This is a genomic window from Streptomyces sp. DSM 110735, assembly GCF_016482685.1.
In the GTDB taxonomy this organism is placed as follows: domain Bacteria; phylum Actinomycetota; class Actinomycetes; order Streptomycetales; family Streptomycetaceae; genus Streptomyces.
The window spans coordinates 1-57,671 of record NZ_JACYHF010000018.1 but is presented as its reverse complement, the minus strand read 5'-3'; the positions used below and the strand labels follow the sequence as shown (position 1 = coordinate 57,671).

Sequence of the window (57,671 nt, the reverse complement as noted above, 5' to 3'; positions counted from 1 at the left end):
CGTGAAGCCGCCGTCCTCACGCGGACCGCGCGAGGAGAACGGCATCAGGGCGTACGGGGTCGTCACCGCCGAGCCGTAGTTCGCCGCCCAGGTCTCCTTGGAGATGGCCGCGCCGACCGAGATCACCTTGTCCGCGAGACCGGGGTCGCCGATGGTGTTGGCGCCGGGACCCGAGTTGCCCGCCGAGATGACCAACTGGACGCCGTAGTCGTCGATGAGCCGGGTGTAGAGCGCGGCGCGCGCGTTGGCGCCGTCGTTCAGCGCGGGCAGACCGCCGATGGACATGTTGACGATGTCCACGCCCCGCTTGGTCACCAGGTCGATCATGCCCTCGGTGAGCGCGATGTTGGTGCAGCCGCCGGACCAGGTGCAGGCGCGCGAGGAGACGATCTTCGCGCCGGGGGCGGCGCCGTTCATCTTCCCGCCGAACAGCCCGTTGGCGGCGGTGATGCCCGCGACATGGGTGCCGTGCTCGGACTGGATCACGCCGATGTTGACGTAATCGGCAGTCGCGCCCGAGGAGTTGTAGACCACGTCCTTGCGGATCTCGACCACGAACGGGATGCGCTCGACGACATCCGTTGTCGGGTCGTCGGTGCCGAAGTACCCGATCTGGTAGCCGTCCTTGTACGGCTTCATCGGCGGGTTGTCGCTGAAGTCCTGGTCGTCGTCGGTGTCGACGCGGACGGTGCCGGTGGCCGGGTCGTAGAGCACGCCCCAGGCGTCGGTGGTGTCGCCGTCGCGGTTGAGGTCGCCCTGCATGTCGCCGCCGGTGGTGGCGGACTCGTACAGGTAGTTGAACTTGTAGGAGCCCTCGGGCGCCTTGAAGGTCTCGGCGCTGCCGCCGGAGGGGGTGACCGAGAAGGAGGGTCCCGAGACGGACGCGGTCATCCGCCGCCAGGTGCCGTCGCCGTCGCTCACCGGGTCGGTCGCGGTGACCCAGTCGACGATCTTGCGCTCGCCGGTGGTGGTCTTCTGCAGCGCCGGGTGGCCGAGGTCCACGCCGGAGTCGAGGATGCCGATGGTGACACCCCGGCCGTCCGCCTTGGGGTGCTCCTTGACGAAGTCGACGGCGCCGGTCTCGAAGGACGGGTTGTACGGGTTCTTCGCCGGTGTCTTGCCGTTCGGCGCCGGGTAAGTGGTGGCCGTACGACCGGACTTGGCGCCCTTGGCGGTGTCCGCGCCCGGCGCCGGGTCGTCCAGCGGGATCTCCCGGCGCAGGTCGATCGCCTGCACCGAGGAGAGCTTGGCGGCGGCGGCGATGGCCGAGGTCGCCCTGGCGGTGGGGACGGTGGCGCGGACGTAGCCGACCTTGTCGTAGGTGCGGCCCACCGTGCCGCCGCTGACCGCGTCCAGCTCGTCCGCGACCCGCTCGGTCTGCCCCGGCGCGGTCGCGATCATCATCGTGACGTTCTTGACGCCCTCGGCACGGGCGTCGGCGAGCAGTGCCGCGTCGTCCGAACCGAGCTTGTCGTGCGCGGACTTGGGCTCGTTCGCGGTGGCCGGGGCGGACGGCGCGTCGGCGGCGAGGGCGAGCGGCAGGGGCCCGGCGGCGCAGAGCGCGGCGACCACGCCCACGGTGAAGGCCGTACGGGCCAGCCGTCTCGGACCGGGTATCGGATCGCGCTCGGGGGTGTGGGTCATCGGCATCCCTTGTGAGTGAGGAGTCCTGTGCCGGACGAGCGCACAGCCTTTCCCAAGGGACCGGATTTTGGGGTTCGTTGACCGAATCGATATCGATGTATGGGGAAAACCCGCGATGGAACGGAGCGATTAGGGTCGCGTCACCCACGGAATGCGACCGACTCCCTTTCCGGCGGCTCCCCTTCCGCCGACTCCCTTTCCGGGGTGCTCAGTTCTCCTTGGTGCGGGCGTAATGCCGGTGCGCCTTCGCGCGGTTGCCGCACACCGCCATGGAGCACCAGCGCCGGGTGCCGTTGCGGGAGGTGTCGAAGAAGCGCAGCACGCAGCTCTCGTGCGCGCAGACCCGGATGCGGTCGGGGGCGCGGGCGATCAGGTGCAGATAGTTCCGGGCTGCCAGCCAGGCAGGTCCCCAGGACGGGTCCGTGAACTCCGCCTCCTCGCCCGGTCCTTCGGCGGTCAGCCGGACGCGGACGCGCCCGTGCGCGAGCAGCGCGTCCACGAGCGGCGCGCCCTGCTCCGGCGGACCGTCCACCGCGACCGCCAGCGCCTCGCGCGCCTCGCGCAGATGCCGCAGCGTGCGCTCGTTGGCCGGGTACGCCCGCGCGAGCCCGTTGGACGCGAGCCACACCGCGAGCCCGTCCGTGCCGTCGAGCAGGTCCCGGGGGGCGCCGTCGTTGTTCCACCGGCTGTTGAGCAGGTCGAGCGCGAGCGGCTCACCGGTGAGCGGGCGGGGGTCGGGCGTCGCGGGCATGGGGACTCCTCTTCTCACTAACCACTCAAGCGTAGGTGACCGGTTGACGCGGGCGAATCTAACCTTCTAACGTGGGTGAAGAAGGTTAGACATGAAAGGGACAGTCATGACTCTGCGCACCGGTCACACCGGGCTGAACGTCACCGACCTCGACCGCTCGCTCGCCTTCTACCGGGACACGCTCGGTCTCGTACCGCTCGCCGAGAGCGAGCGCGACGGACGGCGGTACGCGTTCCTCGGCTCCGGCGGGGGAGGCGAGGGAGAGGCTCCCGTCCTCACCCTCTGGCAGCAGGCGGACGGACCGTACGACAGCGGGCGCGCCGGGCTGCACCACCTCGCCTTCGCGGCGGAGTCGATGGACCGGGTCCGGGAGTACGAGTCGGCGCTCAGGGCGGCGGGAGCCGAGTTCGCCCAGGCGTCGGTGACCGCCCACCGGGAGGGCGCCGCCTCGGGCGGGATCTTCTTCCACGACCCCGACGGCACCCGCCTGGAGATCTACGCCGAGAAGGGCGCCGAGGACGCCCCCGCACCGGACGACTCCGCTCCGGCCTGCGGTTTCTTCTAGCCATGGGCGCCCACAGCGTGTACCACGCGGGCTCGCGCGCCGTGCAGGACCGGGCGGGCGAACGCGAGCGCGCCGACCACGTCGGCCGCTCCCTCGGTCAGGACATCAAGCCCGTCGCCGCCGCCTTTCTCGGTCTCCAGCCCCTGCTGATCGTGGGCGCCGCCGACCCCGGCACGGGACGGGTGTGGACCTCCGCGCTCTCCGGCGAGCCCGGCTTCGTCCGCGCCACCGGTCCCCGCCAGATGTCCGTCGCCCCGGGTCTGCCCCCGGGCGACCCGCTCGCGGAGGCTCTCGCCACCCCCGGCACCGCCGTCGGCACCGTCGCCCTCGACCCGCGCACCCGCCGCCGGATGCGCCTGAACGGCCGACTCCGGCCCACGGCACGGGGGTTCGCGGTGACGGCGGACCAGGTGTTCTCCAACTGCCCCAAGTACATCCAGCGCAGGGAGACGTACGAGCGGGTCGAGCGGCGCGCACACGAGGTCTCCGTACGACGTGGTCAACTCGACCCGGAAGCGGTCGAGTTCGTGACCGCCGCCGACACCTTCTTCCTCGCCACCGTCCACCCCGGCGGCGCCGACGCCAGCCACCGGGGCGGCAACCCGGGCTTCGTACGGGTGGATTCGCCGAGCGAGCTGAGCTGGCGGGACTACCCGGGCAACGCCATGTTCCTCACCCTCGGCAACCTCCGCGCCGACCCGCGCGCCGGGCTGCTCTTCCTGGACTGGGCGACCGGCGCCACGCTCCAGCTCACCGGCGAGGCGCGCACCGAGTTCGGCACGGACGGCGAGCGCACCGTCCGCTTCACCGTCACCGAGGCGCTCACCACCCCGGCAGCCGTGCCGCTGCGCTGGAGCGCGCCCGGGTATTCCCCGGCCAACCCGGAGCCGCCGCGCTAACGTCCCTTCATGCGACGGAAGTTGAGGGTGGCGGCCTACGCCGTGTGCGTCCGGGACGGACAGCTCCTGCTCGCCCGCTCACCCGCCCCGGACGGTACCCCCGAGTGGGTGCTGCCCGGCGGCGGCATGGAGTTCGGCGAGGACCCGTACGACACCGTGCGCCGCGAGGTCACCGAGGAGACCGGCTACCGCATCGAGGTGACCGCCTTCCTCGGCACGGACTCCCTCCGGCTGACCCTGCCCGGCCGCCGTCTCCTCGGCCGCGCCACCGACCACCACGCGCTGCGGCTCGTCTACGCCGGGCGCGTCACCGGCGGCGAACTCCGCAACGAGGTGAACGGCTCCACCGACCTCGCCGCCTGGCACGACCTCACCGCCGTCCCCGCCCTGACCCGGGTCCCCCTCATCGACGCGGCGCTGCGACTGTGGCGCGAGCGACCCCCTGCGGGGCATCTGGCGACGGGGTCGGGCAGCCGGGAAACGGAGGCGGTCGAGTAGCTCCGGCCGGGTGCTCGATCCCGCCGCCGAGCCCCGGCAGGGCGGCGCCTTCCCCTCGCGGTGAACACCGGGTGACTCGCCCCCGGCGCCCCGCCGAAAGCCGCGTGACCAGCGCCGACACGGTGACACCCGGCGTAGGGCGATCGGCGGCCGGTGTTGCCACGGCGTTCACCCCCGTTTCACCCCCGATGCCAAGCATCCGGAACGAGCGCACCGTTCGCCCCGGCGGCGGTCCGCGACGACCGCCGACGCATTCGGGGAGACCGCGCATGTCGCGCACACGCTCTGCCGCCCGCCCCGCACAGGGCCTCCACCGCCGTTCCCTCCTCGCCGCCGCCGGAGCCGTCACGCTCTCCGCCGGCCTCGGCTACGCCCTGCGCCCCACCGAGAGCGAAGCCGCCACCGCCCTCCCCGCCCCCACGTCCACCCCCACCGCGACGACGACGCCCACGCCCTCGCCCACGCCCGTCGCCCCGTACACCCAGGGCACCACCCTCGACTCCGTCGCCACCCCGCGAGGCAGCGGCAGCGGCTCCGGCTACCGCCGTCTCGGCGACGGACCCGGCTGGTCCCGGGTGGTGCGCACCGAGCTGGCCGCCGCCACGTCCGGGCGCGCGGACCGCCGTACGGCACTCGCCGCGTTCGTGCAGTTCACCGATCTGCACCTGACCGACGTGCAGCACCCGCTGCGCCTGGAGTTCCTGCGCGCGTCCGACCCGCACGCCTGGCGCCCGCAGGAGGCGCTGACCGTGCCCGGTGCCGTCTCCCTGGTCGAGCGGGTCAACGCGCTGCGCGCGGGTCCCGTCACCGGCACTCCGTTCGGCTTCGTCATGACCACCGGCGACAACACCGACAACAACTCGCACACCGAACTCGACTGGTTCATGAAGGTGATGAGCGGCGGTCGCATCACCCCGAACTCCGGCGACCCCCGGCACTACGAGGGCGTGCAGAACTCCGGGATCGGGCTCTACTGGCAGCCCGGCTCCACCGTCCGCGACGGCGACAAGGCGCTCGGCTTCCCGCACCTGCCCGGCTTCCTGGCCGCCGCGATTCGCGAGGTCCGCAGCCCCGGACTCGCGATGCCCTGGTACTCCACCGTCGGCAACCACGACTTCCTGCCCACCGGCTGCTACGGCTCCCACGCCGACTCCTACCTGGTGGACGCGGCCGTCGGCGGGCGCAAGCTGATGATCGCCACCCGCGCCGAGGCAAAGAAGTTCCAGTCCGCCTTCAAGGGCGCCCAGGACCCCAAGGGCACCGGCTACCGCGACTTCCTCAAGGCACACACCCACGCCATGCGCACGGTCACCCCCGACGAGCGGCGCGCCCCCTACACCCCGGCCGAGTACGTCACAGCCCACCTCGACCCCGCCCACCAGGGCCACGGTCCGGCGGGACACGGCTACACCGCCGCCAACCTCGACGCGGGCACCCAGTACTACGCGTTCCGCATCGCCGAGGGCGTGCTCGGCATCAGCCTCGACACCACCGACCCCGGCGGCTTCTACGAGGGCTCCATCGGCACCGCCCAGCTCACCTGGCTCAAGCGCACGCTCACCGAGCACACGGACGACCACGTGATCGTCTTCAGCCACCACACCAGCACCAGCATGACCAACACCCGCCCCGACCCCGCCCACCCCGGCGAACGCCGCCACGACGGCGCCGAACTGGTCTCGGTGCTCGGCGCCCACCCCCACGTCCTCGCCTGGGTCAACGGGCACGTCCACAAGAACGTCGTCACCCCGCACCCTGCCCCGCACGGCGGCTCCTTCTGGGAGATCTCCACCGCCTCCCACATCGACCACCCCCACCTCGCCCGGATCATCGAGCTGACGGACAACGGCGACGGCACGCTCTCGCTGTTCACCACCCTCGTGGAAGCAGCGGCGCCGCACCGCACCGACTTCGCCGACCTCTCCCGGACCGGACTCGCCGCCCTCTACCGCGAGCTGTCCTTCAACGCCCCCGGCGCCCACACGACCCTCGCCGGGAAGAGCACCGACCGCAACACCGAACTGCTGCTGAAGAAGCCCTGACCGGGTACGGGGAGGGTCCGCCGGACCCCCGGCGAACCCTCCCGCCCGCGGTGCCCCGCCCTGCCCCGCCCGTCACTAGCGGGGGAGCACCACGACGTACGCGGCCGGATCGCGGTCGCCCGCCGCCATCAGGGCGGTACGGACCACCGCCGCCTGCTGCTCCGCCGACTCCCGCAGTCCCCGCGGGGTGAGGTGCACGACCGTGATCCCGAGCCGCTCCAGGTGCTCCCGCTTGCGCGCGTACTCCGCCCACCGCTCGTCCTCGTCCTGGTGCGGCGCCCGGGTGTCCAGCTCCATCGCCACCGCCTGCTCGGGCCAGTACGCGTCCACCCCGCCCAGATGGGGACCGCCGGGCAGCCGCAGATCCACGTTCCACACCGGGTCCGGCAGCCCGTGCTCGCCCACCAGCCGGTACAGCCGGTCCTCCGCCGCCGCCCGCCCCTCCGCCACCAGCGACTCCACCGCGTCCACCACATGCGACCGCGACAGCAGCCGTGCCTGGTTCAACTCCCGCACCAGCGCCGCCGGTTCGCAGTGCCCCTCGCGCACCGCCTCGGTCAGCAGCCGCCGTACCGTGTCCGCGTCCGTCAGCCGGGCCACCGCGTCGGCCAGCGCGCGCCGCACCGGCGCCACCGGCAGCCCGGAGACCGCGTGCGCGGCGGGCAGTTCCGCCGTGCGCCGCACCCGGACGTACCCCGTCGAGCGCAGCCGCCGCAGCCTCGGGACCAGGACGTCCACCCGGTCCAGGGAAGCGAGCGGCGGCGCGGTGGCGAAGCCGTACAGCGCCAGCGCGGCCAGACCCGTGATCATCGCCTCCGCGTAGGGCGAGCGGTGCGGGCCGTCCGCCGTCGGCTGGGCGGGGACGCCCGGGGTCGACTCGCGCGAGGCGTAGAGCAGGGCGCCGTGCAGCCGCTCCTCGCTGGTCGGGTTCCCGGCGTGGAGCAGCACGACGTTCGGCAGCAGCAGCCGCCAGGGTCCCCCGTCCCGGCAGCGGTCGTTCAGCTCCGCTGTCGTCACGCCGTGCGAACGCAGTTGGGCGGCGGAGAGCACACGGCGGTGGACCTCGGAGAGGTGGCGGAGGGGGCGGGGGGAGAGCGGGGTGTTGTGCGTCATGTCCAACGGAATGCCCGACCCCCGTCCCGCCTGTAACCCGTGTTACACGCTCGTCGAGGAATGCGGACAACACGGTACTAAAGGACGGGTGTTCGGATGCCGAGTAGGCAGCGAAAACCCCTGGTCCGTTCGGGGGAGGACCAGGGGTTACGGGTGCGCGTGCCCGGATTCGGTAACGGTCACCGAACGGGCAAGTTCAGGCCAAAGATCAGTGTCCCTCGGCCTTCGCGTCGCACGCCTGGGCACGCAGCGCGCGGGCCAGGTCGTCCCGCGCCTCCAGCACCAGGCGGCGCAGCGCCGGAGCCGCGTCCGCGTGCTCGGCGAGCCACGCGTCCGTCGCGTCCAGCGTCTCCTGACGGTCCTGGTACGCCGGGAAGAGACCGCTCACGATGTCCATGCCGATCTGGATGGACCGCTCCCGCCAGATCCGGTCGATCACCGCGAAGTACTTCTGCGCGTACGGCGCGGTGAGCTGCCGCTGCGAGGGCTGCGAGAAGCCCGCGATCGTCGCCCCGACCAGCGCGTTCGACAGCCGGTCGGACTCCACGACCTGCGCCCACGCCTGCGCCTTGACCGCCGCCGAGGGGCGGGCGGCCAGGCAGCGGACCTGGTGCCGCTTGCCGGAGGCGGTGTCGTCCCGGGACAGCTCGGCGACCAGCAGCTCCTCGTCGGCCACCCCGTGCGCCGCCAGCGGCTCCAGGAACGCCCAGCGCAGCTCCTGGTCCACGTCCAGACCCTCGACGGTCTCGGTGCCGTCGAGCAGCGCCTTCAGCAGCGCCAGATCGGCGGGCGCGGCGGCGACCGAGGCGAAGAACCGGGCCCAGGCGAGCTGGTGTTCACCGCCCGGCTCCGCCGCCCGCAGCTCCTCAAGCGCGCCCCGCGCCAGCAGGTCGGCGCCGGTCTCCCGCCACTCGGGCGCCGCGTACCGCTCCAGGGCGGTGCCCGCCCACGCGTGCAGCATCTGGAGCACGCCGATGTCGGACTCCCGACCCGCGAACCGCAGCACCAGCTCCAGGAAGTCCCGCGCGGGCAGCAGCGCGTCCCGGGTCATGTTCCACAGCGCGGACCAGGCGAGCGCGCGGGCGAGGGGGTCGGACAGGGTGCCCAGGTGCTCGCGCAGGGTGGCGAGGGAGGTCTCGTCGAAGCGGACCTTGCAGTAGGTCAGGTCGTCGTCGTTGACCAGCACCAGCTCCGGAGCCTCGGCGCCCGCCAGTTCGGCGACGACGGTGCGCGGACCCTCGACATCCGTCTCCACGCTCGCGTAACGCTCAAGGGCGCCCTCGGCGTTGCGCCGGTACAGCCCCACCCGCACCCGGTGCGGGCGCAGTTCCGGATGCGACTCCGGCGCCTCCTGCACCACCGCCAGCTCCGCCACCCGCCCCTCGTCATCCAACAGCACCTGCGGGGTCAGGGAGTTGACCCCGGCGGTCTGCAGCCACGACGCCGCCCACGCCGTCATGTCCCGCCCGCTGGTCTCCGCCAGCACCGAAAGCAGGTCGCCCAGGCGGGTGTTGCCGTACGCGTTGCGCTTGAAGTAGCGGCGCGCGCCCTCCAGGAAGGCGTCCTGCCCGACGTACGCCACCAACTGCTTGAGCACCGAGGCGCCCTTGGCGTAGGTGATGCCGTCGAAGTTGAGCTTGGCGTCCTGGAGGTCGCGGATGTCGGCGGTGATGGGGTGCGTGGAGGGGAGCTGGTCCGCGCGGTACGCCCACGCCTTGCGGCGGTTGGCGAAGGTCGTCCAGGCGTCCTTGAACCGGGTCGCGCCCACGTTCGCGAACGTGCCCATGAAGTCCGCGAAGGACTCCTTCAGCCACAGGTCGTCCCACCACACCATGGTGACCAGGTCGCCGAACCACATGTGCGCCATCTCGTGCAGGATGACGTTCGCCCGCGCCTCGTACGACGTCTGCGTCACCTTGCCGCGGAAGATGTACTCCTCGCGGAAGGTCACCAGACCCGGGTTCTCCATCGCCCCGAGGTTGTACTCCGGCACGAACGCCTGGTCGTACTTCCCGAAGGGGTAGGGGTAGTCGAAGTTCTCGTGGAAGAAGTCCAGACCCTGCTTGGTGATGAGGAAGACGTCGTCGGCGTCGAAGTAGGGCGCGAGACCCTTGCGGCACATCGCGCCGAGCGGGATCTCCAGCTTGGTCCCGTCCTCAAGCACGCGCTCGTAGGAGTCGGTCACGTAGTGGTACGGGCCCGCCACCACACAGGTGATGTACGTCGAGATCGGCTTGGTCTCCGCGAACTTCCAGACGCCGTCCACGAGTTCACCGGCGCCGTTGCTCCACACCCGCCAGCCCTCGGGGGCGCGCACCTCGAAGCGGTAGGGCGCCTTCAGGTCTGGCTGCTCGAAGTTCGCGAACACCCGCCGGGCGTCGGCCGGTTCGTACTGCGTGTAGAGGTAGACCTCGCCGTCCTCGGGGTCCACGAAGCGGTGCATGCCCTCGCCGGTGCGGGAGTAGGCGCACTGCGCGTCCACGGTCAGCTCGTTCTCGGCGGCGAGGTCGCTCAGCAGCACCCGGGAGCCGTCGAAGACCTCGGCAGGGTCCAGGTCACGGCCGTTGAGCGTCACGGCGTTCACCGACGGCGCGATCAGGTCCGCGAAGGTCGACGCGCCCGGCTCGGCGCAGTCGAAGCGGATCGTCGTCACCGAGCGGAACGTGCGCGGCCCGCCGGTGTCCTCGGCGCCGCCCACGGCGGAACGCAGGTCGAGCGACACGTCGTACCCGTCGACGGACAGCAGGGCGGCCCGCTCGCGGGCCTCGTCGCGGGACAGATTCTCACCGGGCACGGGCGGCACTCCCTTGTGGTCGCGGAAAAACAGGCACCGAACGGCACGATCCTGCCATGCGCCCCCGAGGCGCGGCATCGGGGAATGGCGCGGGCGGAGGCGATGTTGCCGCCGGTAAAGACCGTTTCGCTAGGAGAGACATGTCCGAGACCGCGACCACGTCGGGCAAGACCCCGGTGGACTTCTGGTTCGACCCGCTGTGCCCCTGGGCCTGGATGACCTCCCGCTGGGTGCTGGAGGTGGAGAAGGTCCGCGACATCGAGGTCCGCTGGCACATCATGAGCCTCGCCGTCCTCAACGAGGACCGCATCGACGAGCTGCCCGAGGAGTACCGGGAGATGCTCGCCACCAAGGCGTGGCAGCCGGTCCGGGTGGTCACCGCCGCCTGGCAGAAGCACGGCGCCGACGTGCTCGGCCCGCTGTACACCGCGCTCGGCACCCGCATCCACAACGAGGGCGAGGGTCCGAGCCGCGAGGCGGTCGTGGCCGCGCTCGACGAGGTCGGGCTGCCCGCCGACCTGATCGACTACTTCGACCAGACCGACTTCGAGTTCGACGCCGAGCTGCGCGCCTCCCACAAGGAGGGCATCGAGAAGGTCGGCCAGGAGGTCGGCACCCCGGTCATCGCGGTCCCCGGTCCCGACGGCGAGCAGATCGCCTTCTTCGGTCCGGTCGTCACCCCCGCCCCCCAGGGCGAGGAGGCGGCGCGCCTGTGGGACGGCACCCTCGCGGTCGCCTCGGTCCCCGGCTTCTACGAGCTGAAGCGCACCCGGACGCAGGGTCCGGACTTCAGCAACCTGTAAGCACGCCTGTAGGTACGGCAGGGCCCCCGCGGGCATGACTTCGCGGGGGCCCTGCCTTTTCTCCGCCCGCCGCCGTGAAGGGTGAGAAGACGATCACGAGGCGGGACGTTCAGCGGACCTCAGGGGTCCTCGCGTCGCTCAGGGAGCCAGCAGCAGCACGTCCGCCCGCTCCTTGGCCGCCGCGTACCGCCGCGCCACGTCCTGCCAGTTCACGACCTGCCACATCGCCTCGATGAAGTCGACCTTCTGGTTCTTGTACTGGAGGTAGAAGGCGTGCTCCCAGGCGTCGAAGACCAGGATCGGGGTCGAGCCCTGGCCGACGTTGCCCTGGTGGTCGTAGACCTGCTCCACGATCAGCCGCCCGCTCAGCGGCTCGTACGCGAGGACGCCCCAGCCGGAGCCCTGGGTGGTGGCCGACGCCTTGGTCAACTGGGTCTTGAAAGCCGCGAAGGAGCCGAACGACTCCGTGATCGCGTCCGCCAGCTCGCCCACGCCGTCCTGGGCCAGCGGCTCGCCGCCGCCCTCCTTCGGACCGGTCATGTTCTGCCAGTAGACGCTGTGCAGGATGTGCCCGGAGAGGTGGAAGGCGAGGTTCTTCTCCAGACCGTTGACCGCGCCCCAGGCGTCCTTGTCCCGCGCCTCGGCGAGCTGCTCCAGGGTGTCGTTGGCGCCCTTCACATACGCCGCGTGGTGCTTGTCGTGGTGCAGCTCGATGATCTCGGGGCTGATCACGGGGGCGAGCGCGGCGTAGTCGTAGGGCAGTTCCGGCAGCGAGTAGACGGGCATGGACAGGTCCCCTCCGAGGCTTATTGCAAAAGGCTTGCAACTACACGCTAGCAACAAGAAGCATCCGGTGGGCAACGCAGGGCACGACAAAGGCCCCCACGTGTCGCGCGTGGGGGCCTTCGTGGAGGGTGGTCAGCGCCTGGCGCGCGCCCGCTGCCAGGCGTAGCCGCCCGCCGCCAGGGCCAGCGTCAGACCGCCCGTGGACCAGAGCTGGGTCCGGGTGTCGGGCTGCCGGGCCATCAGCACCAGGATCACGACCATGCCGAGCAGTGCGACCCAGGTCAGCCACGGGAACGCCCACATCAGCACGGCGGGGCGCTCGGCACCGGCGCGCTCGGCGCGGCGGCGCAGGATCAACTGGGAGACGCCGACGAAGATCCAGACGACCAGGATCACCGCGCCGATCATGTTCAGCAGCCACATGAACACGTCGTCCGGGCGCCAGTAGCTGAGCAGCACGCACGCGAAGCCGAACACCGAGGAGACCAGGACCGCGATCCGGGGCACCCCGCCGGTCACCTTCGCCAGCGCCTTCGGTCCGAGACCCCGGCCGACCAGCGAGTGCAGCATGCGCGAGGAGCCGTAGATGTTGGCGTTCATCGCGGAGAGCAGCGCGGCGAGGACCACCACGTCCATGACGCGGCCCGCGCCGGGGATGCCGAGGCTGTCGAGCGCGGCGACGTACGGTCCGCGCGCCACGACCTCCGGGGAGTTCCAGGGCACGAGGGTGACGACGACGGCCATCGAGCCGATGTAGAACAGCGCGATCCGCCACATCGTCGTACGCACGGCGCTGGCCACGCCCCGCACCGGGTCCTCCGACTCGGCGGCGGCGATGGTCACCGTCTCCAGACCGCCGTACGCGAACACCGACGCGAGCAGACCGAGGACCAGACCGTGGGCGCCGTTGGGCAGGAAGTGGGAGAGGTGGGAGGTGCCGGGGGAGTGGGTGCCGGGCAGGACGCCCGCGATGGCGAGGACGCCGAGCACCAGGAACAGCACGATCGCGCCGACCTTCAGCGCGGCGAACCAGAACTCGAACTCGCCGAAGTTCTTCACCGCCGCCAGGTTCGCGCCGCAGAACACCACCATGAACAGCGCGACCCACGCCCACTGCGGGGTGCCGGGCAGCCAGCCGCTGACGATCCTCCCGGCGCCGATGCCCTCCAGACCGACGACCGTGCACTGCATGATCCAGAACGACCAGCCGACCGTGAACCCCGCCCACGGTCCGATCGCCCGCTCGGCGTGCGCGGAGAAGGAGCCCGAGGACGGGTACGCCGCCGACAGCTCGCCCAGCATCCGCATCACCAGCAGCACGAGGAGACCGGAGAGGGTGTACGCGACGACGATGGAGGGTCCCGCGGCGGCGATCCCCGCGCCGGAACCGACGAAGAGACCCGCGCCGATCACGCCGCCCAGGGCGATCATGGACAGGTGGCGCTGCTTGAGACCGGAGGCGAGGGGGGCGCCCTGTTCCCGCCGCTGCGGCGATTGCTGCGGCGGCTGCCGCGTGGTGGTGCTGGGCATGGGGCGGGGCTCGTCCAGTCCGGTAGTCCGACAAGTGGATAAAAAACTCCACCAGTCTGGGCGGTTTCCGGGCGGGGTCGTGGGAAGTGCCCACGATACGGACAAATCGCTTACGGAATGTGTGCGTCCACTTACCGGGGTGCCCCGGGCCACCCCGCCGGGGTGACGGGCATCACCCCGATCCCGGTGTAACCGGCATCCTTTGTCCGGAGCCCACCAAGCGCCTGTTCACGCCTTTGTCGAGCGCGGACGGTGATCGGGGGTTGGCCACCGGTATAGCGTCGATGAGTTGTCACCTGCCCACACACCCGCGGAGTCCCCATGAGCACCGCCAGCGTCATCGCTCGCCCCGGCGCAGTCCTCGCCGACCTCATCCCAGCGTCCCGCGTGCGCGACGCCGCCCTCGTGCTCGGCGGCGCCGTCCTCACCGGTCTCGCGGCCCAGATCGCCGTCCCGGTGCCGGGCTCCCCGGTCCCGGTGACCGGCCAGACCTTCGCCGCGCTGCTCGTCGGCACCGCGCTCGGCGCCCGCCGCGGCGTCCTCTCCCTCGCGCTGTACGCGGTCGCGGGCGTCGTCGGCGTGCCGTGGTTCGCGGGCGGTGGCTCGGGCGCCGGTGCGGTCTCCTTCGGCTACGTCCTCGGCATGATCCTCGCCTCCGCCGCCGTCGGCGCCCTCGCCCGCCGCGGCGCGGACCGCTCCCCGCTGCGCATGGCGGGCACGATGCTCCTCGGCGAGGCGATCATCTACGCGATCGGCGTCCCGTACCTGGCGCTGGCCGCCCACATGTCCCTGACCCAGGCCATCGCCGCGGGTCTCACCCCCTTCCTGATCGGCGACGCCCTGAAGGCCGCCCTGGCCATGGGTCTCCTGCCGACGGCCTGGAAGCTCACGTCCAAGCGCTGAACCCCCTCGCAAGGGCCCGCCACGTTCCCGGCGGGCCCTTTGCCATGTCCCCCGCTCACCGGGCGGGAGCGCTCCGTGTGACCCCCAGGAACGCGGCCACCGCCCCGGTGAACGCCTTCGGCGCCGCATGATGGACCAGATGTCCGACAGGGATGGTGACCAGCCGCGCGCCGGGAATCAGCCGGGCCAGCTCGGCGACGGCGTCCTGCGGCACATGGCTCTGCGGGCCCCCGGCCACGACCAGGGTCGCGGCGGTGATGCCGCGGGGGGCCGCAGCCCAGCCGGCGGGCGGTGTGTCGATCTGCGCCCGCACGGCCCGCACCATCGCCCAGTCGAAGCGCAGCTCGCCGTCCGGGCGCTCGGGCGTGACGGCGGGCCGGGGGCGCGGTACGCCGATGTCCTCCAGGACCAGCCGGGCCACCCGGCCGGGATGCGCCGCCGCGAAGAGGCAGGCCACCAGGCCGCCGAGCGAGTGCCCGACGAGATCGGCCCGTTCCAGCCCCAGCGCGTCCAGGAAGCCCAGGACGTCGGCCCGCATGAGCTCCACGGAGTACTCACCGGGCCAGTCGCTGTCCCCGTGCCCCCGCAGGTCGAGCGCGTACACCCGCCGCCCGCCCGCCAGCTCCGCCGCCACCGCGTCCCAGTCGTCCGCCACCTCCCCGAGGGCGGGCAGCAGGACCACGGGCGGAGCGTCCGGCGGTCCCGACACCCGGTAGGCGAGCCGGACCGTACCCACGTCGACGAAGCACTGCGACACCATGCGGGGAAGGCTAGGCGGCGCCCGAAGACCCGAAAAGCCCGGCACCACGAGGGAATCCCTCGTGGTGCCGGGCTTTCTCGGACCGGGCCGGAGATCAGGCCGTCGTGACCTTCTCCGCGTCCTCCTGGCCGGAGGCCGCCGTCTCGGCCGCCAGGGCCGGGCGGTCGGCGGTCAGCTTCTGCTTGAGCAGGGCGACGATGATCACGACCGCCGCCACGCCCAGGGACAGCAGAACCGTCACGCGGCCACTGCTCTCGCCCTTCGTGTCGGTGAGCATGTAGCCGAGGACGAAGACGATCAGCGCGGCCGTCGCCCAGGTGAGGTACGGGTACAGCCACATCTTCACGACGAGCTTCTCCGGCGCCTCACGCTGGATGATCTTCCGCATCCGGAGCTGCGAGAAGCAGATCACCAGCCACACGAAGAGCGCGACCGCACCGCTGGAGTTGACCAGGAAGAGGAAGACCGTCTTCGGGTAGGCGTAGTTGAAGAACACCGCGAGGAAGCCGAACGCGACGGACGCGAGGATCGCCGCCATCGGCACACCGCGGGAGTTGGTGCGGGCGAACGCCTTCGGCGCGTCACCACGCTCACCGAGCGAGAACGCCATGCGGGACGCGGTGTACAGACCCGAGTTGAGGCAGGACAGCACCGAGGTCAGCACGATGAACTGCATGATCTGGTCGGCGTGCGGGATGCCCAGCGAGCCGAGCGCGGCGACGTACGAGCCGTCCTTCGCGATCGACGGGTCGTTCCACGGCAGCAGCGAGACCACGACGAGGATCGAGCCCAGGTAGAAGACGCCGATGCGCCAGATGATGCTGTTGGTCGACTTGGTGACCGCACGCTGCGGGTTCTCCGACTCGCCGGCCGCCAGCGTGGCGATCTCGCTGCCCATGAAGGAGAACACGACCAGCAGCACACCGGTGAGGATCGCGCCCGGACCGTGCGGCAGGAAGCCACCGTGCGCGGTCAGGTTCGACAGCCCGGCCTTGTCGCTGTGCACGCCCGGCAGCACGCCGAACACCGCCAGCGCGCCGATCACGATGAACGCGCCGATCGCGACGACCTTGATCCCGGCGAACCAGAACTCGAACTCGCCGTAGGAACCGACGGAGACCAGGTTCGTGGCCGTCAGCACGGCCATCACGATCAGGGCCCAGCCCCATTGCGGCACGGCCGGTATCCACCCGTGCAGGATGCCCGCGCCGGCGGTCGCCTCGACGGCGAGCACGACGACCCAGAAGAACCAGTAGAGCCAGCCGATCGAGAAGCCCGCCCAGCGGCCCAGCGCGCGGTCGGCGTGGGCCGAGAAGGAGCCGGAGGTCGGGTTGGCCGCCGACATCTCGCCCAGCATCCGCATCACGAGGACGACGAGCGTGCCGACGAGGGCGTAGGACAGCAGGATGCCGGGTCCCGCGGTGGCGATACCGGAACTGGAGCCGACGAACAGTCCGGCACCGATCACGCCACCGATCGCGATCATCGACAGATGGCGGTTCTTGAGTCCTGCTTGAAGTCCGGAACCAGGGGTCATGGACGGATTTCCTTTGCGCCTGTGGTGCATTTCCCGTTCGACCCGTGGGGGGTCGTGTGAAACGACGGAGTACGGGGCCTCGCACGAGCGGTGTACGAGGCGGTTCAGTGAATCCGAGGGAAACGAATTCGGGAACCTCTGAATCCGGATTGTTACTTGAGGTTTTCTTGAGCTTCTATGGTGTGGCTCACATATCTCCTGTCGAACCCGGAGCTGCTGCCCGGAATCGGGCGTGTCACACTCGGTACATGCGCGTGTATCTCGGCTCCGACCATGCGGGCTACGAACTCAAGAACCACCTCGTCGACTGGCTGAAGGCGGCGGGGCACGAGCCCGTCGACTGCGGGCCGCACATCTACGACGCCCAGGACGACTACCCGCCCTTCTGCCTCCGGGCCGCGAAGCGCACGGCTGCCGACCCGGGCGCCCTCGGCATCGTGATCGGCGGCTCCGGCAACGGCGAGCAGATCGCCGCCAACAAGGTCAAGGGGGTGCGCGCCGCCCTCGCCTGGAGCGAGGAGACCGCCGCCCTCGGCCGCCAGCACAACAACGCCAACGTCGTCGCGGTGGGCGCGCGGATGCACACCGAGGAGGAGGCGACCAAGTTCGTCGAGGTGTTCCTCAACACCCCCTTCTCCGGTGACGAGCGTCACATGCGCCGCATCGACATGCTGACGAACTACGAGAACACCGGCGAACTGCCGCCCATCCCGGCGCACCACCCCCAGTCGTAAGCACCGGGCCCGTCCCGCCGTACCCACCGCCCGCCGCACCCGTCACCCGGGCGCGGCGGGCGGCCGGGTGACGGGGACCGGGCACCCGGCGGAGCAGCAGCAGGAACACCGGCAGGAAGGACGCCCCGGCCGTGCCAGAAGGGCACACCATCCACCGCCTGGCGCAGGACTGCGCCGAGCGCTTCGAAGGCACCGCCCCCCGGGTCAGCAGCCCCCAGGGCAAGTTCGCCGACGCCGCGGCGCTGCTCGACGGCGCGGAGCTGACCGCCACCGAAGCCCACGGCAAGCACCTCTTCCTCCGCTTCCGCGACACCGACTGGGTCCACATCCACCTCGGACTCTTCGGCAAGGTCACCCTCGGACCCGCCCCCGCGCCCCCGCCCACCGACACCGTCCGGCTGCGCCTGGCGAACGACACCGGGTACCTGGACCTGCGCGGTCCCACCACCTGCGCCCTCATCACCGACGACGAGAAGCGCGCCGTCCACGACCGGCTCGGCCCCGACCCGCTGCGCGCCGACGCCGACCCGGACGCCGCCTGTGCCCGCGTCCGCCGCAGCCGTACGACGATCGCCGCACTCCTCATGGACCAGAAGGTCATCGCGGGCGTCGGGAACGTATACCGAGCCGAGGTCCTCTTCCGGCACGGCATCGACCCCTACCGCGCGGGCAAGGACATCACCCCCGCCGAGTGGGACGCGATCTGGACCGACCTCGTGGACCTCATGCGCGAGGGCGTGCGCGACAACCGCATCGACACCGTGCGCCCCGAACACACCCCCGAGGCCATGAACCGCCCGCCCCGCGTCGACGACCACGGCGGCGAGGTCTACGTCTACCGCCGGGCCACGCTGCCCTGCCACGTCTGCGGCACGGAGATCCGCACCGCCGGGCTCGCCGCCCGCAACCTCTTCTGGTGCCCCACCTGCCAGAAGGGCTGACCAACCCCGGCCCGCGCCGCGCCCGTTGATGACGGAACGGCCAATTTCCGCCGGGTGGCAGCGCGAACGCGCTCCGTACCGTTCACTGTGTAGTTGAAACGCCAATGTGCGGTGGAAACACCAAGTGGAGCCTCGCACGGGGGACAAGTGGGACCTCCCGTGCCAAGCGGCTGGTCCGATGGATAGGGTCGCGAACTGATGGCAGCAGGAGAGCGGCGCGCGAAGGCCGAGACGTTCACGGCCCGGTGCAAGATGCAGTGGCACCGGGTGCGGGTCGCGCTGCGCCGAAGCGCCGTGGACTACTTCCGCGGCGACGGCCCCGACTGGATCGCCCTCGTCGGCCTCCTCGTCACCATTCCCGTCCTCATGGCGATGACACTGGGCAACTCCGTCTGGTGCTCACCCGCCACCCTCGTCCTGCCCATCGTCGCGGGCGGTCTGGTGCTGCGCCCGGCCAGCCTCCTCGGGCTGTACGCGGCCGCCGCCACCGCGCTCATCGTCGAGTCCGTGAGCCTCGGGCCGTACACCGAGGGACCCTCCAGAGTCACCCCCGGCGTCGTCCTCGTCGTCGCCGCGTGCGGCTTCTTCGGGCTGCTCACCGCGCAGTTCCGCAGCCGGGTCGGCGTGCCCTGGCGGCGCGGCGGCACCATGCTCTTCGACCTGCGCGAACGCATCCGCGCCCAGAGCGAGCTGCCCAAACTCCCGCCCGGCTGGCACCAGGAGATGGCCCTGCGCCCGGCAGGCGGCCAGTCCTTCTCCGGCGACTTCGTCGTCGCGGCCCGCACCAACGGCGGCCGCACCCTGGAGGTCGTCCTCACCGACGTCTCCGGCAAGGGCATGGACGCGGGCTCCCGCGCCCTGCTCCTGTCCGGCGCCTTCGGCGGTCTCATCGGCTCCCTGCCCCCGCACGCCTTCCTGACCGCCGCCAACGGCTACCTGCTGCGCCAGGACTGGGACGAGGGCTTCGCCACCTCCATCCACCTCGTCCTCGACCTCGACTCCGGGGACTACGAGCTGTACTCCGCGGGGCATCCGCCGGGTCTCCAGCTCTGCGCGGGCAACGGCCGCTGGGAGGAGAAGGCCGCCGAGGGTCCCCTCCTCGGGGTGTACGACGGCGCCCAGTTCGACTCCGTGAAGGGCTCGCTGCGCCCCGGCGACGTGCTGATGCTCTTCACCGACGGGCTGGTCGAGACCTCCGACCGCGACATCGTCGAGGGCATCGACCGCCTCACCGGAGAGGCCGACCGCTATGTCGCGGGCGGCTTCCACGGTGCCGCCTGGCACCTCATCGAGGCCGTCGCCAAGGACGTCAACGACGACCGCGCCCTGCTGCTCATCTGCCGCGAGGCGTCCGCCACTTCACGCTAGGAGCCGTCCATGGACGACGAACTCCTCACACCCGCCCAGGTCGAGACCCTCGCCCGCGCCGCCCACGCCCGCCAGACGGACAAGGCGGGCCGCCCCTACGCCGAACACCTCGCCGCCGTCGCGGAGGGCGTACGGCAGCGGGGCGGCGACGCCGAACAGCTCGCCGCCGCCTGGCTCCACGACGCCGTCGAGGACGACGCCCTGAGCGAGGAATGGCTGACCGGAGCCGCCCTCACCCCGCGCACGAAGGCGATCGTACGAGCCCTCACCAGACGCCCCGGCGAGCCGCCCGAGGCGTACGCCGGGCGCGTCCTCGCCACCCCGGGCGCCCTGCTGGTCAAACAGGCAGACCTCGCCCACAACGCCGACCCCGCCCGGCTCGCCGTCCTGGACGAGGCGACCCGGAAACGACTGACCGAGAAGTACACGCGGATGCGTGCGCTTCTCGGTCTGGAGCCGGATCCCGGTCCGGGGGAGTGAGCGGAGACAGGTCCTAGGCGTCGGCCGTCTCGCGGGTCTTCTTGGCCGCGGGCTCCGGCACCGCCCGGGCGCGCTCCCGCTCGCTCTTCTGCTGGCGCAGCCGCGCCTGTTCCGCCGGGTCCTGCTTGAACGCCCACTCCATCTTCGGCTCCATCACGCACCGGAACACCCGTTGGACCGGCTTGGTGCACAGCACCGTGATGACGGCCGCCGCGATCACCGTCGCCGCGATCTCCCCGAGCGGACCGTGCAGCCAGCCGTGGTCGTACCAGTCCTGGTAGCGGGCCAGTCGCACCAGGAAGCCGTGCAGCAGATAGCCGTAGAGGGTGCCCGCGCCCAGCGCCGTGAACCACAGCTTGCGGCCCGGCACCCAGGCGAAGAAGCAGGCGGTCAGCACGGTCGAGCAGGCCAGCATCCCCAGCGTCATCAGCGGACCGCACCACCACGGCGCGCCCAGCTCCTGCGCGGAGTCACGGTGGTAGAACCACGCGGCGTTCATCCGCGGCGCCGCCCACCAGGAGACCGCGAGAGCCGCCGCGAACACCGGCAGCGCGGCGATCCGCACCGACCGGCGCCGCACCAGCTTGAAGTGCTCCGGCTTCAGACACAGACCGAGCACAAAGTACGGCAGGAACTGCAGCACGCGCTGGAGGTCGAGGTCGTCGCCTATGGAGGGGCTGACCGCGGCGAGCATCGCGATGCCCGTGGCCACCGGCAGCGGCCAGCGGATCAGCTTCCACAGCGGCGTCGTCAGCCGCCACACGAACAGCGCCGCCAGGAACCACGTCATGTACCAGGGGTCCAGCAGACTGATGTCGCCGCTCTCGCCCGTGAAGTGGTTGCGAAACAGCGAGTACGCCGCCTCGAAGACGACGTACGGCACGACCACGCCGGTGACCAGCCGCTTGAGCCGGTCCGGCCGCATGTCGAAACTCCGGGAGAAATAGCCGGAGATGACGATGAACGCGGGCATGTGGAAGGCGAAGACGAAGCCGTAGAGAGCCTGGACCGTCCGGCTGCCGTCCTGCAGCGGCTCCCACGCGTGGCCCATCGCCACGAGCACGATCGCCAGGTACTTGGCGTTGTCGTAGAAGGAATCGCGTTGTTTGACGGGTCTGTCCGCCTGCGCCTTCCCGAGCTGCTCGCTCATCGGAGTACGGGGACCGGGCACCTTGCCGGCCGGCGGCTGGGCCGGTGGCAGTGGCCTGCGGTTCTGGCCTAGGGACGGGGCGGCGTCAAACATCTCTGGCACCCTAGCGTCGAGTGTGCGAATACGTAAAACCACCGAGGTCATTCCTGGTTATCGCGCTCGGATACCCCGTGAATCGCATAACTTGCCTGCCCGGACGGCGTGATGACAGGCACATTCATGGCGTTCGTTCACCCGTGATGTCCCGATTCATCCGGACTAAAGCGGGCATTCGCCGTCACTGTGACGGCAATTCGAAATACCTGCGCGCCAGATGTGTGGATGCGGAAACGAACCCGGGGAATTAGCCGCGCGCACGCGCGCGGAAGGCGTACGCGGAAGACGTACGGAGAGTGCCGGGGGAGGTACCCGGGGCGCGGCTGAAATCGCGCGTGTCGCGGGCCCGTTGGCGGACGAACTGCCGACGATGTGTCACGAGCCGCATACCGGGGCCCTGTTGGTGGCACGATGGTTCTGGCGGAGGTGCGCACGGCGGTGCCTCCGGTCCCGGAGCGCCGACCGACCGAGGGTGTGATCAGTTGTGGCCATTTCACTGTCTGTGGTGCTGCTGTTGGCGATCATCCTTGTAGTGCTGATCCGGGGAGGGAACATCAAGGCAGGACCGGCCATCGTGGCGATCCTCTTCGGGTTCTTCCTCGCCTCGACCGGCATGGCGCCGTCCATCAGCCGCTTCATGAACTCGATAGCGGAGACGATCAACTCGATCAGCTTCTGACCGCTTCCGAAACGCGTCGGGGCCGGGCGGAGGACGATGCCTCCGACCCGGCCCCGAGCCGTGTGGAGCGGGCGACGGGAATCGAACCCGCGTAGCTAGTTTGGAAGACTAGGGCTCTACCATTGAGCTACGCCCGCGAGAGCGCGCCACCGGTCGGTGACCGGCGCACGGGAGCATCGTAGCGGGTCCCCCGACGCGGAGGCCAACGTGCCGCCCGGCGCGGGTGTCCGCGCGCCCCTCTCTTTACGCGGGCGCCGCAGGTGGCCGGGGCATGTACCCTACGTCTCGCACCAGACGGGGTGTGGCGCAGCTTGGTAGCGCGTCCGCTTTGGGAGCGGAAGGCCGTGGGTTCAAATCCCGCCACCCCGACCACGGCTCACGGCGTTGTGATGATCGCCTTTTGGGGCGCTGACCGGCTGCGGTTACTATGCAAGCTGCGCGCCCGTGTGCCCGGCCTCATGGCTTACGTACTCCTCCGGGCGGCTATCCGCCGGGCCTCGCTGGCTCCGGCAGAACCCAAGAAGTCAGCCACAAGGAGACCGAACCGTGAAGAGCGCCGTGGAGACCCTGAACCCGACCCGGGTTCGGCTCACTGTCGAGGTGCCCTTCGAGGAGCTCAAGGACAGCCTCGACGCGGCGTACAAGAAGATCAACCAGCAGGTCACGGTGAAGGGCTTCCGCAAGGGCAAGATCCCGGCCCGGGTCATCGACCAGCGGTTCGGTCGTGGCGCCGTGCTGGAGGAGGCCGTCAACGACGCGCTCCCGAAGTTCTACACCGAGGCGGTCAACGAGGCCGAGCTGAGCCCGCTGGGCCAGCCCGAGGTCGACATCACCGAGCTGAAGGACGGCGAGACGCTGAACTTCACCGCCGAGGTCGACATCCGCCCCGCCCTCGAGATCCCGGACTACTCCGGCATCGAGGTCGAGGTCGACGCCGTCGAGGTCACCGACGAGGACGTGGAGAAGTCCGTCGAGCAGCTCCGTGAGCGCTTCGCCTCCACCTCCCCGGTCGAGCGCGCCGCCGGGGACGGCGACGTGGTCACCATCGACCTGACCGCCAAGGTCGACGGCGAGGTCCTCGAGGACGGCGTCGCCGAGGGCGTGTCCTACACCATCGGCTCGGGCGAGCTGCTCGACGGCATCGACGAGGCCGTCAAGGGCCTGTCCGCCGGCGAGGAGGCCACCTTCACCTCCGAGCTGAAGGGCGGCTCCGCCGCCGGTCGCGACGCCGAGGTCACCGTCAAGGTCACCCAGGTCGCCGCCCGTGAACTGCCCGAGCTGGACGACGAGTTCGCGCAGCTCGCCTCCGAGTTCGACACCCTGGACGAGCTGAAGGCCGACAGCCGCAAGCGCCTGGCCAACATGAAGCAGTACGACCAGGCCACCCAGGCCCAGGAGCGCGTGCTGGAGAAGCTCCTTGAGCTGGTCGAGGTCCCGGTCCCCGAGAAGCTGCTCGAGGACGAGGTCAACACCCGCAAGCACAACCTGGAGCACCACCAGCTCGGCCAGATGGGTCTGACCCTCGACAAGTACCTGGAGATCCAGGGCAAGACCGCCGAGGAGTTCGACACCGAGACCCGCGAGGCCGCGGTCAAGGGCATCAAGACCCAGTTCGTCCTCGACGAGCTGGTGAAGAAGGAGAACCTGGGCGTCAACCAGGAGGAGCTCACCGAGCACCTCATGCGCCGCGCCGCCTCCTCCGGCATGTCCCCCGACCAGTTCGCCCAGGCCGTCGTCGAGGGCGGCCAGGTTCCGCTGCTCGTCGGCGAGGTCGCCCGCGGCAAGGCCCTGGCCGTCGTGGTCGAGTCCGCCACGGTGAAGGACACCAACGGCGAGGTCGTCGACCTGGACGACGAGGACGAGGAGACCGAGACGGTCACCGAGACCGCCGAGGAGAAGACCGAGGGCTGATCCCCCCCCGGCACCTCAGCCAGACCAGGGCCCCCGCGGAGCGCGTCTCCGGGGGGCCCTGTGGCATACCTGAGAGCAGCGGACCTGTCTTTTCTTTGTCTTTGTCTTTCGGGGGCGCGGGGAACTGCGCGAGAAGCGACCACGCGCCGCACCCGGACACGACCGTCACCACACACCCGGCGGAGCCACAACGCACCGGCACGGGACAACGCACTGCACCCCCCATGGCAATACGCCGGAGGCGAACACCCGCTTCTCCGGGATTCCCCCGGGGGACCAGAGCGTTAGGGTCCATGAATACGGGGCGCGGGGGAGCACCCCCACCAAACCCCGGCAGGACTACGTGAGACGGCCCGGCGCCGTCGTAAGACGAGCAGGTGGATACGTGACGAATCTGATGCCTACCGCCGCCGGCGAGCCCTCCATCGGCGGTGGCCTCGGCGACCAGGTCTACAACCGGCTGCTGGGCGAGCGGATCATCTTCCTCGGCCAGCAGGTCGACGACGACATCGCCAACAAGATCACCGCTCAGTTGCTCCTCCTCGCGGCCGACCCCGAGAAGGACATCTACCTCTACATCAACAGCCCCGGCGGCTCGGTGACGGCCGGCATGGCGATCTACGACACCATGCAGTACATCCCGAACGACGTGGTCACGATCGCGATGGGCATGGCGGCCTCCATGGGCCAGTTCCTGCTCACCGGCGGCGCCGCGGGCAAGCGCTTCGCGCTGCCGCACGCGGACATCATGATGCACCAGGGCTCCGCGGGCCTCGGCGGTACGGTCTCGGACATCAAGATCCAGGCCGAGTACCTGCTGCGCACCAAGAAGCGCATGTCCGAGCTGACCGCCCAGCACTCCGGGCAGACGGTCGAGGCGATCATCCGCGACGGCGACCGCGACCGCTGGTTCACCCCGGAGGAGGCCAAGGAGTACGGTCTCATCGACGAGATCATCACGCACGCCTCGGGTGTTCCGGGTGGCGGCGGCACCGGTGCCTGACCGGCCCGTCCGCGCCACGCACCGCCACCACTGAAAGCCCCCAGAACGCCACCAGGACGGTGAACACCCCATGAGCAACTTCCCCGGCGCCGCCAGCGGTATGTACGAGGGCCCCCGCCCCGACAGCCGTTACATCATTCCCCGTTTCGTCGAGCGCACCTCCCAGGGCGTCCGCGAGTACGACCCGTACGCGAAGCTCTTCGAAGAGCGCGTGATCTTCCTCGGCGTGCAGATCGACGACGCCTCCGCCAACGACGTCATGGCGCAGCTCCTGTGCCTGGAGTCGATGGACCCGGACCGCGACATCTCGATCTACATCAACAGCCCCGGCGGTGACATGACGGCCCTCACGGCCATCTACGACACCATGCAGTTCGTGAAGCCCGACATCCAGACGGTGTGCATGGGCCAGGCGGCCTCCGCCGCGGCGATCCTGCTGGCCGCCGGCACCCCGGGCAAGCGCATGGCGCTGCCGAACTCCCGCGTGCTGATCCACCAGCCGGCCGGTTCCACGGGCCGTGGGCAGCTCTCCGACCTGGAGATCATCGCCAAGGAGTTCACCCGGATGCGTGAGCAGCTCGAGGACATGCTGGCCAAGCACTCCAACCAGCCGCTCGAGAAGATCCGCGAGGACATCGAGCGCGACAAGATCCTCACCGCCGAGGAGGCACTGCAGTACGGCCTCGTCGACCAGATCATCTCCACCCGCAAGATGAACAACGAGGCGGTTCGCTGACCGCGACCGTGCACTTCTGGGCCGCTTTGGCAGGGTCCACGTCAAAGTGAACCCTGCCAAGGGGGCCCCGAACACGGCCCCGGGCAAGGTACCGTCGGACATAAGGCAGCACCAGGAGTCGCGGGGCCGGTAGCGTCCCGGCGTCTCCCAGGCGAAGGGGAAGCACACCGTGGCACGCATCGGTGACGGCGGCGATCTGCTCAAGTGCTCGTTCTGCGGCAAGAGCCAGAAGCAGGTCAAGAAGCTCATCGCAGGGCCCGGTGTGTACATCTGCGACGAGTGCATCGATCTCTGCAACGAGATCATCGAGGAAGAGCTCGCGGAGACCAGCGAGGTGCGCTGGGAGGAGCTGCCCAAGCCCCGCGAGATCTACGAGTTCCTCGAGGGCTACGTGGTCGGCCAGGAGGCCGCCAAGAAGGCGCTCTCGGTCGCGGTGTACAACCACTACAAGCGGGTCCAGGCCGGTGAGAACGGCGGCGCGCAGGGCCGCGAGGACGCCATCGAGCTGGCGAAGTCGAACATCCTGCTGCTCGGCCCCACGGGCTCGGGCAAGACCCTCCTCGCGCAGACCCTGGCGCGCATGCTGAACGTCCCCTTCGCGATCGCGGACGCCACCGCGCTCACCGAGGCGGGCTACGTCGGCGAGGACGTCGAGAACATCCTCCTGAAGCTCATCCAGGCGGCCGACTACGACGTCAAGAAGGCCGAGACCGGGATCATCTACATCGACGAGATCGACAAGGTGGCCCGCAAGAGCGAGAACCCGTCGATCACCCGCGACGTGAGCGGCGAGGGCGTCCAGCAGGCGCTGCTGAAGATCCTGGAGGGCACCACCGCCTCGGTCCCGCCGCAGGGCGGGCGCAAGCACCCGCACCAGGAGTTCATCCAGATCGACACGACGAACGTGCTGTTCATCGTGGGCGGTGCCTTCGCGGGTCTGGAGAAGATCATCGAGGCGCGGGCGGGTGCCAAGGGCATCGGCTTCGGCGCCACGATCCGCTCCAAGCGCGAGCTGGCGGCCAAGGACATCTTCGAGGACATCATGCCCGAGGACCTGGTGAAGTTCGGGATGATCCCCGAGTTCATCGGCCGTCTCCCGGTCATCACCTCGGTGCACAACCTCGACCGCGAGGCGCTGCTCAAGATCCTCGTCGAGCCGCGCAACGCCCTGGTCAAGCAGTACCAGCGGCTGTTCGAACTCGACGGTGTGGAGCTGGACTTCGAGCGCGAGGCGCTGGAGGCCATCGCGGACCAGGCGATCCTCCGCCAGACCGGCGCGCGGGGCTTGCGCGCCATCATGGAGGAGGTGCTGATGTCGGTGATGTACGAGGTGCCGTCCCGCAAGGACGTCGCCCGCGTCGTCATCACGGCCGACGTCGTGCACTCCAACGTCAACCCGACCCTCATCCCCCGGGACTCCCGGGGGCGGGGCACGGGCGAGCAGAAGACCGCCTAGCCCGCGGCACACGACACGCGAAGGGCCCCCGTCCGGCGAGGACGGGGGCCCTTCGCGTGTTTCGCGTGAGCCGTCAGGCCGCGACGCGGATCTCCTTGCGCAGCCGCGCCACCAGGTCGGCGTCCGCGCTCAGGTCGCTGGGGCGCCCCGCCGCGAGCGTGGCGATGTCCATCGGCATCACGAAGCCGATGGTGCTGTGGTCGCCCCACACACAGACCGAGACGGTCATCTGGTCGGGCATCCCCTTCGCGGTGCTGTTCGTGGCCACCTTGGCGTGCTGGCACTTGAGCACGGCGTCCCCGAGCGCGGAGGGCGTGAACGTCTGCGGCTCGCCCTCCAGCTTGTACTTGTTGTCCGGGTCCTTGTTCCCCTGGTCCTTCAGGTAGGCGAACATCGCGTCCACGGTCCTGCCCGGGTCCGCGATCGTGCCGTAGACCCCGCCGAACTCCATGAGCTTCTTGCTCAGCGGGTTCGCCTCGTTCCCCGCCGCGTATTCGGCGGTCACGTCCTTCGGGTCCTGCACGCCCCAGGTCTCGGCGTCCTTGAGGTCGTCCTGGGTCATGGCGCCCGCGTCGCTCTTGCCCTTGCGGTACTCGGTGAGCACCCGCGAGGGCGTCACCAGCTTGTGCGGGCCGTCGTCCGCGACCGAGCCGTTCTTGTCGTCCCCGCCGGAGAACGCGAAGAACGCGCCCACCACCACGGCGACCGCCACCACGGCCGCCCCGACGATCAGCCCCGTCCGCTTCTTGCCGCCTGCGGGCACCGGCGCCTGCGGAGTGCCGTAGGACGGCGGGCCGTAGGGCGGCTGCTGCTGGCCGTACGGGTTCGGGGGCTGCTGCCCGTAGGGGTTCTGCTGCGGGGGCACGCCACCAGGCTGCGGGTAGGCGTAACCGGGCTGCGGAGTCCCGGGCGGGGGCGGCGGGGGCGGTACCGGAGCCCCGCCCTGCGGGGGATAGCCGTAGCCGGGCCGGGGCGCGGGCGGCGGCTGCTGTCCGTAGGGGCCCGGCTGGGCGTACGGGCCGGGCTGCCCGGCCGGCGGGCCGTACGGACCCGGCTGCTGGGGCGGTCCGCCGTACGGTCCCGGCTGGTTGCTGCTCATTCCTCGGTTCCCCTCCACACGCTCCTGTGTCCCCGCCATCCTGGCCCAGCCGCCGGGAGCGCACGGCACCGGGGGCCGCACCGTTACAGAACAAACGCGTTTCGGGAGCACCCCGCGGCACCTCTAAACTGACCCCCGTGACCGAGAACGCTCAGCAGCAGCCACCCGCGCCCGACACCGAACTGCCGACCCAGTACGCGCCGGCCGATGTAGAGGGGCCGCTGTACGAGCGCTGGGTAGAGCGGGGCTACTTCGAGGCGGACGCGAAGAGCGACAAGCCGCCCTTCACCGTCGTCATCCCCCCGCCCAACGTCACCGGCAGCCTGCACCTGGGCCACGCCTTCGAGCACACGATCATCGACGCCCTGACCCGCCGCAAGCGGATGCAGGGGTACGAGACGCTGTGGCAGCCCGGCATGGACCACGCGGGCATCGCCACGCAGAACGTCGTCGAGCGCGAGCTGGGCAAGGAGGGCAAGTCCCGCCACGACCTCGGCCGTGAGGCGTTCGTCGAGCGCGTCTGGCAGTGGAAGGGCGAGTCCGGCGGCCAGATCTCCGGCCAGATGCGCCGCCTCGGCGACGGCGTCGCCTGGTCCCGCGAGCGCTTCACCATGGACGAGGGTCTCTCCCAGGCCGTCCAGACCATCTTCAAGCGGCTCTACGACGACGAGCTGATCTACCGCGCCGAGCGCATCATCAACTGGTGCCCGCGCTGCCTGACCGCGATCTCCGACATCGAGGTCGAGTACCAGGACGACGACGGCGAGCTCGTCTCCATGAAGTACGGCGAGGGCGACGAGACGATCGTCGTCGCCACCACCCGCGCCGAGACGATGCTCGGTGACACCGCCGTCGCCGTCCACCCCTCCGACGAGCGCTACCAGCACCTCATCGGCAGGCTGATCAAGCTCCCGCTGACCGACCGCTCCATCCCGGTCGTCGCCGACGAGCACGTCGACCCCGAGTTCGGCACCGGCGCCGTCAAGGTGACCCCGGCGCACGACCCGAACGACTTCGAGATCGGCCAGCGGCACGACCTGCCGTCCATCACCGTCATGGACGAGCACGCCGTCATCACCACCCCCGGTCCCTTCCAGGGTCTGGACCGCCTGGAGGCGCGCTCCGCCATCGTCGCCGCGCTGCGCGCCGAGGGCCGGATCGTCGCCGAGAAGCGGCCCTACGTCCACTCGGTGGGCCACTGCTCGCGCTGCAAGACCACCATCGAGCCGCGCCTGTCGATGCAGTGGTGGGTCAAGGTCGGTCCGCTCGCCCAGGCCGCCGGTGACGCGGTCCGCGACGGCAAGGTCAAGATCCACCCGCAGGAGATGGAGAAGCGGTACTTCGACTGGGTCGACAACCTCCACGACTGGTGCATCTCGCGCCAGCTCTGGTGGGGTCACCGCATCCCGGTCTGGTACGGCCCGAACGGCGAGATCGTCTGCGTCGGTCCCGACGAGGAGCCGCCGACGGGCGAGGGCTGGCACCAGGACAGCGACGTCCTCGACACCTGGTTCTCCTCGGGTCTGTGGCCCTTCTCCACCCTGGGCTGGCCCGAGCAGACCGAGTCGCTCGCGAAGTTCTACCCGAACTCCGTCCTGGTCACCGGCTACGACATCCTCTTCTTCTGGGTCGCCCGGATGATGATGTTCGGTCTCTACGCGATGGACGGCACCCCGCCGTTCCACACCATCGCCCTGCACGGCATGGTCCGCGACCAGTTCGGCAAGAAGATGTCGAAGTCCTTCGGCAACGCGGTCAACCCGCTGGACTGGATGGACAAGTACGGCTCCGACGCGCTGCGCTTCACCCTCGCGCGCGGCGCCAACCCCGGCGTCGACGTGCCGATCGGCGAGGAGTGGGTCCAGGGCTCGCGGAACTTCGCCAACAAGATCTGGAACGCGACGCGCTTCGCGCTGATGAACGGCGCGACGGTCGAGGGTCCGCTGCCGGACGCCTCCGCGATGTCCGCCACCGACCGCTGGATCCTCTCCCGCCTCAACTCGGTCGTGGCCGAGGTCGACGCGTTCTACGAGGACTACCAGTTCGCCAAGCTCTCGGACGCGCTGTTCCACTTCGCGTGGGACGAGGTCTTCGACTGGTACGTCGAGCTGTCCAAGACGACCTTCCAGGCGGGCGGCGAGGCGGCCGAGGTCTCCCAGCGGGTCCTCGGTGAGGTCCTCGACGTCACGCTCAAGCTGCTGCACCCGGTGGTCCCGTTCGTCACGGAGACGCTGTGGACGACGCTGACGGGCGGGGAGTCGCTGGTCGTCGCCGAGTGGCCGACGGACTCCGGCTTCCGTGACGCCTCGGCCGAGCGGGAGATCGAGTCGCTCCAGTCGGTCATCACCGAGGTCCGCCGCTTCCGCGCCGACCAGGGTCTGCAGCCCGGTCAGCGCGTCCCGGCGCGTCTCACCCTGACCGGCACCGCCCTCGCCCCGCACGAGGCGGCGATCCGTCAGCTCCTGCGTCTCCAGCCGGAGGGGGAGTCCTTCACGGCGACGGCGACCCTGCCGGTGGCGGGCGCGGAGGTCGCGCTGGACCTCTCCGGCACGATCGACGTCGCCGCCGAGCGGAAGCGGCTGGCGAAGGACCTCGCGGCGGCGGAGAAGGAAAAGTCCGCCGCCACCGCCAAGCTCGGCAACGAGGCGTTCCTCGCCAAGGCGCCGGACGCGGTCGTCGACAAGATCCGCGGCCGTCTCGCCAAGGCGGAGGAAGACATGACCCGCCTCCAGTCCCAGTTGGACCGCCTGCCGCAGGCGTAAGCAAGGCGGAGTTTGGAAGGCCCCCGGTGCTGTGGTCGGCGCCGGGGGCCTTCGCTTGCCCGCGCGTGCGGGTCGCCGCTGCGCCCACCCTCCCCCAAGCTCTCGGCTTCGCTCGAGCAGGGGGGACCCCCATCGCCCCAGCGGCACGACTGCCCGCAGCGGCGGCGGGGGAGGGCGGTTGGTTTTGCTTTTAAGGGGCGCGGGGAACTGCGCGACAAGCCACGACGCACCCGCACGCCACCACCGGCGGAACCGCTCACGGCGACGGGGTTTCAGGGGCGCGGGGAACTGCGCGATCAGGCACAACGCACCCGCACCCGGACCACCACGCGCAACCACCCCACCGCTCCGTAAACTGGCCCCGTGAGCGACGAGCAGCCCGGTAACGACACCCCCGACCCCCTCGAGTCCTTCGACGAGATCATCGCCGAGGAGACCGACCGCGACCCCGACCTCGCCGTGATCGAGGCGGGCAGCCGCACCCTGCGCACCCAGGGCGGCCCGCCGCAGGCGGACGTGCCGGCCCGCCCCGAGGACCCCGCACTCGACCGCGCCCTGCGCGAGGTGGAGACGGAGCTGGCGAGCCGCTGGGGCGAGACCAAGCTGGAACCCTCCGTCACCCGCATCGCCGCGCTGATGGACGTCCTCGGCGAGCCCCAGCGCACGTACCCGTCCATCCACATCACCGGCACCAACGGCAAGACCTCCACCGCCCGCATGATCGAGGCCCTGCTCGGCGCCTTCGAGCTGCGCACCGGCCGCTACACCAGCCCCCACGTGCAGTCCGTGACCGAGCGGATCAGCCTGGACGGCGCCCCGATCAGCGCCGAGCGGTTCATCGAGACGTACCAGGACATCAAGCCGTACATCGAGATGGTGGACGCCTCGCAGGAGTTCCGGCTGTCCTTCTTCGAGGTGCTGACCGGCATGGCGTACGCCGCGTTCGCGGACGCGCCGGTGGACGTCGCCGTGGTCGAGGTCGGCATGGGCGGAAGCTGGGACGCGACGAACGTGATCGACGGCGACGTCGCCGTGATCACCCCCATCGGACTGGACCACACCGACCGGCTGGGGGAGACCCCCGAGCAGATCGCCGTGGAGAAGTCCGGGATCATCAAGCCGGACGCGACCGTGATCATGGCGCAGCAGCCGGTGGACGCGGCGCAGGTGCTGCTGAAGAAGGCCGTCGAGGAGAACGCCACCGTGGCCCGCGAGGGTCTGGAGTTCGGCGTGGTGGACCGCCAGGTCGCCGTCGGCGGACAGCTCGTCACGCTGCGCGGGCTGGGCGGGGAGTACCCGGAGGTCTACCTCCCGCTGCACGGCGCCCACCAGGCGCACAACGCCGCCGTCGCCCTCGCCGCCGTGGAGGCGTTCTTCGGGGTCGGCGCGGAGCGCGCGCAGCCGCTGGACATCGACACCGTGCGCAAGGCGTTCGCGTCCGTCTCCAGCCCGGGCCGCCTGGAGGTCGTCCGCCGCTCCCCGACCGTCGTCCTCGACGCGGCGCACAACCCGGCCGGTGCCGAGGCGGCGGCGGAGGCGGTGCGCGAGGCGTTCGACTTCAGCCGGCTGATCGGCGTGGTCGGCGCGAGCGCGGACAAGAACGTGCGCGGAGTCCTGGAGGCGTTCGAGCCGCTGTTCGCGGAGGTCGTGATCACGCAGAACTCCAGCCACCGCGCCATGGACGCGGACGAGCTGGCCGCCGTCGCCGTCGAGGTGTTCGGCGAGGACCGCGTGCAGGTCGAGCCGCGGTTGCCGGAGGCTCTGGAGGCGGCGATCACGCTGGCCGAGGAGGAGGGCGAGTTCGCGGGCGGCGGTGTGCTCGTCACCGGTTCGGTCATCACGGTGGGCGAGGCGCGCCTGCTGCTCGGGAAGGGCTGAGAGGTTCCGTCGTGCGTACGCTCTGTTCATCGACGCTGATCGGTGAGTTCTTCATCATCGGGTTCGCGGGCCTGGTGGCCATGAAGGACCCCTCGCTCGCCATGTCCACCGTGTGGCTGGTGTGCGGGATCGCCATGGCCCTGTCCGTGCTGCTGTGCGGCATGGTGACCCGTCCCGGCGGCGTCGCCCTCGGCTGGGCCCTCCAGCTCGCGCTGATCGTCTCGGGCGTCTTCGTGCCGATGATGTACATCATGGGCGCGGTCTTCGCCGCCCTGTGGTGGGCGTCGGTGCACTACGGCCGGAAGGTGGACGAAGCCAAGGCCCGCTTCGCGGCGGCGGCCGAGCCCACCTCCACACCTGACGCTGCGTGACGAGTGCCACGACACGCCCTGTAATCTCGTGCCACCGCACGTCAGTCGTAAGGAGCCTTCCGTGACCCAGCGCACCCTCGTCCTGCTCAAGCCCGACGCCGTCCGTCGTGGCCTGACCGGCGAGATCATCAGCCGTATCGAGCGCAAGGCCGACTGGCGGATCACGGCGCTGGAACTGCGCACGCTGGACCAGGACACGCTGGAGCTGCACTACGGCGAGCACAAGGGCAAGCCGTTCTACGAGCCGCTGGTCGAGTTCATGTCCTCCGGTCCCGTCGTCGCGCTGATCGTCGAGGGCGAGCGGGTCATCGAGGGTGTGCGGCAGCTCGCCGGTCCGACGGACCCGATCGCCGCTGCCCCGGGCTCCATCCGCGGCGACTACGGCGTCATCGTCCGCGAGAACCTGATCCACGCGTCCGACTCCGAGGAGTCGGCCGAACGCGAGGTGAAGATCTTCTTCCCGGGCCGTGTCTGACCGGTGCCCGGCGGCCCGTCCGGGCCACGCCGTGCGGAGTTTCCGAGAATTTTTCTGAGTGACCGTCAGGTCGGCAGGACGCCCGGACCTGGGACGGCCGTACGATTTCGGCCGTCCCTCGGCATATGCGTTGGCGATCGGGGGAACGTGTGCCCCCGATGGGCCGTCTCCACAAGCGGGGCGCCGCGTCATCTGCTGACAATGGCGAAGACCCTCGCGCGATGTCCGTGAAGGCGCGTCTACGATGGAACCCTTCACGTCACCGCACCCACCTCGCCTACCTGAAAAGCCCTCAAAAGCTCGTGGGTAGGCCAGACGAATCCTGATGGGGAACTCAATGTCGTTCATCGGCCGTGACATGGCTGTCGACCTCGGGACCGCCAACACGCTGGTGTACGTCAGGGGTCGCGGGATCGTACTCAACGAGCCGTCCGTCGTCGCCATCAACACCAACACCGGTGGCATCCTCGCGGTCGGTGCCGAAGCCAAGAAGATGATCGGCCGGACGCCGGGCAACATCGTCGCCGTGCGCCCGCTGAAGGACGGCGTCATCGCCGACTTCGAGATCACCGAGCGGATGCTCCGCTACTTCATCCTGAAGATCCACAAGCGGCGGTATCTCGCCCGCCCGCGCGTCGTCGTGTGCGTGCCCTCGGGCATCACGGGCGTCGAGCGCCGCGCCGTCATCGAGGCGTCCTCGCAGGCCGGCGCGCGCCAGGTGCACATCATCGAGGAGCCCATGGCGGCCGCCATCGGCTCCGGCCTGCCGGTCCACGAGGCCACGGGCAACATGGTGGTGGACATCGGCGGCGGCACCACGGAGGTCGCGGTCATCTCGCTCGGCGGCATCGTCACCGCGCAGTCCATCCGCGTCGCGGGCGACGAACTGGACAACGCGATCATCCAGTACATCAAGAAGGAGTACAGCCTTCTGCTGGGTGAGCGCACGGCCGAGCAGATCAAGATCACGATCGGTTCGGCGTACGACCTCGACACCGACGAGCACACCGAAGTCCGCGGCCGGGACCTGGTGTCCGGCCTGCCCAAGACCGTCGTCATCTCCGCCGCGGAGGTGCGCAAGGCGATCGAGGAGCCGGTCAACGCGATCGTCGACGCCGTCAAGACGACCCTGGACAAGTGCCCGCCGGAGCTGTCCGGCGACATCATGGACCGGGGCATCGTGCTGACCGGCGGCGGCGCCCTGCTGCGCGGTCTCGACGAGCGGCTGCGCCGCGAGACCGGAATGCCGATCCACATCGCCGAGGACCCGCTCGACAGCGTCGCGCTCGGTTCCGGCAAGTGCGTCGAGGAGTTCGAGGCACTGCAGCAGGTTCTGGACGCGCAGCCGCGCAGATGACGTAACACTTCGATTCCGCCGTACGAGACGTTCTTCGCTCGTGCGGCGGATCGTTGATATAGAGGCATAAGCTCCCGCAAACGGACCGCTCGGATTGGCGCTTCCTTTCGTGTTGGCGTTTTTCCGGCAGTCCTCGAATTCCTATTGAGGAAGGCACGGCCGCCGCACGTGAGGGACACGAAAGAGAGCCGGCTGCTCCTGGTCCTGCTGATCGCCATCGCGTTCGCACTGATCACGGTGGACATCCGCGGGGGCCGGAACTCGCCGGTCGACGGCGCCCGGCACGCAGCGGCCGCGGCGTTCGGCCCGATCGAGAACGGACTGTCCTCCGCGGTCGACCCGGTCGGCGAGGCGGTCTCCGCCGTCCGTGACTCCGGCACCCGCCACGACCGTCTGGCCACGCTGGAGAAGGAGAACGCCGCCCTCAAGGCCAAGCTCGGCAGCGACGACCGCAACCGCAGCCGCCTGAACCAGCTCGACCGGATGCTGAAGATCGCCGGCGAGGGCCAGTACGGCATCAAGGGCGCCCAGGTCATCGCCATAGGAGCGGCCCAGGGCTTCTCCTGGACCATCACCATCGACGCGGGCGCCAACGACGGCGTCAAGCGGGACATGACGGTGCTCAACGGCGACGGACTGGTCGGCCGCGTCACCACCGTCGGCCCCGACACCGCCACCGTGCTGCTCGCCAACGACCCCGACTTCACCGTCGGCACCCGCATGGAGGGCAGCGACGAACTCGGCTTCGCCTCCGGACAGGGCGACCGCCCGCTGCGCGTCGAACTCCTCAACGGCAAGGCCGAGGTGAAGAAGGGCGACCGTCTGGTCACCTTCGGCTCCCAGGCAGACAAGCCGTTCGTGCCCGGCGTTCCGGTCGGCGTGGTCTCCCGCGTCGACCCCTCCGGCGGCGGACTGACCCGCACCCTGTACGTCACGCCGTACGTCGGCTTCAGCAAGCTCGACATCGTCGGCGTCGTCGTCACCGGACCCAAGAAGGACCCCCGCGACGAGGTCCTGCCCAGCAAGCCCAAGCCGGTCCCGACGCCGACCGTGACCGTGACGGTCACCCCCTCGGCGGACGCGCCCGAATCCACCGACGAGCAGCAGCAGTAGGAGCCGAACCACCATGCGCCTCAACCGCATCCTGCTCGCCGCCGCACTGGTCGTCGTCGCCCTGGTGATCCAGGTGAGCGTCCTCGCCCGGCTGCACCTGCCCGGCGCCGTGCCCGACCTGCTGCTGCTCACCGTCGTGGGTCTCGCCATGGTCTACGGCCATGTCGGCGGCGCCCTCGTCGGCTTCGGCGCGGGACTCCTCGCCGACCTCGCCCCGCCCGCCGACCACGCCGCCGGGCGCTACGCGCTCGTGCTCTGTGTCATCGGCTACTGCGCCGGGCTCGTCAGACCGGAGAACGGACGGCTGAAGTCCGCGACCGGACCGATGGCCGTCGTGGTCGCCGCCGCCGTCGGCTCCACGCTGCTCTACGCGGGCGTCGGCGCCCTCGTCGGGGACACCGCCGCCCGCCATGTCGGCCTGACCGGGCTGCTGTTCTCCGCCGCGCTCTACGACCTGCTGCTCGCGCCGTTCGTCGTACCCGGCGTCATGTGGCTGGCCCGCCGCACCGACAACGACCCGCTCACCGAGAACGGCCCGTCGGTCAAGGCCGGGAACATCTCCTCGGGCTGGCTCTCCTCCGGCACCGGTCTGCGCGTCGGCGGCGGGCGCGGCGGCCTCGGCACCCTCAAGGCCAAGGCCCGCACCCGCTCCGCCCGGGTCGGTCGCATCAAGGGGGTCAAGCGGCTGTGACAGCGGGCGAATTCACCCGAAAGAGGAAGCCCCGGGGGAACGGGCTCGCACAGGTTCCGCGTTCATCATTCGTACGCACACACGTTCACGTACGCGTCCACGCATCCGCGTCCGCGCACTGAGAGGGGGAGGCATTGACCAACATTCCCGAGACCGGGCGGACCCCACGGGTCCAGATCCGACTCGTCGTCATCCAGATCCTCGTCCTCTCCCTCCTCGGCACCCTCGGCGGACGCCTGTGGTACCTGCAGATCCGCGAGGGCGCCGAGTACCAGCGCGAGGCGTCCGGCAACCACGTCCAGCAGGTCGTCGACCCCGCCGTGCGCGGTGACATCCTCGACGCGCGAGGCGTCCCCCTCGCGGACAACGAGACCCGCCTGGTCGTCTCCGCCTCCCGCACCGACCTCCTCAAGCAGAAGGACGACGGCAAGGCGGTCCTCGCCAAGCTCGCCGCCGTCCTCGGACTGAAGACCGAGGACGTCCAGCAGAAGGTCCGACTCTGCGACGCGAAGACCCCCCAGCCCTGCTGGAACGGCTCGCCCTACCAGCCGATCCCGATCACCGACGAGGCCACGCCCAAGCAGGCGCTCCAGATCCGCGAGCGCGCCGAGGACTTCCCCGGCATCACCGCCGAGCCCGAGGCCGTGCGGCGCTACGGCGGCCCCGGCAAGTCCAACACCTCCCAGGTCCTCGGCTACCTCTCGCCCGTCACCGACGACGAGATCCAGAAGGCCAAGGACACCGACTCGCCGTATCTGCGCTCCGACATGGTGGGCCGCTCCGGCCTGGAGCGGCAGTACGACAAGCAACTGCGCGGCAAGGCAGGCGTCACCCGCTACGAGGTGGACAACCTCGGCCGGGTCATCGGCAAGGCCAAGGCCGACCCGGCGGAAGCCGGTTCCAACCTGGTCACCAGCATCGACTCCCGCGTCCAGCGCGTCGCGGAGTACGAACTGGACAAGGCCATGAAGGTCGCCCGCCAGCAGTTCGACAAGATCACCGGCACCAACTACAAGGCGGACTCCGGCGCCGTGGTCGTCATGGAGGCCAAGACCGGCCGCATCGTCGCCATGGCATCCGCCCCCACCTACGACCCCAACGTCTGGGTGGGCGGCATCTCCGCCAAGGACTACAAGGCACTCACCGGCAAGAACTCCGACTACCCGCTGCTCAACCGGGCCATCCAGGGCCAGGCCGCACCGGGCTCGACCTTCAAGGTGGTCTCCACCGCCGCCGCGGTCGAGGCGGGCTACGCCTTCGACGGCCGCTACCCGTGCACGAGTTCGTACTCTGTCGGCAGCCAGGTCTTCAAGAACTTCGAGGGCGAGAACTTCGGCCCGATCTCCCTCGGCCGCGCCCTGGAGGTCTCCTGCGACACCGTCTTCTACGGTCTCGCGGACCGGGAGTGGAAGCGGGACGGCGGCATCAACCCCAAGAAGGGCCAGCCCAAGGACTACTTCTACAAGGCCGCCCACCAGTTCGGTCTCGGCAAGGAGACCGGCGTCGACCTCCCCAACGAGGTCACCGGGCGCGTTCCCGACCGCCAGTGGAAGCTCGACTACTGGAAGGCCAACAAGGACGCCTGGTGCAAGTCCGGCAAGAAGGACGGCTCCTACGTCGAGAAGATCGCGTACGAGAACTGCCTCGAAGGCAACAAGATGCGCGAGGGCGACTCGATCAACTACTCCATCGGTCAGGGCGACACCCTCGTCACGCCGATCCAGGAGGCGCGGATCTACGCCGCCGTCGCCAACGGCGGCACCCTGTACCAGCCGACCATCGGCAAGGCGGTCATCAGCCCCGACGGCAAGACGATCACGCCGATCAAGCCGAAGAAGACCGGCAAACTGCCCGTCAGCCAGGCCACCCTCAAGGGCATGGACGACGCCTTCGCGGGCGTCATCACCCGCGGTACGGCGGCATGGAAGTTCAACGGCTGGCCGCAGAACAAGATCCCGCTGCACGCCAAGACCGGTACCGCCGAGGTCTACGGCAAGCAGACCACCTCCTGGCTGGCCACGTACTCCAAGGACTACACGGTGATCATGACGATCGCCCAGGCCGGTACGGGTTCCGGAGCCTCCGGTGAAGCCGTGCGCAACATCTACAGCGCGCTCTACGGCGTCCAGGGCGACGGCTCGATCGACAACAAGAAGGCACTGCTGCCCGAGCCGCAGAAGACCCTCCCGAAGGTCCGCTCCGACGGCACCGTCGCCGCCCCCAAGATCGCCGGTGACCCCGCCAAGGACGTCGAGGCAGCCCAGAAGAACAACGCCGGCAACGGCGACGACTCCCAGCCCGCGGGCACCGCGCCCACGGACAACACCAACAGCAACACCCGCAGGCGGCCCCGCCGGAGGGGAAGCCGGAGGACGCGCACATGACCGGCACCAACAGCTTCTCCGTCTCCGGATACGGCCCCGAGCGGGCCGGCTGGACGAGGCTCCTCGCCCGCGACTCGGTCACCCGGCGGCTCGACTGGCCGATACTGTTCGCGGCCCTGGCGCTCTCCCTGATCGGCTCGCTGCTGGTCTTCTCCGCGACCCGCAACCGCACGGAGATCAATCAGGGAGACCCGTACTACTTCCTGCTCCGGCACCTGATGAACCTCGGCATCGGGCTCGCCCTGATGATCGGCACGGTCTGGCTGGGCCACCGCGCCCTGCGCAACGCCGTGCCGGTCCTCTACGGCGTCTCCCTGCTCGGGGTGCTCCTGGTCCTCACCCCGCTCGGCGCCACCATCAACGGCAGCCGCAACTGGATCGTCTTCGGCGGCGGTTTCTCGCTCCAGCCCGCCGAGTTCGTGAAGATCACGATCATCCTCGGCATGGCCATGCTGCTCGCTGCCCGGGTCGACGCGGGCGACAAGCCGTACCCCGACCACCGCACCGTCCTGCAGGCGCTCGGTCTGGCCGCCGTGCCGATCATGATCGTGCTGCTCATGCCCGACCTCGGCACGGTCCTCGCCATGGTGGCCATCATCCTGGGCGTGCTGCTCGCCTCCGGCGCCTCCAACCGCTGGATCTTCGGCCTGCTGCTCACCGGGGTCCTCGGCTGCGTCGCCATCTGGCAGTTGCACATCCTGGACGAGTACCAGATCAACCGCTTCGCCGCCTTCGCCAACCCCGAGCTGGACCCGGCGGGCGTCGGCTACAACACCAACCAGGCGCGCATCGCCATCGGCTCCGGCGGACTGACCGGCGCGGGTCTCTTCCACGGCTCGCAGACCACCGGCCAGTTCGTGCCCGAGCAGCAGACCGACTTCGTCTTCACGGTCGCGGGCGAAGAGCTGGGCTTCCTGGGCGCCGGACTGATAATCCTCCTCCTCGGCGTCATCCTGTGGCGTGCCTGCCGTATCGCCCTGGACTCCACCGAGCTGTACGGCACGATCGTGGCCGCCGGGATCGTCGCCTGGTTCGCCTTCCAGTCCTTCGAGAACATCGGCATGACCCTCGGCATCATGCCGGTCACCGGTCTGCCCCTGCCGTTCGTCTCCTATGGAGGCTCGTCGATGTTCGCGGTCTGGATCGCGGTGGGACTGCTCCAGTCGATCCGGGTGCAGCGACCGATGTCGGCGTAAGCCTCCGGCGGTCAGGCAGATCGCAGCGAAGGGGCGGGAGGTCGTTCTCCCGCCCCTTCGCCGTGTCCGGGGGGTGGTTGTGATCGTGGGGGCGTTCTAGATTCGGTGCATGGCGGACGTGAAGCGTGAGGTGGAGCGGAAGTACGAGGGCGGGGACGGAAGCTTCCCCGAGGTGACCGGCGCCGCCGGGGTGGCCCGGGTCGTCGACCGGGGCGTGGCCGAGCTGGACGCCACCTACTACGACACCCCCGACGAACGGCTCGCCGCCGCCTCCCTCACCCTGCGCCGCCGCACCGGAGGCGGGGACGCCGGATGGCATGTGAAGTTCCCCGTCGCCCCCGGGGTCCGGGACGAGATCCGGGCGCCGCTGTCGGACACCGTGCCCGAGGAGATCGCCGCGCTGGTCCGCTCCCGGGTCCGGGGCGCCGAGCTGGTCCCCGTGATCCGGCTCCGCAGCGCCCGCCACGTCCTCGACCTGCTGGATGCCGAGGACACGCTGCTGGCCGAGGCGAGCACCGACACCGTGACCGCCGAGCGGCTCAACCGGGCGGGCGGCACCGCCCACTGGACCGAGACCGAGGTCGAGCTGGCCGACGGCGGCGACCCCGCCCTCCTGGACCGGATCGAGAAGCGGCTGCGCGCGTCCGGGCTCACACCCTCGAAGTCGCCGTCCAAGCTCGCCCGCGCCCTGGAGGAGACCGGTGGCCGGGGGAGCCGGGGCAAGGCGCCCGCCGCCCCCGTGACGGCAGGCGACCACGTCCTCGCCTATCTGCGCGAACAGCGCGAGGCGATCCTCACCCGCGATCCCGCCGTCCGCCGCGACCTGCCCGACGCCGTGCACCGGATGCGGGTCGCGACCCGCCGGGCCCGCTCCGCCCTGCGCGGCTTCCGCACCGTGCTCGACCCCGCCGCCACCGCCCCGCTCGCCGCCGAGCTGAAGTGGCTCGCGGGGCAACTGGGGCTCGACCGCGACCAGGAGGTCCTGGCGGAGCGCCTGAGCGCCGACCTCGCCGCACTCCCCGACGACCTGGTCACCGCACCCCTGCGCGAGCGCCTGACCCACTGGACCACCGCCCGCCACCACAGCACCCGGTCCCATCTGATCGGCGTACTCGACTCCGCGCGCTACCTCGCCCTGCTCGACTCCCTGGACGCCCTCCTCGCGGACCCGCCCCTGCTGAAGCGCGCCGCGCGCAAGCCGGGGAAGACCCTGGCCAAGGCTCTGCGCAAGGACGTCGCCAAGGTCTCCCGGTTGGTGGAAACCGCCCTGGAGCTGCCGCCCGGCGAGGAGCGCGACCGTACGCTGCACGAGGCGCGCAAGAAGGCCAAGCGCGCCCGCTACGGCGCGGAGGCTGCCACGGACGCCCTCGGCGCCCCCGCCCGCGCCCTCGTCAAGTCCATGAAGTCCCTCACCACCCTTCTCGGCGAACACCAGGACGCCGTCATGGCCCGCCACACCCTGCGCGAGCTGGCGGCGGTGGCGCACGGGGCGGGGGAGAGCGCGTTTCCCTACGGGGTGCTGTACGGGCGCGAGGAGCGGCGGGCGGAGCGGGTGGAGGACGAGCTGCCGGGGCGGTGGCGGAAGATCGTGTCCCGCTTCCCGCTCTGAACGGTACGGAGGACTGCGCCGACCGGGTTACGCTGGATGGTCACCCCCACCCCCAGTCTTCTGGCCGGGGGCGCCCCCAGTCAGCTCACGAAGGTAATGCCGCGATGTCCGTCGAGTCGGTCTTCCCGCAGCTCGAAGCTTTGCTCCCGCATGTGCAGAAGCCGATCCAGTACGTCGGCGGGGAGCTCAACTCCACCGTGAAGCCGTGGGAGACCAGCGATGTCCGCTGGGCCCTCATGTACCCGGACGCGTACGAGGTCGGTCTGCCCAACCAGGGCGTCATGATCCTCTACGAGGTGCTGAACGAGCGGGAGGGCGTCCTCGCCGAGCGCACGTACAGCGTGTGGCCGGACCTCGAGGAGCTGATGCGCGAGCACAAGGTGCCCCAGTTCACGGTGGACAGCCACCGCCCGGTGAAGGCGTTCGACGTGTTCGGGCTGTCCTTCTCCACCGAGCTGGGCTACACCAACATGCTCACGGCGCTGGACCTCGCGGGCATCCCGCTGGAGTCCAAGGACCGTACGCTCGACGACCCGATCGTCCTCGCGGGCGGCCACGCGGCGTTCAACCCCGAGCCGATCGCGGACTTCATCGACGCGGCGATCATCGGTGACGGCGAGCAGGCCGTGCTGGACATGACGGAGATCATCCGCACGTGGAAGGCGGAGGGCCGCCCCGGTGGCCGCGAGGAGGTGCTGCTGCGCCTGGCGAAGACGGGCGCGGTGTACATCCCGGCCTTCTACGACGTGGAGTACCTGCCCGACGGCCGTATCGCCCGCGTCGTCCCCAACCGCTCGGGCGTGCCGTGGCGCGTGTCGAAGCACACGGTCATGGACCTGGACGAGTGGCCGTACCCGAAGCAGCCGCTGGTGCCGCTGGCGGAGACGGTCCACGAACGCATGTCGGTCGAGATCTTCCGCGGCTGCACGCGCGGCTGCCGTTTCTGCCAGGCGGGCATGATCACGCGCCCGGTGCGGGAGCGGTCGATCACCGGTATCGGTGACATGGTCGAGAAGGGTCTGAACGCGACCGGCTTCGAGGAGGTGGGTCTCCTCTCCCTCTCCTCGGCGGACCACTCCGAGATCGGTGAGATCGCCAAGGGGCTCGCGGACCGCTACGAGGACGACAAGATCGGTCTCTCGCTGCCCTCGACGCGTGTCGACGCGTTCAACGTCGACCTGGCCAACGAGCTGACCCGCAACGGCCGCCGTTCCGGTCTCACCTTCGCCCCCGAGGGCGGCTCCGAGCGCATGCGCAAGGTCATCAACAAGATGGTCTCGGAGGAGGACCTGATCCGCACGGTCGCCACCGCCTACGGCAACGGCTGGCGTCAGGTGAAGCTGTACTTCATGTGCGGTCTGCCCACCGAGACCGACGAGGACGTCCTCCAGATCGCCGACATGGCGACCCACGTGATCCAGAAGGGTCGCGAGGTCTCCGGCTCGGGCGACATCCGCTGCACGGTCTCGATCGGCGGCTTCGTCCCCAAGCCCCACACCCCCTTCCAGTGGGCGCCGCAGCTCTCCGCCGAGGAGACCGACGCCCGCCTGCAGAAGCTGCGCGACAAGATCCGGGGCGACAAGAAGTACGGCCGCTCCATCGGCTTCCGCTACCACGACGGCAAGCCCGGCATCGTCGAGGGCCTGCTCTCCCGCGGCGACCGCCGCACCGGCGCCGTGATCCGCGCGGTCTACGAGGACGGCGGCCGCTTCGACGGCTGGCGCGAGCACTTCTCCTACGACCGCTGGATGGCCTGCGCCGACAAGGCGCTCGCCCCCTTCGGCATCGACGTCGACTGGTACACCACCCGCGAGCGCACCTACGAGGAGGTCCTCCCCTGGGACCACCTCGACTCCGGTCTCGACAAGGACTGGCTCTGGGAGGACTGGCAGGACGCCCTCGACGAGACCGAGGTCGAGGACTGCCGCTGGACCCCCTGCTTCGACTGCGGCGTCTGCCCCCAGATGGACACCCACATCCAGATCGGCCCCACGGGCAAGAAACTCCTGCCCCTGGCCGTGAAGAACGCGGGCCCGACCCCGGCGTCAAGCGGTCACACGCACTGACCCGCTCCGTCCCCCCACCCCCGCCGAAGACCGCCCTGCGGTTCTTCGGCGGGGGTTTGCGTTACGGGCCGGCTGCCCAGGCTTGAACCATGGGCAGCCTGGCGGATCTGGCGGGCCAAGCGGTCGGCGCGCTGGTGGGAACGGTGACCGGCGGAGCCATCACCGTGCATGTGGCGCGCTGGCAGACGGCTGCCGCTGGGGTCTCGGCTCGTCGGCGGTGGGCGCGGCAGCGTTCGGCCGAGGCGGCGCAGCGGCTGTTGGAGCGGCTCGCGGATCTGTACGCGTGGCTGCCGTCGCTGCCGGATCTCGCGCTGGAGGAGCCCCGGTTCAGCCCGGTGGCCCGTGAACGCTGCGCGGCGGCTCTCGGTTCGGTCAGGCGGGGCATGCAGACCGATCTGCTCTCCATCGGGGACGATCGCGTGCGCGCCCGGTACAGGACCGCGACGTGCGCGGGTATCTGCGCTACGTCCAGTTCACGCTTGAGGCCGTGATCGACGGCCGCCCCCCTGCCGGAGGACTGCCCGGGGCCGGTGCTGGAGCGTGGTTCGGTACATCCGTGGTGCAAGTGGATGTGCGGGACCGGGTCGGGTGGATAAGGTCGTCCGGTTACGTCCGGTTGGGGGCAGCCGGTGTGTGGGGGAGGGCTGGGGGATGGGGCGTCGGTCTGCTGGTCTGGCGGGGGTCTGGGCGGAGGCGCAGCGGCAGGAGCAGCGTCGGCGTGAGGACGAGGCGCGGCGGGAGCGGGAGAGGGAGCGGCAGGACCGGGCCCGGGAGCGGGAAGTCGCGCAGAGCCAGCGGGAGTTCCGGCAGGCGGAGGCGCGGCGGCGTACCGAGGAGCTGGAGGCGCGGGTGACCGCGCTGCGGGGGCTGCTGGCCGCCGGGTGCGGGGCGCCGGTGTTCCGGGTGGCGCGGCTGATGCGGTCCGAGGAGGTCGAGCCGTTCGATCCTGGGCCGCTGGGGTGGCCGGTGCGGATGCCGGACCGGGAGCAGTACCGGGCGGCGCGGGGCGCTTGGACGGCGGCGCAGCGGGCGCAGGCGGAGGCGGACGCGCACACCCGGTTCGAGCACGACTGGTTCGCGGCGCAGGCGGCGGAGTCCCGGCGTCAGCTCCAACTCGCCGTACACCGGCGGGAGTACGAGCAGCGGGTCGCCGTCCGGCTCGCGGAGGTGCGGCGGCACAACGCCGGGGTCGCGGAGGCTGCCGAGAGCGTGCGGCGGGGTGAACCGGATGCGGTGGTCGCGTACTTCAGCGCCGCGCTGCGCGCTTCCACCGCGTGGCCCGGCGGTTTCCCGTGCGTGCCGCGCGCGGCGTACGACCCGGTGGCCCGACAGCTCGTGCTGGACTGGGAGTTGCCGGGGTTCGCCGTGGTGCCGGAGGCGAAGTCGGTGCGGTACATGCCCACGTTGGACCAGGAGAAGGAGACACCGCGTCCGGTGGGGCAGCGGCGGACGCTGTACCGCGAGGTGCTCGCGCAGTGCCTGCTCCTTGCCGCCCAACAGGTCTTCGCCGCCGACGAGTTCGAGGCGCTCGACTCGGTCGCGGTGAACGGCGTGGTGGACGACCACGACCCGGCGACCGGTCGGCAGGCGCTGATCTGCCTGGCGACGGTCATGGCGCCGAAGGCCACCTTCACCGGTCTCCATCTCGCCCAGGTCGACCCGGTGAGCTGTCTGACGGAGGCGCTGAAGGGGCGGCTGTCGGCGCGCCCGGACCAGCTCGTGGCGGTACGACCGGGCCGTAGACCGGAGGACGTGCGCACCGGGTCCGACGAGCGGTCCTACACCGGCGAGTCGGACACCGGTGAGGAGCCGGACCTCTACGAGATGGACCCGATCGCCTTCGAGTCGCTGGTGGCGGAGCTGTTCCGGGCCATGGGCATGGAGGCGGTGACGACCGAGCGGTCCGGCGACGGCGGGGTGGACGTGCACGCCGTCGACCCCACCCCGATCCGGGGCGGGCAGATCGTCGTGCAGGTGAAGCGGTACCGCAACACGGTCCCGCCGACGGCGGTGCGGGATCTGTACGGGACCGTGCAGGACACCGGCGCGAACAAGGGCGTCCTCGTCACCACCTCGGGCTTCGGCCCCGGGTCGCACACTTTCGCCCAGGGCAAGCCCCTGGAGCTGATCCCGGGACCCGAACTGGTCGATCTGCTGCACCGCCACGGACTGCGCGGCCGGCTCGGCGAGCGCGCGCCCCGCCCCGCCGCCGAACCGCTCGGCGACTACAACGTGCTGGGCATGTCCTGGTCCGGCGAGGTCGCCCTGGACGTGTGCGCGCTGGTCTGCGCGGGCGCCCGCGTGCTGAGCGACGACCACTTCGTGTTCTTCAACAACCCCGCCACCCCGGACGGTTCGGTCCGCTCGGTCCCCGCCCCGCCTCCGGACAAGGCCGCCGTCCGCGTCTCCTTCGACGCCCTGCCCGCCGAGGCGGACCGCCTGGTCCTCGTCGCGGCGGTCGACCCCGAGACCGACCCCCACGCCGACCTCTCGGGCTTCACGTCCCCCGTGATCCGCCTCCTCGACCCCGCCCTCACCGAACTCGGCCGCCTGGAGGTCTCCGAGGGCCGCCCCGGCGAAACCGCCCTGGTCCTCGGCTCCTTCCGCCGCCGCCCCACCGGCGACTGGGACTTCGTCCTGGGCGGCCCCGGCTACCCGACCGGCCTGGCAGCCCTCCTCGCGGACCACGGGATCGCGGTGGAGTGAGACGGGCTCCGTCGCCCCGGCGGCAGAGGCCGGGGCGACGGAGGCTCATACTCTGTTGATCCGCCAGGCGATCATGCCGGTCGCCCCGGCGTCGCCGTCGACGTCGATCCGCACGCCCCGCGTCCCCGTGAAGCGTTCGAAGACCTCGGACCGATCGCACGGTACGGCCTTCGCCCGCGCCTGCTTGCCCGGCGTGAACGTGATCCTGGCCGTGCCCTGTCCGGCACAGACGACGGTGAGCTTGTAGACGCCTCCCGACCGGGTGCCGGGCTCGGTGTGAATACCCTCGGAGACGCGCTCCACGCCCGACTCGACCGCGGACGCGTCCTGGGCGCTGACCGCGTCGAGCGCCGCCTGCGCCTGCGCCGCGAGCTTCTTCTCACCCGCCGGTGTCCGGCCCGGCCGCGCGGACGCGGTCGCCCGGTGCTGCGGCTCGCCCGCGTCGCCGGTACCGGACGTACACCCCGTCAGGCACACAGGCACCAGCATCACCACGAGGACCCATGCTCCCCGCGCCCTCATGACGACGTCTCCCAGTACTTCCAGCCCGTCTCCTTCGTCGGAAGCGTGGCCGTACCACTGGTCACGACCGTCGGGCTGCCGCAGCCGTTGCCCTTGCGCCGGTACTTGGTCCAGCCGACCTTGTAGCCCCACGAACCGTATTGGAGGTGGCCGTACTTCTTCTTGGCGATCTCGTGGGTGTAGGTGTGCCCGGTCGTCACCGACACACTCGCGGCGATCTTGGCACTGATGCTGACCTTCGCCTTCGCCACCACCACGCTGGCCTCAGCCTCTTCGCCGGCCGAGATCTCCATGGAGATGGTGCCGGCTCTGGTGACACTGACGGTCATGCTGCCGCCGGGGCCGTCCTTGTACTTCGTGCCGTTCCACCAGGACGCCACGTGATAGTTCTTCTTCGACGTGATCTCGATCCACGTCTGCGGGCCGTCGCAGTAGCGGGGATTCACCACGCCGCCGGGCTCGTCGCTCTCCCAGTCGGCCCGGTCATTGATGTCGGTGTCGTCCTGTGCCACCCCCTCGCCGGTTTCCACCGCCTGTTCCGGGCCGGAGGCCGTCGGTGCCGGAGGCTCCTCCTCCGCGGCCGCGGTACCGGTGGTTCCCAGGCAGATCAGGAGTGCGGTGCCGGACGCGACGGCTGTTCGGCCCATGCCGAAACTCATATGTGCTTCCCCCTCGTGAGTGTTCCGTCGCCCGCCTTGGTCAGGGGCGGACACCCGTGACGCTAGGGGTACGTCATGCTCACTACAAGTGAACGCGCTTGTTTCTGAGGGGAACTTGAGGGTGGCGTGCGGCGCGAGGAAGGGGCCCGCCGGAGATTCCGGTGGGCCCCTTCCTCGCGGACGGGTGAGGCGTCAGACCGCGGGTGCGTACTTCGGGTTCGGGCCGTGTTCGTTGGGTTCCGGGCGGCCCTCCTGGGCCAGGAAGACGATCAGGATGATCCAGCCGATGAAGGGGATCAGGCCGATGAGGACGAACCAGCCGGAGCGGCCGGTGTCGTGGAGGCGGCGGACGGCGACGCCGAGACCGGGCAGGAAGAGGGCCAGGCTGTAGATCCAACTGATGACCATGGTGCCGATGGCCCGCCCGATGATCGACAGGACGATCGCGATGATCAGGTTGACCAGGAAGAACATCCAGTATTCCTGCCGCCGTGCGCGGCCGGTGAAGACGGCGTACTTCTTCAGGACGTCGACGTACCAGTGCATACTCGCCCCCCAGCGAAGGTTCTGGTTTTCGGCCTCCATGGAAGCAGTGGGCCGTGGTCGAGCGCCATAGGTTGGCGTGTCCGGATCAATATGGTTATCCGGCTGTGTCCTTGATCGTGATCAACGTCCGAATATGGCGATCGGCATCCGGTTTCAGATCCGCGCCGGAGTCCCCAGCCGCGCGTCCAGCCAGTTGAAGATCCGCTGCTCGAACAGTGCCCGCCCCAGCGGCTCGCAGTGCAGATGCGCCCCCTCCTCCTCGGTGAAGCGGACCAGCCACTTGGGACCGGGCAGCGCGTCGTACAGCCGCCGGGAGGCGCCCGGCCAGAAGTGCTCGCCCTCGGGGTCGGTGATCAGCAGCGGGGTGGTGATCCGGTCGAGGACCGGCATGAGGTCGTACCGCGCCACCTCGGTCAGCAGGTCGTACGGCGTGTCGATGCCGTACGGCCGTGCCCGCCACCGCCACATCGCCGCCAGCGACGGGCTCTGCTCCAGCGCCTCCCCGATGATCGCGTCGAACGCGTCCCGGTCCCCCGACTCCCACAGCCCGCGCAGATCGGGACCGAGGTGCTGCCACCAGCTATCGCACACCCGCACCACCCCCGGGTCCGCGACGGCGGCGGCGATGCGCTGCTCGAAGGCGAGCGCGCGCGGCACCCAGTAGCCGCCCTGGCTGATCCCCGCCAGCGCCAGTCGGCGCGGGTCCACGTCGGGGCGCAGGAGGAGGTAGTCGACGACCGGGGTGATGACGTTCTCCCAGTCGGGCCGGAAGGTCACCCCGCGCTCGAAGAGCATCGACTGCTGCCCGGGTCCGTCGAAGAGCAGGACGCGGTAGCCGCGCTCCACGGCGGGCGCGCCGAGCAGGGTCCAGGCGGCGGTCAGCGGGCCGTCGCTGCCGTTGTTGACGATCAGGGTCGGCAGCGGGGCGTCGTCCTCCGCGCCGGGCGGGCTGACCAGGTAGCCCGGCAGCGTCGTGTCCTCGTAGGGGATCGCGACCCGCTCGGCGGGCGGGTCGCAGGCGTGCAGAAAGCGGTCGAGGCAGGCGCGGTGCTCCGCGAAGACCTCGGCCGCCCGCTTCCCGCCGTCGTCCCCGATCGCGTCGGCGGCGACCAGCGCGGTGCCGAAGTAGCCCGCCGCGCGCAGCCAGGCGGCGCGGGCGCTGAGCGGATGCCCGGTCGCCGCGCAGCGGTCGGCGTCCTCCGCGACCCGGTGCCCGAGATCCGTCCAGGCGTCGAACCACGCCGCGCCGTCCCCGTCGGCCACCCCCGCGGCGGTGGTCAGCACCTCGCCCGGGTCGGCGCCGCGCCGCCACACCGAGCCGAGGGCGAGCAGGACCTCGTAGTTGAACTGGTCGTTCTCGTTGAAGCGGTAGCTCATGGGGGCTGCTCCCGGGACAGACCGTGCCGACCCCCGTGCATCCGGACCGCATCTCCACGGTAGGTGCCGCACGGGCCCCGCGCACACGGGCGGCGCGCGTGCGGTCCGGGCCACCGGGCGCGACCATGAAGGAAGGGGACCGCGACCGACGGAGGAGTCCCATGGTCCAGCAGACGGCGACGAAGGCCCCCGCCAAGAAGCCCGTCGGCACGGGCAGCGTGTTCCTCTCCTTCGCCCCCTGGATCATCTTCGGCGTCGTCGCGAGCCCCAGCACCTGGGAGTACGCGGCACTCGCCGCGCTCATCGCCTCGCTCGCCCTGTCCGCGCAGGACCTGCGGCACGGCAGGGTCCGCATCCTCGACGCGACCGGCATCGTCTTCTTCGCCGTCCTGGCGGTCCTCGCGCTCGCCCTCGGCAGGAACGAGCTGCTGTGGGTGGAGACGTACGCCCAGGTCATCTCCAACGGCGTCGTCGCCCTCGTGGCGCTCGGCTCGCTGTTCGCCGACCCGTTCACCGCGCAGTACGCGCGCGAGTCGACGCCGCGTCAGTACTGGGACTCGCCCATTTTCAAACACATCAACCGGGTACTGACCGCGGTGTGGGGACTCGCCTTCGTCCTGATGACGCTCTTCACCTGGCTGGCGATCCACTTCCCCGCCCAGGACGACTGGTTCAACTGGGTCGTGCCGATCGCGCTCCTGGTGGGCGCCGTGCGGTTCACCCAGTGGTACCCGGAGCGGTACAAGGCGCGTGCCGTCCCGGCGGAGGCGGCGGAGGGCTGACACCCGCGGGGACGACACGCGGAGGGCGACCCCGCAGGCATCCATGGCGCCCACTTCTGCGTCTGTACGTGCATGGACCTGGACAAGCCGCCCGCGGCGCCCGCCTCCTCCGAGGGCTGCCTCGCCGTGGCGATCCGCCTTCCGGTGCGGATCGTGGTGCTCGTGCTCGTGGTGCCGGTACGGCTGGTGTGGGACGCCCTCACCGTCGCCGGACGCTTCCTGAGGGACACCGTGCTGCGCCCGCTGGGACGCGCGCTGCTGTGGCTCGGCGGGGCGCTCTTCGTGTGGCCGTGGGTCGCGCTGTGGCGGTGGGTCGTGGTCCCGGTCGGCAAGGGGCTCGGCTTCCTCGGTCATGTCCTCCTGGTGGTGCCGCTGCGCTGGCTGTACGCGCGCGTGCTCGCCCCGCTGGGGCGGGGGACGGCGTGGCTCGCGGGCGCCGTGGGCGCGGCGCTGGTCTGGCTGGGGCACCATCTGTTCGTCGTCCCGGCGCGGTGGCTCTGCACCTGGCTGCTCGCCCCGGTCGGCCGCGCGGTCGCCCGGTGCGCGCGGGCCGTCGCCACCGGGGTGGGCGTCGCGCTGTACTGGACGGCGCGCGTGCTGTTCGTGCTGCCCGCGCTCTGGCTGTGGACCTGGGTGCTCGTCCCGGCCGGGCACGGGGTGTCGTGGCTCGCGGACCTGGTCGTCACCGGGGTCGCCGCCGTCCTGTACTGGACCGCGCGCGTCCTGCTGGTGCTGCCCGCGCGGTGGCTGTGGCGCCGGGTTCTGGCGCCCGTCGGACGGGTGCTCGCCGTCCTCGGCCGCGAGATCGCGGACGCCCTCGGACACGCCTGGCGGATCGCCGGACGCGTCTCGCTCGTGGTCGGACGCGCCCTCGGCACACTCTTCCGGTGGATCTTCGTGGAACCGGTCCGCTGGGCGTACCGCACCGTCCTCACCCCCGTCGGACACGTCGTGCGCGACCACGTCCTGCGCCCCGCCGCCCAGGTCGCACGCGCCGTGGGACACGCCTCGCGGCAGGCGCTGGCCACCGCCCGCGACACCGTCCGCCAGGCCCGTGCGGACCTGCGCCGGATGCTCCTCGGCGACCCCCGGCAGCCGGTCGCGCTGGACCGGCGGGAACCTCACGAGCGCGGCACACGTACTCTTGGTAGCAGTACGACCGCACTCACGAAGGACTAGGACACTGGGCAAGCGACAGCCCGAAGGCCCACCGCCCGCACCCGCGGTGCAGCGCATCCGACTGCGTTACACCAAGCGCGGCCGCCTCCGGTTCACCAGCCACCGTGACTTCCAGCGCGCTTTCGAGCGTGCGCTGCGCCGCGCCGAGGTACCCATGGCGTACTCGGCGGGGTTCACGCCGCACCCGAAGGTGTCGTACGCCAATGCCGCACCCACCGGCACGGGCAGTGAGGCGGAGTACCTCGAGATCGCCCTGACCGCGGCGCGTGACCCCGAGACCCTGCGGGGTCTGCTCGACGGGTCGCTGCCCGCCGGGCTGGACATCACCGACGCGGTGGAGGCCCACACCTCCGGCCTCGCCGACCGGCTCGCCGCCTCCGTCTGGGAGCTGCGGCTGGACGGCGTGGACCCGGCGGAGGCCCAGCGCGCGGCGGACGCCTTCCACGCGGCCGGGACGGTCGAGGTGCAGCGCACGACCAAGAACGGCGTGCGCACCTTCGACTGCCGCCCGGCCGTCGCCTCCCTGGAGGTCGTGGAGACGCAGTCGCGGGCTGATAGGCCGGAAGACCACCCCTGTGCGATACTGCGGCTGGTTGTTCGGCACGTGACGCCTGCCGTACGACCCGACGACGTCCTGTCCGGTCTCCGCGCCGTGGCCGACCTGGCGCCGCCGGTCCCCGCAGCGGTGACCAGGCTGGCGCAGGGGCCTTTCGATGAAGAGACCGGCACGGTGACCGACCCGCTCGCGCCCGACCGCGAGGCAGCCCAGGCCAAGACGGCCGCACCGGCTGCCGCCGCGACGGCGGCGACGCCGGAAGGTTCCGTGTAGGACACACGCCGTAGCGCCGCCCTCGTACTCGGGAGCCACCTGGGTCGGGCAGCGCACCCACCAGAAGACTTTCGCCAGGCCGTACCGACAAGGCGTACGGAACCGGCGAGACAGGACACGGAGTGCTCCCGTGCGGCGCCCGCGCCCCGGACGGCGGCCATCGCGCATCGCGCGGGCCGCGGACGTCAACGGCGGACGGCCCGAAGAGGCCGGTGCCGGACCAGGCGCGGCGCCCGGGAGCCTGACGGGAGAAATGCCCGGATGCTCGAACCGACCGAGCCCAACGAGGGTTCCGAACTGAACACCCCGAGCGACACCCTGCCCCCGCGCAGGCGTCGCCGAGCCGCCTCCCGGCCGGCGGGTTCGCCCGCCGCCGCCGAGGCCCCCACCGAGGTCGTCACGGCCACCCCCAGGGCCGAGGAGCCCGCTGCCGAGCCGCAGCGGGACGCCGAGGCGCCCGCGCCCGACGAGGCCGCGCCCGCCCGCCCCCGCCGCCGTGCGACCCGCCGCGCCGCCGCGCCCGCCGGAGCCCCGGCCGCCGCCGAGGTCGCCGAGACAGTCGTCCCGGTGGAGACGACGGCCGCCAAGGCAGAGACCGCCGAACCGGCCGAGGTCACCGAGACCCCCGCGCCGCGCCGTACCCGCCGCCGGGCGTCCGCGCCCGCCGGTGCCCCCGCCGCCTCCGCTCCGGCCGAGGACAAGGACGACGACCAGGTGAGCGTGGAGGCCGAGAACGTGAACAGCGAGAACGCGGACGTCGAGAACGCCGAGGACGAGAAGGCCGCCGAGGCGCCCGCTCCCCGTGCGCGCCGCCGTGCCACGCGCCGCGCCTCCGCGCCCGCCGGTGCCCCGGCCGCCGCCGAGACGGCCGCCGACACCGCGCCCGCCGCCGAGGCTCCGGTCGTCAAGGAGAGCGTCGAGAAGAGCGCGGAGGAGGCGCCCGCCGAGGCGGAGCCCCGCACGCGCCGTCGTGCCACGCGCCGCTCGTCCGCGCCTGCCGCCGCCCCCGCCACCGAGACCGCCGCCGAGGTTCCGGACGCCGTCGAGGCACCCGCCGCCGAGGAGACGCCCGCCGCCGAGGCGGAGACCGCTCCGCGCAGCCGTCGTCGCGCCACCCGCCGGGCGTCCGCGCCCGCCGGTGCCCCGGCGACCGCCGAGACCGGCGAGTCCGCCGCGCCCGCCGCCGAGAAGAGCTCCGAGGTCGAGGAGGCGCCCCGCAAGGGCCGCCGCCGCGCTGCCGAGGCGCCCGCCGCCGCGGAGACCGAGGCGCCGCAGACTGCCGCCGAGAACGGTCCGCGCCGTCGCCGCCGCGTCGTGCGGCAGGCCGCGGGCGGGTTCTCCGCGCCCGCGCCCGCCGAGGGCGCCGAGTCCGACGCCCCGCGCAAGCCCGCCCGCCCCGCCGTGGCCGTCTTCCGGGCGCCGGTGTTCACCGAGCCGAGGTTCCAGACCCCGCAGCGCGCCGCCGCCGAAGCCGCCGCCGAGGCCGCCGAGGCGGAGGAGAGCGCGCAGCCGGAGGAGACCGAGCCGACCGAGCGGAGCGAGCAGTCCGGCCGCGCCGAGTCCTACGACGACCGTGCCGAGTCCGGCTCGCGCCGCCGTCGCCGTCGCCGCAACGCCCCCGCCGAGGAGACCCGCCCGGCAGCCGAGGCCGCGACCGAGACCGAGGCCGAGGAGCCGGAGGAGGCCGACGAGGCCGCCGAGGGTCTGGCCGAGGGTGACGACGCCGAGGGCTCCGAGGAGTCCGGTTCGCGCCGCCGTCGCCGCCGGGGCGGTCGCCGCCGTCGCCGTGGTGACGCCCTGGAGGGCGAGGAGGGCACGGACGGCGAGGACGACGACCTGGCCGCCGAGCAGGCCGCGCAGGACGCCGAGGACACCGCCGAGCAGGAGGAGGACGAGGAGGAGGCGCAGGACGCCGCGGGCTCCAGCTCCAGCCGTCGTCGCCGCCGCCGTCGCCGCCGTGCCGGTGACTCCGGCGAGTCGGCCGACGCCCCCGCCGACGACCCCGAGCGCACCGTCGTCAAGGTCCGCGAGCCCCGCAAGGCCGCCGAGCCGTCCGACGAGGTCCAGTCCATCAAGGGCTCGACCCGCCTGGAGGCGAAGAAGCAGCGCCGCCGCGAGGGTCGCGAGCAGGGCCGCCGCCGCGTGCCGATCATCACCGAGGCCGAGTTCCTGGCCCGCCGCGAGGCCGTCGAGCGCGTCATGGTCGTGCGCCAGCACGGCGAGCGCACCCAGATCGGCGTCCTGGAGGACGGCGTGCTCGTCGAGCACTACGTCAACAAGGAGCAGGCCACCTCGTACGTCGGCAACGTCTACCTGGGCAAGGTCCAGAACGTGCTGCCGTCCATGGAGGCCGCCTTCATCGACATCGGCAAGGGGCGCAACGCCGTCCTGTACGCCGGTGAGGTCAACTTCGAGGCGCTCGGCATGGCCAACGGGCCGCGCCGCATCGAGTCCGCCCTCAAGTCCGGCCAGCCGGTCCTGGTCCAGGTGACCAAGGACCCGATCGGCCACAAGGGCGCCCGCCTCACCAGCCAGGTCTCCCTGCCGGGCCGCTACCTCGTGTACGTCCCCGAGGGCTCGATGACCGGCATCAGCCGCAAGCTGCCCGACACCGAGCGCGCCCGGCTGAAGACCATCCTCAAGAAGATCGTCCCCGAGGACGCGGGCGTCATCGTGCGCACCGCCGCCGAGGGCGCGAGCGAGGACGAGCTGCGCCGTGACGTCGAACGGCTCCAGGCGCAGTGGGAAGAGATCAAGAAGAAGGCGAAGACGGGCAACGCCCCGACGCTGCTGTACGGCGAGCCGGACATGACCGTCCGCGTCGTGCGCGACATCTTCAACGAGGACTTCTCCAAGGTCATCGTCAGCGGTGACGAGGCGTGGGAGACGATCCACGGCTACGTCTCGCACGTCGCCCCGGACCTCGCCGACCGGCTCCAGAAGTGGACCAGCGAGACGGACGTCTTCGCCACGTACCGGATTGACGAGCAGCTCGCCAAGGCGCTGGACCGCAAGGTCTGGCTGCCCAGCGGCGGTTCGCTGGTGATCGACCGGACCGAGGCGATGATCGTCGTCGACGTCAACACCGGCAAGTTCACCGGCCAGGGCGGCAACCTGGAGGAGACGGTCACCAGGAACAACCTGGAGGCGGCCGAGGAGATCGTGCGCCAGCTCCGGCTGCGCGACCTCGGTGGCATCATCGTGATCGACTTCATCGACATGGTCCTGGAGTCCAACCGCGACCTGGTGCTGCGCCGCCTCCTTGAGTGCCTGGGCCGGGACCGGACCAAGCACCAGGTGGCCGAGGTGACCTCGCTGGGTCTGGTCCAGATGACCCGCAAGCGCGTCGGTCAGGGCCTCCTTGAGTCCTTCTCCGAGTCCTGCGTCCACTGCAACGGGCGCGGTGTCATCGTCCACATGGAGCAGCCCTCGTTCGCCGGTGGCGGCGGCGGTGGCGGCAAGCGCAAGAAGCGCGGCAAGGGCGGCGACGCCCACACTCACGAGCACGAGGGTGCCGCCGTCGCGGTGGCCGTCGAGGCTCCCGCGCCGGAGGTGACCGAGACGGCCGCCGAGGTGGCCGCGGAAGCCGCCGAGCCGCTCGCGCTGCCCGCGCCGGAGTTCACCCCGGACGAGGAGCTGTACAGCAGCGTCGCCGAGGCGGAGGCAGCGGCAGGGCGTGGCCGCTCGCGCCGCCGTACGAGCCGCAGGGCCGCCGGTGCGCCGAAGACCGAGAACGGCAAGGCGGAGTACGGCAAGGCCGAGACCGGTCGCGCCAAGGGCCGGGGCGCGCGCGCCGAGGCTCCGGTGGACCGCACCGAGTCCGTCGCCGAGGCCGAGCGCGCCGTGCGCCCGGAGCAGGCAGCCGAGGCGCAGGCCGTACCGGTCGCCGCCGAGGACCCGGTGGTGCCGCAGGAGGCCGTGGCCGAGAAGCCCGCCGCCCAGGAGCCGGTGACCGAGGAGTCCGCGCCCCAGGGCCGTACGCGCCGCCGGGCCACCCGCAAGGTGTCGGCGCCCGCCGGTTCCCCGGCCGGGTCCGAGGCGACCGTCGTGACCGTCGCGGAGAGTGCACCGGTGCCCGCGCCGGTCGCCGAGCCGGAGCCCGAGGCTGCGGCCCCGGCCGAGGAGGCTCCCGCCGAGAGCGCCGCCCCGGCGCGTCCGCGCCGCCGCGCGGTCCGCAGGGCGACCGCCTCCACCGCGTCCGAGGACACGGCCGTCGTGGTCGTCCCGTCGGCCGCTACGGAGACGGAGACGGAGGCGCCCGCCGAGGCGGGCGAGGCCGAGGAGACCGCTCCCGCCAAGAAGACCGCCCGCAAGGCGGCCAAGAAGGCACCGGCGAAGAAGGCGGCCGCGAAGAAGACCACGGCCGCCAAGAAGACGACGGCCAAGAAGACCGCCGCCAAGAAGACGACCGCGAAGACGACGACGGCCAAGAAGGCGACCAAGACCGCCAAGACGGCCGCCGCCAAGTCCACGGCGAAGAAGACCACCACGGTCTCCGCGCCCGACGACGAGAGCTGAGTCGCACCCCGATCACCGTGTGGTCCTGCCGTTCCCGGCAGGGCCACACGGTCGTCAACGGGACTTTTCCCGCCGTTTCCCGGTAGGAAGGCCCCCCGACACCTCGTGCCGCCGGTCCGACCCGGGCGGCGGCACGCGAGCCGCGTGAACCGAAGGAGAAAACCGCGATGATAGGTCTCGTGCTGGCGGCCGGCGCCGGACGGCGTCTGCGCCCCTACACCGACACGCTGCCCAAGGCGCTCGTGCCGGTGGGCCCGGAGGGCGAGGAGGAGTCGCTGACGGTCCTGGACCTGACGCTGGGCAACTTCGCCGAGGTGGGTCTGACCGAGGTCGGTGTCATCGTCGGTTACCGCAAGGAAGCCGTGTACGCCCG

General features: G+C 71.0%; 47 protein-coding genes and 2 tRNA genes (1 of these 49 running past the window's edge). 34 read left to right on the top strand and 15 right to left on the bottom strand.

Going from position 1 to position 57,671, the window contains the following annotated elements:
• Positions 1-1,644, bottom strand: partial view of a S8 family serine peptidase gene (locus IF655_RS24025; RefSeq protein WP_199587180.1) — the 5' end (the start) only. It extends 1,665 nt beyond the left edge of the window; 1,644 of the gene's 3,309 nt are visible here — the first part of the coding sequence; its start codon is at positions 1,642-1,644; the stop codon falls past the left edge of the window.
• Between the two features lie 208 nt (positions 1,645-1,852).
• Positions 1,853-2,395: a CGNR zinc finger domain-containing protein gene (locus IF655_RS24020; protein ID WP_199587179.1), complete on the bottom strand. Its 543-nt coding sequence runs from the start codon at positions 2,393-2,395 to the stop codon at positions 1,853-1,855.
• Between the two features lie 106 nt (positions 2,396-2,501).
• Here IF655_RS24020 and IF655_RS24015 point away from each other — a divergent pair, with 106 nt between their 5' ends.
• The 4 genes from IF655_RS24015 (at position 2,502) to IF655_RS24000 (ending at position 6,399) form a co-directional block, all read left to right on the top strand.
• Positions 2,502-2,960: a VOC family protein gene (locus tag IF655_RS24015; RefSeq protein WP_199587178.1), complete on the top strand. Its 459-nt coding sequence runs from the start codon at positions 2,502-2,504 to the stop codon at positions 2,958-2,960.
• A gap of 2 nt (positions 2,961-2,962) precedes the next feature.
• Entirely contained in the window at positions 2,963-3,859 is an 897-nt protein-coding gene (locus IF655_RS24010; protein WP_199587177.1) for a pyridoxamine 5'-phosphate oxidase family protein, read from the top strand.
• Between the two features lie 9 nt (positions 3,860-3,868).
• The gene (locus IF655_RS24005; RefSeq protein WP_206776350.1) at positions 3,869-4,357 is read left to right on the top strand and encodes an NUDIX hydrolase; all 489 of its coding nucleotides are present in this window, start codon (positions 3,869-3,871) and stop codon (positions 4,355-4,357) included.
• Positions 4,358-4,626: 269 nt separating this feature from the next.
• The gene (locus tag IF655_RS24000) at positions 4,627-6,399 is read left to right on the top strand and encodes a TIGR03767 family metallophosphoesterase (RefSeq protein WP_199587176.1); all 1,773 of its coding nucleotides are present in this window, start codon (positions 4,627-4,629) and stop codon (positions 6,397-6,399) included.
• Positions 6,400-6,474: 75 nt separating this feature from the next.
• Here the strand turns inward: IF655_RS24000 and IF655_RS23995 are convergent, their stop codons facing one another.
• Together IF655_RS23995 and pepN are read right to left on the bottom strand one after the other, a co-directional pair.
• Complete coding sequence (locus IF655_RS23995) at positions 6,475-7,512, bottom strand: hypothetical protein (RefSeq protein WP_199587175.1); 1,038 nt, start codon at positions 7,510-7,512, stop codon at positions 6,475-6,477.
• Positions 7,513-7,720: 208 nt separating this feature from the next.
• Positions 7,721-10,306 carry an aminopeptidase N gene (pepN, locus tag IF655_RS23990; protein WP_199587174.1) on the bottom strand — a complete coding sequence of 862 codons (2,586 nt, stop codon included), beginning with the start codon at positions 10,304-10,306 and terminating at the stop codon, positions 7,721-7,723.
• Between the two features lie 140 nt (positions 10,307-10,446).
• On the opposite strand from pepN, the gene IF655_RS23985 reads away from it, so the two are divergent.
• Positions 10,447-11,109 (top strand): DsbA family protein, encoded by a 663-nt coding sequence (locus IF655_RS23985; protein ID WP_199587173.1) that lies wholly within the window; start codon positions 10,447-10,449, stop codon positions 11,107-11,109.
• A gap of 138 nt (positions 11,110-11,247) precedes the next feature.
• Here IF655_RS23985 and IF655_RS23980 read toward each other — a convergent pair whose 3' ends face one another.
• The gene (locus tag IF655_RS23980) at positions 11,248-11,895 is read right to left on the bottom strand and encodes a superoxide dismutase (RefSeq protein ID WP_199587172.1); all 648 of its coding nucleotides are present in this window, start codon (positions 11,893-11,895) and stop codon (positions 11,248-11,250) included.
• 132 nt (positions 11,896-12,027) lie between these two features.
• Complete coding sequence (locus IF655_RS23975; RefSeq protein WP_199587171.1) at positions 12,028-13,425, bottom strand: amino acid permease; 1,398 nt, start codon at positions 13,423-13,425, stop codon at positions 12,028-12,030.
• Positions 13,426-13,746: 321 nt separating this feature from the next.
• Between IF655_RS23975 and IF655_RS23970 the strand changes: the two genes are divergently transcribed.
• The gene (locus tag IF655_RS23970; RefSeq protein WP_199587170.1) at positions 13,747-14,328 is read left to right on the top strand and encodes a biotin transporter BioY; all 582 of its coding nucleotides are present in this window, start codon (positions 13,747-13,749) and stop codon (positions 14,326-14,328) included.
• 55 nt (positions 14,329-14,383) lie between these two features.
• On the opposite strand, the gene IF655_RS23965 is transcribed toward IF655_RS23970, so the two are convergent.
• Complete coding sequence (locus tag IF655_RS23965; protein ID WP_199587169.1) at positions 14,384-15,088, bottom strand: alpha/beta fold hydrolase; 705 nt, start codon at positions 15,086-15,088, stop codon at positions 14,384-14,386.
• Positions 15,089-15,182: 94 nt separating this feature from the next.
• On the bottom strand, positions 15,183-16,625 hold the full coding sequence (locus tag IF655_RS23960; RefSeq protein WP_199587168.1) for an amino acid permease: 1,443 nt from the start codon (positions 16,623-16,625) through the stop codon (positions 15,183-15,185).
• A 248-nt stretch (positions 16,626-16,873) separates the two neighbouring features.
• Between IF655_RS23960 and IF655_RS23955 the strand changes: the two genes are divergently transcribed.
• From IF655_RS23955 to IF655_RS23940, 4 genes are all read left to right on the top strand, one after another.
• Complete coding sequence (locus tag IF655_RS23955) at positions 16,874-17,359, top strand: ribose-5-phosphate isomerase (protein WP_199587167.1); 486 nt, start codon at positions 16,874-16,876, stop codon at positions 17,357-17,359.
• A gap of 131 nt (positions 17,360-17,490) precedes the next feature.
• Positions 17,491-18,300, top strand: coding sequence for an Fpg/Nei family DNA glycosylase (locus tag IF655_RS23950; RefSeq protein ID WP_199587166.1), 810 nt, complete (start codon positions 17,491-17,493; stop codon positions 18,298-18,300).
• A gap of 198 nt (positions 18,301-18,498) precedes the next feature.
• Positions 18,499-19,668, top strand: a complete 1,170-nt coding sequence (locus tag IF655_RS23945) for a PP2C family protein-serine/threonine phosphatase (protein ID WP_199587165.1) — start codon at positions 18,499-18,501, stop codon at positions 19,666-19,668.
• Positions 19,669-19,677: 9 nt separating this feature from the next.
• Positions 19,678-20,148 (top strand): HD domain-containing protein, encoded by a 471-nt coding sequence (locus IF655_RS23940; protein ID WP_199587164.1) that lies wholly within the window; start codon positions 19,678-19,680, stop codon positions 20,146-20,148.
• Positions 20,149-20,161: 13 nt separating this feature from the next.
• Here IF655_RS23940 and IF655_RS23935 read toward each other — a convergent pair whose 3' ends face one another.
• Positions 20,162-21,298, bottom strand: coding sequence for an acyltransferase family protein (locus tag IF655_RS23935; RefSeq protein WP_242488907.1), 1,137 nt, complete (start codon positions 21,296-21,298; stop codon positions 20,162-20,164).
• A 580-nt stretch (positions 21,299-21,878) separates the two neighbouring features.
• Here IF655_RS23935 and IF655_RS23930 point away from each other — a divergent pair.
• Entirely contained in the window at positions 21,879-22,073 is a 195-nt protein-coding gene (locus IF655_RS23930) for a hypothetical protein (protein ID WP_018545110.1), read from the top strand.
• A 63-nt stretch (positions 22,074-22,136) separates the two neighbouring features.
• On the opposite strand, the gene IF655_RS23925 is transcribed toward IF655_RS23930, so the two are convergent.
• Positions 22,137-22,210, bottom strand: a tRNA-Gly gene (locus IF655_RS23925).
• A 158-nt stretch (positions 22,211-22,368) separates the two neighbouring features.
• Here IF655_RS23925 and IF655_RS23920 point away from each other — a divergent pair.
• The 5 genes from IF655_RS23920 (at position 22,369) to clpX (ending at position 27,179) form a co-directional block, all read left to right on the top strand.
• Positions 22,369-22,445 (top strand) — tRNA-Pro (locus tag IF655_RS23920).
• Positions 22,446-22,619: 174 nt separating this feature from the next.
• Positions 22,620-23,984: a trigger factor gene (tig, locus tag IF655_RS23915; protein ID WP_199587162.1), complete on the top strand. Its 1,365-nt coding sequence runs from the start codon at positions 22,620-22,622 to the stop codon at positions 23,982-23,984.
• A gap of 397 nt (positions 23,985-24,381) precedes the next feature.
• Complete coding sequence (locus IF655_RS23910; RefSeq protein WP_031182283.1) at positions 24,382-24,987, top strand: ATP-dependent Clp protease proteolytic subunit; 606 nt, start codon at positions 24,382-24,384, stop codon at positions 24,985-24,987.
• A gap of 70 nt (positions 24,988-25,057) precedes the next feature.
• Positions 25,058-25,723 (top strand): ATP-dependent Clp protease proteolytic subunit, encoded by a 666-nt coding sequence (locus IF655_RS23905; protein ID WP_199587161.1) that lies wholly within the window; start codon positions 25,058-25,060, stop codon positions 25,721-25,723.
• 169 nt (positions 25,724-25,892) lie between these two features.
• Entirely contained in the window at positions 25,893-27,179 is a 1,287-nt protein-coding gene (gene clpX, locus IF655_RS23900) for an ATP-dependent Clp protease ATP-binding subunit ClpX (RefSeq protein ID WP_199587160.1), read from the top strand.
• Positions 27,180-27,252: 73 nt separating this feature from the next.
• Here clpX and IF655_RS23895 read toward each other — a convergent pair whose 3' ends face one another.
• Complete coding sequence (locus IF655_RS23895) at positions 27,253-28,278, bottom strand: hypothetical protein (protein ID WP_199587159.1); 1,026 nt, start codon at positions 28,276-28,278, stop codon at positions 27,253-27,255.
• A gap of 137 nt (positions 28,279-28,415) precedes the next feature.
• Between IF655_RS23895 and IF655_RS23890 the strand changes: the two genes are divergently transcribed.
• From IF655_RS23890 to IF655_RS23830, 13 genes are all read left to right on the top strand, one after another.
• Positions 28,416-31,040 carry a valine--tRNA ligase gene (locus IF655_RS23890; protein ID WP_199587158.1) on the top strand — a complete coding sequence of 875 codons (2,625 nt, stop codon included), beginning with the start codon at positions 28,416-28,418 and terminating at the stop codon, positions 31,038-31,040.
• 363 nt (positions 31,041-31,403) lie between these two features.
• Positions 31,404-32,918, top strand: a complete 1,515-nt coding sequence (locus tag IF655_RS23885; RefSeq protein WP_199587157.1) for a folylpolyglutamate synthase/dihydrofolate synthase family protein — start codon at positions 31,404-31,406, stop codon at positions 32,916-32,918.
• A gap of 11 nt (positions 32,919-32,929) precedes the next feature.
• Positions 32,930-33,289 (top strand): DUF4233 domain-containing protein, encoded by a 360-nt coding sequence (locus IF655_RS23880; RefSeq protein WP_199587156.1) that lies wholly within the window; start codon positions 32,930-32,932, stop codon positions 33,287-33,289.
• A 61-nt stretch (positions 33,290-33,350) separates the two neighbouring features.
• Entirely contained in the window at positions 33,351-33,764 is a 414-nt protein-coding gene (gene ndk / locus IF655_RS23875; RefSeq protein WP_018545119.1) for a nucleoside-diphosphate kinase, read from the top strand.
• Between the two features lie 337 nt (positions 33,765-34,101).
• Positions 34,102-35,121: a rod shape-determining protein gene (locus IF655_RS23870; RefSeq protein WP_014672705.1), complete on the top strand. Its 1,020-nt coding sequence runs from the start codon at positions 34,102-34,104 to the stop codon at positions 35,119-35,121.
• A 168-nt stretch (positions 35,122-35,289) separates the two neighbouring features.
• Positions 35,290-36,234, top strand: a complete 945-nt coding sequence (mreC, locus tag IF655_RS23865; RefSeq protein WP_199587155.1) for a rod shape-determining protein MreC — start codon at positions 35,290-35,292, stop codon at positions 36,232-36,234.
• A gap of 13 nt (positions 36,235-36,247) precedes the next feature.
• Complete coding sequence (mreD, locus tag IF655_RS23860; protein ID WP_199587154.1) at positions 36,248-36,925, top strand: rod shape-determining protein MreD; 678 nt, start codon at positions 36,248-36,250, stop codon at positions 36,923-36,925.
• Between the two features lie 134 nt (positions 36,926-37,059).
• Entirely contained in the window at positions 37,060-39,309 is a 2,250-nt protein-coding gene (mrdA, locus tag IF655_RS23855; RefSeq protein WP_199587153.1) for a penicillin-binding protein 2, read from the top strand.
• Positions 39,306-40,505 carry a rod shape-determining protein RodA gene (gene rodA / locus IF655_RS23850; RefSeq protein WP_199587152.1) on the top strand — a complete coding sequence of 400 codons (1,200 nt, stop codon included), beginning with the start codon at positions 39,306-39,308 and terminating at the stop codon, positions 40,503-40,505. Before mrdA ends, rodA begins: the two co-directional genes overlap by 4 nt.
• A 109-nt stretch (positions 40,506-40,614) precedes the next feature.
• Positions 40,615-42,114 (top strand): CYTH and CHAD domain-containing protein, encoded by a 1,500-nt coding sequence (locus IF655_RS23845; protein WP_199587151.1) that lies wholly within the window; start codon positions 40,615-40,617, stop codon positions 42,112-42,114.
• Between the two features lie 104 nt (positions 42,115-42,218).
• Positions 42,219-44,180: a TIGR03960 family B12-binding radical SAM protein gene (locus IF655_RS23840; protein ID WP_199587150.1), complete on the top strand. Its 1,962-nt coding sequence runs from the start codon at positions 42,219-42,221 to the stop codon at positions 44,178-44,180.
• A gap of 89 nt (positions 44,181-44,269) precedes the next feature.
• Positions 44,270-44,671: a hypothetical protein gene (locus IF655_RS23835; RefSeq protein WP_199587149.1), complete on the top strand. Its 402-nt coding sequence runs from the start codon at positions 44,270-44,272 to the stop codon at positions 44,669-44,671.
• Between the two features lie 160 nt (positions 44,672-44,831).
• Entirely contained in the window at positions 44,832-46,886 is a 2,055-nt protein-coding gene (locus IF655_RS23830; RefSeq protein WP_199587148.1) for a restriction endonuclease, read from the top strand.
• Between the two features lie 45 nt (positions 46,887-46,931).
• Here the strand turns inward: IF655_RS23830 and IF655_RS30895 are convergent, their stop codons facing one another.
• From IF655_RS30895 to IF655_RS23810, 4 genes are all read right to left on the bottom strand, one after another.
• Positions 46,932-47,408: a hypothetical protein gene (locus IF655_RS30895; protein WP_206776348.1), complete on the bottom strand. Its 477-nt coding sequence runs from the start codon at positions 47,406-47,408 to the stop codon at positions 46,932-46,934.
• On the bottom strand, positions 47,405-48,067 hold the full coding sequence (locus tag IF655_RS23820) for a hypothetical protein (protein WP_206776347.1): 663 nt from the start codon (positions 48,065-48,067) through the stop codon (positions 47,405-47,407). The genes IF655_RS30895 and IF655_RS23820 overlap by 4 nt, the downstream gene beginning before the upstream one ends.
• Before the next feature lie 192 nt (positions 48,068-48,259).
• Positions 48,260-48,613 (bottom strand): DUF805 domain-containing protein, encoded by a 354-nt coding sequence (locus IF655_RS23815; RefSeq protein WP_199587257.1) that lies wholly within the window; start codon positions 48,611-48,613, stop codon positions 48,260-48,262.
• A gap of 153 nt (positions 48,614-48,766) precedes the next feature.
• Positions 48,767-49,990, bottom strand: a complete 1,224-nt coding sequence (locus IF655_RS23810) for a dipeptidyl aminopeptidase (protein WP_199587147.1) — start codon at positions 49,988-49,990, stop codon at positions 48,767-48,769.
• Between the two features lie 161 nt (positions 49,991-50,151).
• On the opposite strand from IF655_RS23810, the gene IF655_RS23805 reads away from it, so the two are divergent.
• The 5 genes from IF655_RS23805 to IF655_RS23785 form a co-directional block, all read left to right on the top strand.
• Complete coding sequence (locus IF655_RS23805; RefSeq protein ID WP_199587146.1) at positions 50,152-50,772, top strand: hypothetical protein; 621 nt, start codon at positions 50,152-50,154, stop codon at positions 50,770-50,772.
• A 72-nt stretch (positions 50,773-50,844) separates the two neighbouring features.
• Positions 50,845-51,951 (top strand): hypothetical protein, encoded by a 1,107-nt coding sequence (locus tag IF655_RS23800; RefSeq protein ID WP_199587145.1) that lies wholly within the window; start codon positions 50,845-50,847, stop codon positions 51,949-51,951.
• A 46-nt stretch (positions 51,952-51,997) separates the two neighbouring features.
• Positions 51,998-52,780 carry a TIGR03936 family radical SAM-associated protein gene (locus IF655_RS23795; RefSeq protein ID WP_199587144.1) on the top strand — a complete coding sequence of 261 codons (783 nt, stop codon included), beginning with the start codon at positions 51,998-52,000 and terminating at the stop codon, positions 52,778-52,780.
• A gap of 261 nt (positions 52,781-53,041) precedes the next feature.
• Complete coding sequence (locus tag IF655_RS23790; protein ID WP_199587143.1) at positions 53,042-57,298, top strand: Rne/Rng family ribonuclease; 4,257 nt, start codon at positions 53,042-53,044, stop codon at positions 57,296-57,298.
• 167 nt (positions 57,299-57,465) lie between these two features.
• Positions 57,466-57,671, top strand: a 206-nt coding sequence (locus IF655_RS23785; protein WP_199587142.1) for a sugar phosphate nucleotidyltransferase, incomplete at its 3' end; no start/stop codon positions are given.

Excerpts from the sequence above, each read along its gene's own strand:
- IF655_RS23995 (WP_199587175.1), bottom strand. The coding sequence starts at position 7,512 with ATGACGCACAACACCCCGCTCTCCCCCCGCCCCCTCCGCCACCTCTCC.
- mreD (WP_199587154.1), top strand. The coding sequence starts at position 36,248 with ATGCGCCTCAACCGCATCCTGCTCGCCGCCGCACTGGTCGTCGTCGCC.
- IF655_RS23845 (WP_199587151.1), top strand. The coding sequence starts at position 40,615 with ATGGCGGACGTGAAGCGTGAGGTGGAGCGGAAGTACGAGGGCGGGGAC.
- IF655_RS23895 (WP_199587159.1), bottom strand. The coding sequence starts at position 28,278 with ATGAGCAGCAACCAGCCGGGACCGTACGGCGGACCGCCCCAGCAGCCG.
- IF655_RS23955 (WP_199587167.1), top strand. The coding sequence starts at position 16,874 with ATGCGCGTGTATCTCGGCTCCGACCATGCGGGCTACGAACTCAAGAAC.
- IF655_RS24000 (WP_199587176.1), top strand. The coding sequence starts at position 4,627 with ATGTCGCGCACACGCTCTGCCGCCCGCCCCGCACAGGGCCTCCACCGC.
- IF655_RS23980 (WP_199587172.1), bottom strand. The coding sequence starts at position 11,895 with ATGCCCGTCTACTCGCTGCCGGAACTGCCCTACGACTACGCCGCGCTC.
- IF655_RS23800 (WP_199587145.1), top strand. The coding sequence starts at position 50,845 with ATGGACCTGGACAAGCCGCCCGCGGCGCCCGCCTCCTCCGAGGGCTGC.
- IF655_RS23805 (WP_199587146.1), top strand. The coding sequence starts at position 50,152 with ATGGTCCAGCAGACGGCGACGAAGGCCCCCGCCAAGAAGCCCGTCGGC.
- IF655_RS23935 (WP_242488907.1), bottom strand. The coding sequence starts at position 21,298 with ATGAGCGAGCAGCTCGGGAAGGCGCAGGCGGACAGACCCGTCAAACAA.
- IF655_RS23790 (WP_199587143.1), top strand. The coding sequence starts at position 53,042 with ATGCTCGAACCGACCGAGCCCAACGAGGGTTCCGAACTGAACACCCCG.
- IF655_RS24020 (WP_199587179.1), bottom strand. The coding sequence starts at position 2,395 with ATGCCCGCGACGCCCGACCCCCGCCCGCTCACCGGTGAGCCGCTCGCG.
- IF655_RS24015 (WP_199587178.1), top strand. The coding sequence starts at position 2,502 with ATGACTCTGCGCACCGGTCACACCGGGCTGAACGTCACCGACCTCGAC.
- IF655_RS23945 (WP_199587165.1), top strand. The coding sequence starts at position 18,499 with ATGGCAGCAGGAGAGCGGCGCGCGAAGGCCGAGACGTTCACGGCCCGG.
- rodA (WP_199587152.1), top strand. The coding sequence starts at position 39,306 with ATGACCGGCACCAACAGCTTCTCCGTCTCCGGATACGGCCCCGAGCGG.
- IF655_RS30895 (WP_206776348.1), bottom strand. The coding sequence starts at position 47,408 with ATGAGGGCGCGGGGAGCATGGGTCCTCGTGGTGATGCTGGTGCCTGTG.
- IF655_RS24010 (WP_199587177.1), top strand. The coding sequence starts at position 2,963 with ATGGGCGCCCACAGCGTGTACCACGCGGGCTCGCGCGCCGTGCAGGAC.
- IF655_RS23905 (WP_199587161.1), top strand. The coding sequence starts at position 25,058 with ATGAGCAACTTCCCCGGCGCCGCCAGCGGTATGTACGAGGGCCCCCGC.
- IF655_RS23940 (WP_199587164.1), top strand. The coding sequence starts at position 19,678 with ATGGACGACGAACTCCTCACACCCGCCCAGGTCGAGACCCTCGCCCGC.
- IF655_RS23975 (WP_199587171.1), bottom strand. The coding sequence starts at position 13,425 with ATGCCCAGCACCACCACGCGGCAGCCGCCGCAGCAATCGCCGCAGCGG.
- IF655_RS23965 (WP_199587169.1), bottom strand. The coding sequence starts at position 15,088 with ATGGTGTCGCAGTGCTTCGTCGACGTGGGTACGGTCCGGCTCGCCTAC.
- IF655_RS23840 (WP_199587150.1), top strand. The coding sequence starts at position 42,219 with ATGTCCGTCGAGTCGGTCTTCCCGCAGCTCGAAGCTTTGCTCCCGCAT.
- IF655_RS23970 (WP_199587170.1), top strand. The coding sequence starts at position 13,747 with ATGAGCACCGCCAGCGTCATCGCTCGCCCCGGCGCAGTCCTCGCCGAC.
- IF655_RS23870 (WP_014672705.1), top strand. The coding sequence starts at position 34,102 with ATGTCGTTCATCGGCCGTGACATGGCTGTCGACCTCGGGACCGCCAAC.
- IF655_RS23985 (WP_199587173.1), top strand. The coding sequence starts at position 10,447 with ATGTCCGAGACCGCGACCACGTCGGGCAAGACCCCGGTGGACTTCTGG.
- IF655_RS23810 (WP_199587147.1), bottom strand. The coding sequence starts at position 49,990 with ATGAGCTACCGCTTCAACGAGAACGACCAGTTCAACTACGAGGTCCTG.
- IF655_RS23910 (WP_031182283.1), top strand. The coding sequence starts at position 24,382 with ATGCCTACCGCCGCCGGCGAGCCCTCCATCGGCGGTGGCCTCGGCGAC.
- IF655_RS24005 (WP_206776350.1), top strand. The coding sequence starts at position 3,869 with ATGCGACGGAAGTTGAGGGTGGCGGCCTACGCCGTGTGCGTCCGGGAC.
- IF655_RS23815 (WP_199587257.1), bottom strand. The coding sequence starts at position 48,613 with ATGCACTGGTACGTCGACGTCCTGAAGAAGTACGCCGTCTTCACCGGC.
- IF655_RS23820 (WP_206776347.1), bottom strand. The coding sequence starts at position 48,067 with ATGAGTTTCGGCATGGGCCGAACAGCCGTCGCGTCCGGCACCGCACTC.
- IF655_RS23960 (WP_199587168.1), bottom strand. The coding sequence starts at position 16,625 with ATGACCCCTGGTTCCGGACTTCAAGCAGGACTCAAGAACCGCCATCTG.
- IF655_RS23830 (WP_199587148.1), top strand. The coding sequence starts at position 44,832 with ATGGGGCGTCGGTCTGCTGGTCTGGCGGGGGTCTGGGCGGAGGCGCAG.
- IF655_RS23835 (WP_199587149.1), top strand. The coding sequence starts at position 44,270 with ATGGGCAGCCTGGCGGATCTGGCGGGCCAAGCGGTCGGCGCGCTGGTG.